Genomic DNA, 56,010 nt, shown 5'->3' with positions numbered 1-56,010 from the left:
CGACCGCGGACCGGGACAGCGAGCGCGCACGGGCCGTGGTGGCCGCGCTGGCGCTCGCCGCCTACGACCGGCGATTCGGATCCCCTCGTGTCCCATCCCGGTCTCCTCGATCCGAGATGCCGGACCGTGGAATGCGGCTCGTCGGACGGCGAGGTCCTGTTCGCGGTCATGCCGGAGGAACCGGACCACGTGACGGCGGCTTTGAAGAGTACGTGACCTGGTGGCTCATGCGGGAGCAGTGGTGTCCCTGCCGGGGCGGGCGCGTCGGTGTTCCAGCGCCCGCCTGCTGCCGGTGGGTACAGGTCACCATGCGGCTTCGCCGTGGCCGGGCTGCTGACATCCCCGTTGCGACCCTTTCGCCCATGTCCTGGCTGGAGTTGAGGACGGAGAGGGCGGTATGGACGGCGCGGACGCCGGGGATCGGGGCGCGCTCAGCCGGTTGCGCGTCGGTCGGGGCCTCCGCGCGTGCCGCCGTCGTGCAGCGGCGTCGTCGGGCGGGGAACATCGGTGGGGGAGAGGTGTCAGATTGACGTGTCCTCACGGCCAGGGCCCGCTCCAGCATTGGCCTCGCGCCCCGAAGCGCCAGGACACGCCACCCCAGCCACTCCGCAGCGTTCACCGGATAGTGAGCAACGGCGTCGCGAGCCGCGACCGGCCCCGGATGTGAAGAAGTCCCGCCCTCCGAGGTGTCGGGGGGCGGGACCGGGGGAGCGCCGGGCAGGCCTTGCACCTGCATTTCCCCGCAGGAAGCGGGGCGTCTTTCCTTGGACGACCGACGCGCAGAAGACAGCCGCCGCAGCGACCCGCTTTGCAAGATCGATTATAGGGGCCATCGCACTGCCGTGCACATCGCGTTCGCGGCCCCGTGTACGTCGGGCCTGACCAGATGTCAGGCAGCATTCGTCACGCAGATGCCCGGTCATCGGCACAGCGCCGGTGACCGCGCCCGAGATCCGACACCGCTCGAGGAACGCCCATGACTGATCTCACCACCCTCACCGAGCTGTGCACCCCGCCCGGGCAGACCCTGGGAATCGGCTGGGGCACGGTCGAAGCCGCCCTGGGCATGCCGCTGCCGCGGGACTACAAGCAGCTCGCCGACCGGTACGGGCCCGGATCCTTCAACGACTACCTCGGCATCTTCCACCCCCACGGCGTGACCGAGTACGTCAGCCTCACCGGCCCCATGCCCGGCCGGATCCGCACCCGGCTGCGCAAGGACTACGACCAGGGCACGCATCCCGTACCGCACGATCCGGACACGCTTTTCGCGTGCGGGGCCACCGACAACGGCGAGTACCTGTTCTGGATCACCGACCCCGCCACCGATCCCGACCGCTGGCGTATCGCGGTCAACGAAGCCCGCGGCCCCCGCTGGTACACCTACGACGGAACCCTCACAGCCTTCCTCACCGGTGTCCTCACCGGACAGAAGCGCGTGCCCCAGTTCCCGCCGAGCCTCCTCGACGCCCCCGCCTGCTTCACGCCCTCACGTCCCACCCTCGTCAAACCGCCACCCCCCACCGATGCCCGGCCCGTCGACACGGCAGCGATCCGCTCCTGGGCGCGCGCCCACGGCTACACCGTGCCGCCTCGAGGACGGATCCCTATCGGAGTCCGCGAAGCCTGGGAACGCGCCACTCGCCGCTGAAGACGCAGGGGGCCGGGGGATGAACGCCGCCGCCTCCGGCGTGCGGCTCACCGAGGAGGAACGGGCGGCCCGTGGCGGCTGCCCGGTGCTCCATGCCGCCATCGCGCACCCGGAAACTGCGGTTCCGCCGAACAGCGAAGCGACCCGACCGGAGAGTCGGATTGCTGGACGGTATCGAGAAGTCCCGGCCGGGCAAAGGCCCGTAGCCCGCTGAGCGGCACCTCGGGAACCGTATCCGCGGCGACGGCCCGCCGACCGACGGATTCGGCCGAGCCGCGTGAGCCGGCCAAGGGCCCGGTGCCTGAGCCGGCCGGGCGCGTGTCGGTGAGCACCTCGCGGAGCCCTGGCACGAGGTCTCGGTTCCTGAGCTGCGGTCCGGGCTCAGGCGCGCTGCGCCCAGTCCTGGTCCAGGCGGTCGGTCAGGCCCGCGGCGGCGAAGGCTGCCTCCAGCTCGTCGCGGCCCTCGGTGAAGTGGGCCCAGCTGTCGTGGTGGACCGGGACGACACGGCGGGCGTCGAGAATCCGGGTGGCCTCGGCCGCCTGGGCGCTGTCCAGGACGATCAGGTTGCCGTCGAAGAGCATGGGGAAGCGGGGGGCGCCGGCGAACAGGAGGGCGGTGTCGATCGGGGCGAAGCGGTCGGCGATCTCCCTGACCGCGTCGAGCGAGGCGTTGTCGCCGCTGACGTAGACCGTCGGCAGTCCCTCGCCCGTCAGGACGAAGCCGACGACCTGGCCGGCGAGGGGCTCGATCTCCTCACGCGCGCCGGGGCCGTGGATGGCGGGGACCCCGGTCACCGTGATGGTGCCGCCGCCCGGACGCTCCAGCTCGATCGACTCCCAGTCGGCCAGGCCCTTGGCCTTCGCCCCGAGGCGCTCGCCGCCGGCGGGGGTGGTGAGGGTGAGGGGGACGTCGGCGAGCAGGGCGCGGCCGGAGGTGTCGAGGTTGTCGGCGTGCTCGTCGTGGGAGAGCAGGACCACGTCGATGGGGCCGAGGTCGGCAGGGGTAGTGGTGGAGGGGGCGGTCTTGGTCAGGGTCGGGCCACCGGGCGAGGCGTAGTCGCCGGGGCCGTCGAAGGTGGGGTCGGTCAGGAAGCGCAGGCCGCCGTACTCGAACAGGGCGGTCGGACCGCCGAACGTGCGGACCGGGAACTGGCTGGCGTTGAGCTGGGACATCACGTCTCCGTTTCTCACGAAAAAAACCTGCGGTTAACGTGATTCCAGACTAGGCGGGCGTCACGGAAAAATGCAATCGCTACCATGAGAGGCATGGACGACACCCTGGCCGCCGACGTGACACCGACCGCTCTGCCCCCGGCACCGGGTGCCGACCGGTACCGCTCCCTGGACTTCGCCGACACCGCCGCCACCCTGCCCGCCGGCCAGAGCTACGACCTGCTCGCCGCCACGGAATCCGCCATGCGCTGGCTCGCCGCCCACGACCTGACCACTCCGGAGGTGCAGCTGTACGAGGTGTGCGCACAGCGGATGCGCACACTGCGCGCCCACATCCGCGCTCTGTTCGCCGCCCGCGTCGACACCACCACGCCGCCCGAGGAATCCCTGCGCGCGGTGAACGAGGCCCTCACGGCCGTGCCCACCGCCCCCCTCCTCGCCTGGGACGGGGCCCGGGGGCTGCGCCGCATCCAGGCGCACCCCACCGACCAGGCCGTCAACCACGCGCTGGCGACCCTCGCCGCCGACGCCGCCGACCTGCTCACCGGTCCCGACGCCGACATCCTCGCCGCCTGCGGATCAGCCCCCTGCGACCGGTTCCTCCTGCGCACCCACGGCCGGCGCCACTGGTGCTCCACACGCTGCGGCGACCGTGCCCGCGCCGCCCGCGCCTACGCCCGGCGCAGCGGCGCCTCGGACTGACGCACCACCCCCAGGGCCCTCCCGTGGACCGCCCGACGGCCACGCGAAACACCTCCAGCAGGCTGCTTCCGGTTGCCAACCGACAGCCGGGCACTCGATCACTGAAGATCACTACTTTGACTCCGCCGTCGCGCGGGCGGCGAGTCCGTCGAGCAGATCCAGCCCGGCCTGATCATCCCCACCGGCAAGCGCAAGGAACGGAACCGTCGCAATCCACACCGAACCCGGAAGGCCCTCGCCCGTTCGAGCACCGAGCACGCGTGTCGCCAACGTCCCGGGGCGGCGCGGCTAGCGTGTGGCGTAGGCGCGGACGAAGGCGTGGACTCCGTCGATCATGATCTGGCGGACCTTTTCCGGGTCGGCGGTGGCGGGGACCGGCTGGCGTTCGAAGGCCAGTAGGACGGTCAGGGCGGTGAAGTGGTCGGCGGCCAGGCGCGTGTCGTCGGTGTCCAGGAGACCGGCGTCCGCGAAGTGAGCGAGGCGGTCCGCCAGGTCCTGCGAGGCCGCGTCCGTGGCGAGGTCGTCCGTGGTCGTCGGCGTCTGCAGGCGCTGTTGGGCGACGAGGGCGAAGGCGGCGGTGTAGTCGGCGGAGCCGACGATCGACGTGCCGAGGTCGATCGCGAACGCCGTGAGCGCCTTCTCCAGTTGCGGCACGGTCGTGATCCGCGCGTCCGTGGGAAGGTGCTCGTCCAGTGCCCGGCGGCTCGTGGCCAGCATCGAGTCGGACGCCGCGGTGAGGATGGCGAGGAAGAGCCGCCGTTTGTCGCCGAAGTAGTCGTACACGGTCCGCTTCGACACCTCTGCCCGTGCCGCGACGGCGTCCATGCTGACGCGGTCCACTCCCTGCTGCGCGAACAGGTCCCGCGCGGCGGCGAGGATCGCCGTCCGCTTCTCCAGGGACCCCTCGCGTACTGGCTTCTCTCCACCGACTGTGCTCATGTCCACCTCCAGGGCCACTCTATACGGTGCAGTTTACTAACTGCACTGCACGGTGTAGTGTCCATTGCGTGATCGCGTGATCGCGGCAGCTACGACCTCACCGGCCGCACGGCCGGTGAGGTCGTACCGGGCCGACGGTGACGAGGGCCTCCCGTGCTCGTCGGCACGAGTACGAGCCGGGCACGGCGACGGACCCGGCTTCGGGCTGCTGTACGGGTCCCCGGTCCTGCGTTGAACACATCCAAGAAGACCCCACACGTTCAACATCCGGCCGCCGTATCGGCGCGGTGCGGCCAGGAAGGATTCATCATGACCGAGACCCTCCCCAAGCGCTCCGCGCTCGTCTCCGGCGCGAGCATCGCCGGCCCCGCGGTCGCCTACTGGCTGCACCGCTACGGCTTTGACGTGACCGTCGTGGAGAAGGCGGGCGCCGTGCGCGGCGGCGGTTACCCCATCGACATCCGCGGCACCGCCGTCGAGGCGGTGCGGCGCATGGGTCTCCTGCCCCGGTTGCGGAAGGCTCACGTCAACACCCACCGCATCACCTTCCTGGACGCCGACGGCGGCACCGTCGCCGCTCTGCGTCCTGAGAGCATGGCCATCGGCGCCGACGGCGACCTCGAAGTACGGCGTGGCGAACTGACGCAGATCCTTTACGACGCTGTCCGGCACTCCGTCGCGTTCGAGTTCAACGACTCCATAGCCGCCCTCGACGACCGCCCCGACGGCATCGAGGTCACCTTCCGCAGCGGCGCCCGACGCGCCTTCGACGTCGTCATCGGGGCCGACGGGCTCCACTCCCACACCCGTCGGCTGGTCCTCGGCCCCGAGGAAGGCTTCCACCACTACCTCGGAGCCTGTTTCGCCGGCTTCACCCTTCCCAACCACCTCGGCCTCACCTCCGAGGGCCTGTTGTGGAACGTCCCCGGCCGGTCCGCCGCCCTGTACGCCGTCGGCTCCGGCCAGGACGTGTTCGGGCTGCTCACCTTCAGGCGCTCCGACCCGCCTTTCGACGCCTTCCGCAACCTCGACGCGCAGCGTGAGCTGCTCGCCGCCACCTTCCCGGACGACCGCTGGGAGATCCCGCGGATCGTCGCCGAGGCGCACGCCGCGGACGACCTGTTCTTCGACGTTGTCAGCCAGATCCGGATGACGCGCTGGTCCGCGGGCCGGGTCGCGCTGGTCGGCGACGCCGCCTACGCACCGTCCTTCCTGACGGGACAGGGCACCAGCCTCGCCCTGGTAGGCGCCTACGTACTGGCCGGCGAACTGGCCGCCCGCGCCGACCACGCCGAAGCGTTCGACGCCTACGAGAGGGTGATGAGGCCGTTCGTGACCCTCAACCAGGCGCTCGCGGGCGACGGCGACACAGAGCTTTTCCCCGCCACCGAACAAGCCCTCCAACGGCGCAACGCCGCCCTGCGCACCCTCTCCGCCCTCCCCGCCGACCGGGCGCACGCCGAGTACAGCGTTCTCACGCTTCCCGACCACCACTGACCTGCGGCCCGCGCTCCATACTCGCGTTGCGGCGCCGCTCGGGCGCCGCACGAGGGGAGCGACATGGCTGAGGTGCTGGTTTTCCACCACGGGTACGGGCTGACCGTCGGCGTCCGCGAGTTCGCCGAGCGTCTGAGACGGTCCGGACACACCGTCCACGTCCCGGACCTGTATGAGGGACATGTATTCGGCAGCCTCGAGGAGGGCATGGCTTACGCCGAGAACATCGGGATCAGCACGGTCATCGCACGCGGAACCGCCGTCGCCGAGGGGCTGCCTGCAGAACTCGTCTACCTCGGGTTCTCGCTCGGCGCCCTGCCGGCGCAGAAGCTGGCCCAGACCCGCCCCCGAGCGAGGGGCGCGTTGCTGCTGGAGGCATGCGTTCCGGTCGCAGAGTTCGGCGGCGCCTGGCCTCACGACGTCCCGGTCCAGGTTCACGGCATGGACGAGGATCCGTTCTTCGCCGGGGAAGGAGACCTGGAGGCAGCCCAGGCGCTCGTCGCGGCGGCGACGGATGCCGAACTGTTCCTCTATCCCGGCGGCAGGCACCTGTTCACCGACAACAGCCTGCCGTCACACGACGAACACGGCGCAATGCAGGTCACCGATCGAGTACTGGACTTCCTCGACCGCGTCAGATAGCCCGACCGCTGGCCAGGCCATCTGTGGAGGAGCCTTCCGAACGAGGTCCTCAGGCCACGTCGGTGTCCCGTTCGATGACCTGGAGGCGGTTCTTGAGCCGGTAGCTGTTGCCGTTGATCGGGACGACTTCGCGGTGGTGCAGGAGGCGGTCGAGGATCGCGGTGGCGAGGACCTCGTCGCCGAAGACCTGGCCCCATTCGCCGAAGGTCTTGTTCGAGGTCAGGGTGATCGAGCCTTTCTCGTAGCGCTTGGAGACGACCTGGAAGACCAGGTTCGCCTCGGCCCGCTCCAGCGGCTGGTAGCCCACCTCGTCGACCACGAGGACGCTGGGGCGGAGGTAGCTGGTGAGCTTGCTGATCAGCCGGCCCTGGTCCTCGGCGGCCGTGAGGTGGCGGACCATGTCGTCGAGGCTGGTGAAGTAGATCGAACAGCCGGCTCGGCAGGCCGCGACCGCCAGCGCGACGGCGATGTGCGTCTTGCCGACCCCGGGCGGCCCCAGCAGGGCGACGTCGGCCTTGCCGTCGACGAAGGAGAGGGTGGCCAGATCCTTGACCTTGCGCGGGTCGAGGTCGGGCTGGAAGGAGAAGTCGTAGTCCTCCAACGTCTTGTGGTGCGGCAGCTTCGACAGCCGCAGGCCGTTGCGGAAGCGGCGGTCGTCGCGGACGGCGAGTTCCTCGGCCAGCACCAGGTCGAGGAAGCCGAGGTAGCCCATCTTGGCCTCGTCCGCCCGCTGGACGTACTGGTTCAGGGCCTCGGCCAGGTGCGGCAGGCCGAGCTCGGCGGCGGTGGTGCGGACTCGGGTGCTGGTCAGCTCGCTCAACGGGCTTCCTTGATCGGGGCGGGTGAGGTGAAGGGACGGGGGCCGGTCAGCTCGTCATAGACCGGCAGCGGGCGGCGGCCGACCTCGGCGTTTGCGGCGGCGGCCCGGTTCAGCAGAGCCTGCAGCGGCCCGGCCGACGGGCTGCGGCGGGCAGCAGGCAGATCGTCGCCGGTGGTTGCGAGCCTGGTGGGATCGCGTTTCGCCACTGCTCGCCCCGTTGCCGCCGGGACGGCCTCGTTGCGAGGGACCGGCTCTTTCAACTTTCCGAGGACAAAATATGGACGGCAAGAGCGAAAGTGCTTACCGTCTTGGTCGCAACCACTCCCTCATGCACAGCGCAACCCGCCACCGCTGGACCGCGGACACCGCCTTCGCCCGCCCGCCCTTCCGAGGCCGAAGGCTGTTCACCCCTGACCAGGCGTCCGCAGTCCGTACGCCCCCCGAGCGCCAGGAGGAAGAGTGAGTCAACGGTCACATCGCCGGCTTCGCAGACATGCTGCGGGGCTGGTACTTGCCGCAGTCGTCGTCGGAAGCTGGACTCCAGCCACCGCCCAGTCGGCGCCCCGGGCCGCCGCGGACCTCCCGCCGCAAGAACCCGGAGTGACGCTGCGCGTCTTCGACGTGCAGGCGCCCTTGAAGAAGATCTGCCAGTTGAAGGACGCTCAGACACCCAACATCGACAAACTGATGCCCACCGTCGACTGGACGACGGACGCGGATTTCGGCATGGCCAGCAACTTCGTCTCCCACGTCATCGCGAACCTCCAGGTCCCGCAGGACGGAACGTACGCCTTCCGTCTGATCAGCGACGACGGCTCCCGCCTGCACATCGGTGACCAGGAGGTCATCGACCACGACGGCCTGCACGGTGCCGAGCCCAAGGACGGCACCGCCTACCTGACCGCCGGTCTGCACCCGCTGCGCATCGAGCACTTCGAGGCGGGCGGCGGTCAGCAGCTCACCCTTCAATGGAAGCCGCCCGGCGCCTCGGACTTCACCCTCGTGCCCAACTCGGCGCTGAGCACCGACGCCGGAGTCGTGCGCGTCACCGCGCCCGGCCGTAAGGAGTGCGTCGGCGGCCAGGACAGTCCGGGCGACGGCCTGCCGCTGGCCGGCGTCCACCCGAACTACACCCTCACCGACCTGCGTCCAGCCGGTTTCGAACCCAAGGTCTCCGCCATGGACTGGCTGCCGGACGGCAGGCTGGCCGTGTCCACCTGGGGGGAGAGCGAGACCACCGACGGAGAGGTCTACCTCCTGGACAACGTTATCGGGGACACCGGCCCGGAGAAGGTCACGGTCAAGAAGGTCGCCTCGGGGCTCAGGGAGCCCATGGGCATCAAGTACGTCGACGGCAAGCTGTACGTCTCGGAGAAGCACCAGCTGACCGAGCTGAACGACCGCGACGGCGACGAAGTCGCCGACGAGAAGAAGAAGATCGCGTCCTGGCCCTACGGCGGCAACTTCCACGAGTTCGCCTTCGGCCTGCTCTACGACAAGGGCAGCTTCTACCTGAACCTGTCGGTCGCCATCAACTACGGCGGCGCCACGACCGACCCGCAGCCGGCCGCGGGCGGCCGCGGCACGACCATCAAGGTCGACAAGGCGACCGGCAAGGTCTCCTACGTCGCCGGAGGCCTGCGCACTCCCAACGGCATCGGCTGGGGCCCGGACAAGGGCATCTTCGTCGCCGACAACCAGGGCGGCTGGCTGCCCGCCTCCAAGCTGGTGCACATCAAGCAGGACCGCTTCTTCAACCACTACACGCGATACCGGGACGGCACGGGCGAGAACGCCTCCTTCCGGCCCGGTCCGTTCGACGACCGACCGGTGACCAAGCCGGTCCTGTGGCTGCCGCAGAACGAGATCGCCAACTCGCCCAGTACACCGCTCATGCTGAAGAAGGGGCCCTTCGCAGGGCAGATGCTCTTCGGCGACGTCACCTACGGCGGGATCCAGCGCGCGAGCCTGGAGAAGATCGACGGCGAGTACCAGGGCGCCGTCTTCCGCCACACCCAGGGCCTGGAAGCGGGCGTCAACCGCATCAGCGTCGGTCCCGACGGCGCGATCTACGCCGGCGGCCTCGGCGCCGACGGCAACTGGGGTCAAGAAGGCAAGCTCCGCTTCGGCCTGCAGAAGCTCACCCCGAACGGCACCAACGCCTTCGACATCCACTCGATGCGCGCCACGCGCAACGGCTTTGTCCTCACGTACACCCGGCCCCTCGCCCAGGAGACCGTCGACAAACTCGCCAAGAGCTACCAGGTCCGCCAGTGGCGCTACTCGCCCACGCCCGAGTACGGCGGCCCGAAGATCGACGAGGAGCCGCTGACCGTGTCCCGCGCCGTCGTCTCCGACGACCGCAAGCAGGTCCGGCTGGAAATACCCGGGCTCAAGACCGACCGCGTGGTGCACGTCCGCTCCCCGCGCCCCTTCGCCGCGGACAACGGCGAGGCCCTGTGGAGCACCGAGGCCTGGTACACCCTCAACGCGATTCCCGGCAAGGAGACGCCCGTCACCGCCTATGAGGCGGAGGAGGCCAAGCTCAGTGGCGGCGCCGGCATCAACAAGGACCACCCGGGCTACTCCGGCGGCGGTTTCGTCGACCGCTACGGCACCCCCGGCGCCACCACCGCCTTCCGCGTCGACGTCGACAAGAAGGGCACGTACGACGTGGGCCTGCGCTACGCCAACGGACCGAACCCCTTCCACGGCGACAAGAAGATCAGCCTCTACGTCAGCGGGATCAAGGTCCGCCGGACGGTGCTGCCGCCGACCGCCGACTGGGACACCTGGGCGACGCAGAGCGAGAGGCTGACGTTGCGCAAGGGCATCAACACCATCACCTACCGGTACGACGACGGCGACGACGGCCATGTCAACCTCGACATGATCCACGTCAACCGTCCCGGAGAACGCATCGAGCTGTTCGACGGCGGCAGCCTGTCGCAGTGGCAGCACACCGACGGCCGCGCGGTCGAATGGCCCCGGACCGAAGGAAGCTCCATCGAGGTCTGCTGCGGGGACATCCGAACCAAGCGGAACTTCGGCGACCACCGGCTGCACGTCGAGTTCCGGGTGCCCGAACTCCCCGACGACGTAACCGGTCAGGACCGCGGCAACAGCGGCGTCTACCTCCAGAACCGCTACGAGATCCAGATCCTCGACTCCTACGGAGTGCCCACCCTCGCCGACAACGAGGCCGGCGCCATCTATCAGCAGAAGGCGGCCGACACCAACGCGTCGTCCAAGCCCGGCACCTGGCAGTCGTACGACATCGTCTTCCGGGCCGCGCGTTACGACAGCGCCGGCACGATGACCGAGAAGGCCCGCGTCACGGTGGTGTGGAACGGCAAGAAGGTCCACGACGACGTGGCCCTCGACGGACCGACCGGTGGCGGCATCGCCGAAGGCCCGGCCACTGGACCGATCAAGCTCCAGGACCATGGCAACAAGGTCCGCTACCGCAATGTGTGGGTCGAACCACTGAGCTGACCGACCGCACGCCGCGACCCGGTCGCGCATGAGACGGCCACCTCCACCAGGCCGTCTCATGCGCGGAGTCTGCCGGGTGTCTTCCCGACCCCGTGAGGCCCTCCCGCCGGGGCCGCGTGCACGAGGCGGGGGCTGCGACCGGCTGCTTGTCACCTTGGTACACCTGCGCCACCAGTTGAGGCGGAAGAGGGCGAGCCTCGGCTCGACGGTGCCGAGCCCCAGATCAGGCGCCCACTGGCAGGCCATCTTGGGCGGCGGGCCTTCGTCTCGGGCAAGCCCGTTGGGGGAGAAGTTGCCGTGCCCGCCGACCGAGTAGCCGGCCGGCCGGATGGCGAGAGCGCTTCCGGACAGGTAGTTCGACTCGTACGGTTGGGACACGGAGTGGTCGTCGGTCCACTTCCTCGACGAATCAGGTGTCTCCCCGCTTCCTCAGATCCGCCGCACCTCCTCGCCCCGGGGGCAGACTCCGCTCCTGCGACACCGCCTGGACCGGAAGCGTGCGTCGACGGCCGGGGCCTTGGGATACCACTCCACCGACCCCGATCGCGGGGCCCGCCCGTGCTTCCCCCTCAAGCCCGGCGGCTACGACACCGCCGCACTCATCGAGGTCCTGGAGCAGATGAAGGTGTTCTACCGCGGCGAGCGAGTGGTCCTGGTCCGGGACGGCCTGTCCGCCCACTGGAGCCGGGCGATGCGGGCCCGGGCCGCCGAACAGGACCGGCTCACCTGGGAACGATCACCCGCCTACGCTCCCGAGCCGAACCCGGTGGGACTGCTGTGGTCCTCACTCAAGAAGCGTGAACTCGCCAACCTCGCCGGCGGCCACCTCGCCGATGTCGCCGACGCCACCGAGCAAGGCATCCACCGCATCAACACCAACCCCCGACTGCCATGGTCATTCCTCACCCATACCGGCCTGACCATCCACCCACCGAACGTACGAAAAGATCAGTAAAAGTGGGTAGCTCCATCGATAGCGCACGAGGTGGCGTCAGAAGAGCGGTGACGAGCGTCTGTCGAGGGCTCCACACTGCACCGGGAGGCATCTCACCGACGCGGTCCCGCCCCGGTGCTGCGCCCGGGCTGACCGCAAGCCCCGGCCACGGCTCTCGGCTCAGGCGCGTGGGCCGGCGCCGTGCAGCAGGGTGTCGATGATGCGGGCGGCGAGGGTGTCCGGGTCGGCGCCGTCCGCGTTGTCGTGCAGGGATTCCCCGATGAGCGCGTAGTAGACCCGGCGCACCCAGTCGAGGTCGGCCGCTTCGTCGATGAGTCCGTCGTCCTGGGCCCGCTTCAGCACGGTGATGCAGCGGCGGGCGATGTCCTGATGGAGGGCGACGGCCTCGCTGTCCGGGTCGGTCGACTGCTCCAGGGCGAACGTCCAGGCGCTTTTGACCTGCAGCACGTTGGCCGTGATCCGGTGCATCGCGACCAGCGGCGGCGCGGTGTCCGGCCTGCCGTCGTCCACTGCCCGGGCGAGCTGGCGGGCGGCGGATGACGCCAGCGCCTCGACCAGCGCCTGCCGGTTGGCGAACCGCCGGTGGATCGTCGTGCGGGCCACTCCCGCGGCTGCGGCGATCTGTTCCATGGAAGCGCCGGGTTCTTCGGCGAGCACCCGCTCGGCCGCTTCCAGGATCGCGCGCACGCTACGTTCCGCGTCCGCCCGCAGCGCTCGTCCCGCCGTCTCACCCATCACGCCTCCTGCTGGACCTCTTGTCTCGGAACAATATACATCTGTGACGCGGAATCGATGCTAGTTGCAACACTGCTGTTGCGGATAATCGAGTTACTGATACATACTCACCTCAGTTGCCCTCGGCTGAAGGAGAAACCCGTGCACAGCACCGCCCTCATCACCGGAGCGTCGTCCGGCCTCGGCGCGGAGTTCGCCGCGCAGCTCGCCGCCCAGGGACACGATGTGGTCCTGGTGGCCCGCTCCGCCGACCGGCTCGCCGCCCTCGCCGAGCGCCTGATCGCCGAGCACGGCGTCCGCGCGCACGTGCTGGTCCAGGACCTCGCCGAGCCGGACGCGGCACGCCGCGTCGCCGACGGGCTGGCCGCCCGCGGTCTGAGCGTCGACCTGCTCGTCAACAACGCCGGCTTCGGTACCTGCGGCCGCTTCGAGGAGATATCCGGTGCGCGCGATCACGACCAGCTGATGGTCAACGTCGTCGCGCTCGTCGACCTCACCCATGAACTGCTGCCCGGCATGCTGGAGCGCGGCCGCGGCTCGGTCGTCAACGTCGCGTCCAACGCGGCCTTCCAGCCTTCCCCGTACTTCGCCGTCTACGGTGCGGCCAAGGCGTTCGTGCTGAACTTCGGTCTCGCCCTGCGCCAGGAGTACCGCCGGCGAGGCATCCGCGTGCTCACCCTGTGCCCCGGTCCCGTCGAGACCGCCTTCTTCGATGTCATCGGCACCCGCCGGGCAGCGGTCACCGGCTCCATGACCACACCGGAGCCCGTCGTACGCGCCGCGCTGCGCGCGCTGGAGCGCGACCGCGGCTATGTCGCCCCCGGCCTCGGCAACACCCTGGGCGCACACCTGACACCCCGTCGCCCCCGGACCCTGGTCGCGGCCCTCGCCGAACGCGTCACCCGCAGGGTCCTGGCCACCTCGACGGCCACCTCGGCCGCCGCCTCCGCCGCACCGGAGCACGCCGCATGAGAGCCTCCGCCGCCCCCGTCGGCGCCGCCTCGGCGATGCTGCTCGTCGGTACCTCGACCGCGGTCTCCACCACCATCGCCGACTATCCGGTCTTCACCGGACAGGCCTTGCGCTATGCGCTCGCCGCGACGATCCTGCTGGCCGTCGTACGTCACCGGCGCCTGCCCCGTGTGCGTCTGACCGCGCGTGACGTTCTGCTGCTGATCGCGCTGGCCGCCACCGGCCTGGCGGGGTTCAACGTCTTCCTCGTCGAAGCCACCCGACACGCCGGGCCCGCCATGATCGCCGCTGTGGTCGGAGCGGTCCCTCTCGTGCTTGTCCTCGTGGGGCCATTGACAGAACGCCGGCGTCCTGCGCCCCGCACCGTCGGTGCCGCGATCGTGGTGGCACTCGGCACAGCCGTCGCCGCCGGCCTCGGCTCGGGCAGCGTGAAGGGACTCCTCCTGTCCCTCGGCGCACTCGTCGGCGAGGTGGCCTTCTCCCTGCTGGCCGTCCCGCTCCTGCCCAGACTCGGCCCGCTGAGGGTCGCCGCCTACCCCGCCGCTCTGTCCGTGCCCATGCTGCTGGCAGCGGGCCTCGCCCTGGACGGCACGGCCTCCCTGCGACTGCCCACCCCCGGCCAAGCAGCAGCCTTCGGGTATCTCGGCGCGATCGTCACCGCTGCCGCCTTCTTCCTGTGGTACGACGCACTGCGCCGCCTCGGCGCCGACCGCGCGGGCCTCTTCGCCGGCCTCGTGCCGGTGGGCGCTCTGCTCACAGCCGTGGTGCTCGGCCTCGGCGGTGCGGGCCCCGCCGACGTCACCGGTGCCCTGCTCGTCACGGCCGGCGTCGCCGTCGGCCTGCGACGGCCGAGCCCGGGACCACGCCCTCCCCGAGCGGCTGTCGACGAACTGGTGCGGGGCAGCGGCTGACGTGTGCCGACCCGTCCGAGGACCTTCGTCGCGGCCATCACCGTGTACGACGCCCTCCCGGGTACGGCCCTGGGCAGCCTGTTCCGAGCGCCGGAGCGGGATCTACTCTGGTCCCATGGAGATCGCCAAGCTTCCCGCCGAGGCGCGGGCCCGACGGAGCGCCGAGATACGGGAGTTCCTCCGTTCGCGGCGGGCTCGGATCACTCCGGCCGATGCCGGCATGGCAGTCGGTGACGTACGCGGCCGGCGCACTCCCGGACTGCGCCGCGAGGAGGTCGCGGTGCTCGCCGGGGTCGGGGTGTCCTGGTACACGTGGCTGGAGCAGGGCCGGGAGATCAACGTCTCCCCGGATGTGCTGGACGCGATCGCACGGGTGCTGCGGATGAACGGCCCCGAACGCGAACACCTCTACCTGCTGGCCGGGTTGAACCCGCCGCAGACGCCCCCGGTGTCCGGTCGGCGGGTCCCGGACGGGCTGCGTCGCGTGATCGACTCCTGGCTGCCCCGCCCGGCCTACCTGATCGACCGGCACTGGAACCTCGTGGCCGTCAACCGTGCTGCCGAGCTGGTCTTCGGCTACCACGAGCACGATCACAACTGCCTGGTCACCTTCTTCACCAGCGCCCGCTACCGGTCGTCGCTGATCCACTGGCGGGACGCCGCCGAGGTGATCGTCGGCCAGTTCCGGGCGGACGCCGCCCGCTGCCCGGACGACGCGGAGTTCGACCGGATCGTCACCGACATGTGCGCCGCCAGCCCGGAGTTCGCGGAGATCTGGGCCGAGCACGCCATCCGCGACGCCAGTTCCGGCAGCAAGGCCGTCGCCCACCCGGAAGCCGGCGAGCTCGTCTTCGACTACACCACCTTGACCATCCCCGACCTTCCGGGCCACCGCCTGATGCTGCACACCCCGACGACGGGCACGCGGACGGACGAGCGTCTGGCCTCCCTGCTGGGGGCCACGGCCGCGCCGCTCGGCTGACCGGAACGCACCGTTGTGGCGGTGTTCTGTGGAGCTGTACCCGCGAAGGTGGTGGTGGCAGACCCATGTTCGTCCCGCACTGCCGATCCTCCGCTCGGCAGCGGAGGATCAACCGCATGAAGCGATTCACCAACCACACGGTCCTGATCACCGGCGGCACCTCGGGCATGGGCCTCGCCACCGCCCGCCGCCTCCTCGACGAGGGCGCCTACGTCGTCATCACCGGACGCGACGAGGCCCGACTCGCCAAGGCCGCCGTCGAACTCGACGCGGGGGAGCGCCTGCTGACCGTCCGGGCCGACGCCGCTGACCTGGCCGCTCTGGATGTCCTGATGCGTCGCGTCGAGACCTGGCGGGGCAGCCTGGACGCCGTCTTCGCCAACGCCGGCACCGGTGTCTTCAAGCCCAGCGCCGAGATCACCGAAGCCGACTTCGACCACTCCACCGACGTCAACTTCAAGGGCGTCTTCTTCACCGTCCAAAAGGCGCTGCCACTGCTGAAGGACGGCGGCGCCATCGTCCTCAACGCCTCCTGGACCCTCTACCGCGGCCTGCCCATCGCCTCCGTCTACTCGGCGACCAAGGCCGCCGTCCACAACCTGGCCCGCACTCTCGGCGCCGACCTGGCCCCACGCGGCATCCGCGTCAACTCCGTCAGCCCCGGCTACATCGACACCGACATGTACCGCGGCGCCAACCCCGACCCCGAGGCCGACGCCCGCAACGCAGCCCAGGTACCACTCGGCGCCGTCGGCCACGCCGACCAGGTCGCCGCCGCCGTGGCCTTCCTCGCCTCCAGCGACGCCTCCTACATCACCGGCCAGGACCTGGTGATCGACGGCGGCCTGGTCGGCTCCGTACCCGACCAGTGACGCCAGCGGCCGCCGTGGGGCAGCCTGTCGGCCGCTGAGCGCTCGGTGACCGCCGCGAGGGCCCGCCGCGTGTCAGGACGGAGAGCGGGCCCCCGGCCGACGGGCGCCGGGGCGGATCACGTGGGCCACCGGGAATTCTCGAGATCCCCGACAGGGTCGAGTCAGCGGCACATCGGATGAAGGCCTGCACGGTCGTCGTCGGTGAGGGGGCGCTCGTGCCCGACCACGGAGAACCGGGGCCTCGACCCGGTTATGAAGCCAGTCGTCGATCCTCGTCTGCCGAGGAGCCCCCGACGAGTGCCGCACGACGACGCAGAACGCTCAAGGCCGTTTCGCGCACTGATCCCTTCTGCCGCTGGGGCGGCGAAACGGCGCCGGGCGAGGTCCTGACCACGGTCAGGCCGTGTCGGCGGAGTTCGCGGAGGGGCCGGTGGCCTCCCAGGCCGCCTCGATCATCTGGAAGATCTCCTCCACCGCGGCCTCCGGATCGGCCACCGTACGGGCCAGTGAACAGGCGTCGATCACGAACCTCGCGATCGCCCGGCAGGCCGTCGGGGTCCGTGACAGGTGGGGATCGGCGGCGATGGCCGTTGCCAGCGACTCCGCGTGGCGCAGTCGCATCGACTCCTCGTACTTCCGCAGGGCGGGCGATCCGTCGATCATGCGCCAGATCGGGGCGGCGCTGTCCGCCGTGCAGTGGCGCACCAGGGCGTGGACCTCGCGGCGCAGTGCGGGAATGAGCGGTTCGTGCGGTGCCCGGTCGGTGACCGCCCGCGTGAGGCGTTGCTCGAAGCCTTGGTCCTGCTCGAACACCAGGGCCTCTTTCGAGGCGAAGTGGGAGAAGAGCGTGGTGACGGCCACGTCGGCCTCGTCAGCCACGTCACGGATGCCTACCGCGTCGTACCCGCGTTCCAGGAAGAGCCGCAGGGCGGCGTCAGCGATCTTCTGGCGGGTCGCGGCCTTCTTGCGCTCACGGCGTCCGGTCGGCACGGTCATGCGCTCACACTATCAGGTGCATATCGCTAACGGATTCAAAACACTATCCGTTAGTGCTAGGTTCGCCGCATGAAGAAGGTGAGCTTCGCCGAGTTCGGCGGCCCGGACGTCTTGCAACTCACAGATGCCGAGGAGCCCCACGCGGGTCCCGGCCGGATACGCATCGCCGTGCGAGCGGCGGGCGTGAACCCCGTCGACTGGAGGATCCGCGAAGGCCAGGTCCTGGGAGCCCATCCGATCGAGTTGCCCTCCGGGGTGGGACTGGACGCTTCCGGGGTGGTGGACGAGGTCGGTGAGGGCGTCGAAGGGGTCAAGGTCGGCGACCGGGTGTTCGGCGAAGGCTCGAGCACGTATGCCGAGTTCGCCGTGCTGTCGGCCTGGGCCCGCATGCCCGAGGACCTGACGTTCGAAGAGGCGGCCGGGTATCCCTCCGTGGTGGAGACCGCGCTGCGCGTCCTCCGCGAGGTCGGTGTCCAGTCCGGGCAGACGCTGCTGGTCAGCGGTGCGTCCGGAGGAGTCGGATCGGCGGTGCTGCAGATCGCCCGTGACCGCGGTATCGGAGTGATCGGCACGGCCGGGGCCGCGAACCAGGACTACCTGCGGAGCTTGGGTGCCGTCGCCACGACGTACGACGAGGGCTGGGCCGAGCGGGTCCGGGAACTCGGCCCTGTCGACGCCGCTCTCGACCTGGCCGGCTCGGGCGTGATCCGCGAGCTCGTCGAGCTGACCGGGGATGCGCAGAAGGTGATCTCCATCGCCGATCTCGGTGCGCCGGAGTTCGGTGTCCGATTCTCCGGCGTGGCCGGGAGCGTGCCGGAAGCGCTCGCCGAGGCCGTCGACCTCATCTCGCGGGGAAAGCTCCACATCCCCGTCGAGAAGTCGTACACGCTCGCGGAGGCCGCGGTGGCGCACATCGACAGCCAGGCCGGGCACACCCGCGGGCGCCGGGTGCTGATCGTCTGAAGCCACCGTGCGCCGCGCTCGAGCAGGATGATGGAGAAGCCTCAGTGGCCTTGGGGGAGGGGGATGCAGTCAAGCGCCACTCCTCGGGGCGCGGAACGCCTGCGCGGGAGGAGCCATCGGCGACGTGCGCCGGTCACGCGATCATGCCTCGGTGCGCTGCCCCGGCCGGTCCGCGGCGAGTTCGGCGGGAACGCCGGTAGCGGCTTTGCGGTGAGGGGATGCGCGGGTACCGGCGGCAGGGGCCGCGAGGACGGCGGTGGCGACGAACGCCAGGACCACGAGCATCGCCGGACGCAGTCCGTAGTGATCGCCCAGGAACCCGAGGGTGGGCGGGCCCACCAGGAACGCGATGTAGCCGATCGTCGCCACGAGGCCGACCCGGGCGGTCTCGTCGGGCCCCGAGTCGCCCGCCGCCGACAGGGCCACCGGAAAGCCCAGGGACGCGCCCAGTCCCCAGAACAGGACGGCGGCCGCGGCCACGACGGCGTTGTCGGAGAAGATGACCAGGCACAGACCGATGGCCCCGGAGACCGCGCTGGCCCGCACGACGGTCGCCCGGCTGTAACGCCTGAGGAAGAACGCGCCGCCGAAGCGTCCCAGGGTCATGGCGGCGGCGAACCCCACGAAGACGAGCGAGCCGACGGCGGCGTCGAGGCCATGACCGTCGACCATGAGCAACGGCAGCCAGTCGTTGGCGGCGCCCTCGGCGAGCGCCATGGCCAGGACGATGGCTCCGATCATCAGGAGCCGCCGGTCCTTCCACACCTGCGCGCCCGCGGGCCGCGTGGCGTCCGAAGCGGGCGCCGCGGCACGGACCCCGGTCCCGGCGGGGACGGCACCGATGGCGTACCCGAAGATCGCGGCCGTCGCCGCGGCCACCGCCAGGAGGTGCCAGTGGGCGGGGAACGCCGCGGCGGTGGCCGCCATGCCGGCCAGGCCGCCGATGACGGTGCCCAGGCTGAAGCACCCGTGCAGCGTGGGCAGGACCGCCGTGCCGGTGATCCGCTCCACGTCGGCACCGTCCACGTTGATCGCCACCTCGCCCGACCCGACCCCCAGGCCGAACAGGCACAGCCCCGCGGTGACCACGGGCGCGGAGCCGAGGGCGCTGCCCGCGCCCACGACGACCACGCTCGCGACGACGAACAGTGTGGCCAACGCCGTCACGGGTCTGGTTCCGAACCGCGACACGAAACGGCCGGAACACAGGATGCCGGCCATCGAGCCGACGGACAGACCGAACAGCACCAGCCCCATCTGCCCCGTGGACACGCCCAGACGGTCACGGACGTCCGGTGTGCGCGTGATCCACGAGGACATGGCGAGGCCGTTGAGGAAGAAGAAGAGGTACAGCGCCCGGCGGCGTCGGCGTACAGCACGGTCTGTCAAGGAGGGGCTCCGCCGGTATTGGACACAATGAAGGACGGGCAGGCGACGATCCCGCGTCGCCCACCGAGTATGAACAAATGTACACATCGGATCGGCGACCGAGAAGACAAGGCGGACAACGGCGATGACAGGCAGCACCCGTGGCCCCAACGACCCCCGGCGCCGCGAACGCATCCTCGACGCCGCTCTCGACGTCATCGCAGAGCACGGTGCCATCAAGGTGACCTTCCGCAAGATCGCGGAGGCGGCCGGTGTGCCGCTCGGGTCACTCACCTACTACTTCGACGACATGCAGCACCTGCTGACCGACGCTTTCACCCGGCTCGCGGAGACCGTCTCCACGCGCTACGGCGCCCTCCTGGAGGCCGCGCGGACCCGCCAGGAGGCCGAGGAAGCGGTCGTCGAGATCATCTGCGGCAAGGTCTGGGGAACCGACCGCAACCTCCTGCTCAGCTACGAGCTCTACGCCTTCGCCACCCGCAATCCCGAGGTGCGCGCCGTCATGCGCTCCTGGATGCAGGCCAGCCGGAACTCCCTTGCCGGGCACTTCGACCCGCTCACCGCACGGGCCCTGGACGCGCTGGTCGAGGGGTTCTCCATCCACAACTCCGTCGACCCGCGGCCCACCGACCGCGAGGAGGTCGCCGCCGTCGTCCGCGCCGTCGTCGACAGGCACCGCTGAACAGGATCGACCGGGCTGCTGTCAGGCACCGACGGCGGACACGTGCCGGGCCGGCCCGGCGACGTCGGGATCTCCGGGGCCCTGGGCGGCGGCGCGCAGTTGTGCGGCGCGGAGGCAAGGCATGCCGACGTGGCCGCCTGGGCGCGCGATGGAGCCGTCGGGCGTGGGCCGGGACACGAGGATCCAGGGGCGATACGGGTACGGGTCCGTACCCGCATCAGGCGTGCCGAGCAGGCGGAGAAGGTCCTGGCCGCGTTGCCGGAATGGAACGGCTACGCTCGACCGCCGGCCAGGAGCAGGACCTGCACGACGAACCCGACCAGCACCTGGCCCGGGTGACCGCCCGGTGAACGACAGGCTCCTGATCACACAGGAGCCGGTCACACCTGCCTACGTCGACAGGGTCCTCAAAGCCGTCTTCGCACGTTTGAGCCCCAGGGCGTGAGGGGGCGGAGGACGAGACCGGCCGCCCGGTCGCGGCGGCCATCGTCCAACAGGCGTTCACCCAGCGCATCCCCAAGTCCGCCGGCGATGAGATGCGGTGAACCGGCGCGTCACGTCGAGGCTGTCGGCATCCCCGCCACTCAAGGTCCGCTCCCGGTGCCCACGGCATGCCGAGTACGGGGAGTCGCGGGTCTGCGCGGTCGGTTGCCCGGAGGGAGACATCCGGCGATCAAGTCCGGCGGCGCAGCGACGGGAGGGCCTTGCGGCAGGCGCGTACTCCAGACCAGACATCCTGCCGCTTCGATAGCGTCCCTGGCATGGAGCCGTTGAGTGTCCAGCAGGTCGGGATCCTGGTCGACTACTACGGGCTGTGCATCCAGGATGCCGATGACGCGTGGCTTCCTGCGATGTTCCCGGAGGGCTTCAGGGCCGGGGGCTTCGGTAGGGAACGGCCCGGGCGGATCGATCTGACGACGGCGGGGCACACGCAGCGTGTCGCGGTCACCGCGGAGGTCTGGGAGCACGAGCCGCCGCTGCTTGAGGGCCCCTGGGACGAAACGGCCGTCGCACGGATCGAGTGCCGGTCCGGCGTGCTGCGGCTGTGGTCGATGGGCGGCCCCGGCCCGGAGGACATCACACTGCCGTCCGCTCCGGCGACGTGGAACGCGCGGATCTTCTGTACGGGGCGTCAGGAAGCCGCCGTGGGGAGCATGGACGGTGTGCCCGACGGGGCGGAGCAGTACGTGATGCAGTTCTGGCCGACGGAGGGGGCGGGGTGAGCCGTCCTGGGCCGGTGGGTGTGGTCAGCCGGTGATCTGGAGGAGTTAGCCGTCGTCGGGGTACGAGGACGTCCAACTCGGCAGAGAGCGCAGACCAGGGAAGACGTGGGAGCGAGGTCGCCAAGGGACATGCCCGTAGGTGAGTTGTGCTCTGCGTGGCAGTGCCGGTTACCGAGGCGGGTCCCTTGGCAGTCGGCGCTGTGTCGTGCGTCAGCCGTTGTCGTGGTCTGCGGCCTGGATCTCCTGGCGCGGTTCCCACCAGAACGCGCAGGGCGCGGCTGTACATCCGATGCGGGTGACGTGCCCGGGATTCGCGTGCTCTTCACGCGCAGCGTCCTCGACGGGAGCCGACGACCTTCCGGCTCAGGCAGGAGAGCCGGTCAGCCTAGTGCCGCAAAGGGACAACGTTCTACGCACGTGACTTCCTTCTGGACAGGGCTCCGGAACTCCGGGCGGACTCGGCCGGGGGGCGCGAGAGCGCGGTGGGGCTGGAGATGCATCCGGACCAGGACGTCGGTCTGGGCGGGGTTGCAGAGATCGAGCGCTGCGTGGATGAGCGCGTTGCGGGCGACGTCCGCACCACGCGGGGCATCACCGCTGAGCTCGTCGAAGCAGGGGAACTCGGCGAACATCCTGCTGACCGAGGGCGCCCGGAGCATCCGCTCGGCCAGGTCCTGTCGCACGGTCTCCTCAGCATCGCCGGCAGCGCGTCGATCTCCGTACGAAGCCGTCGCTGCCGTTCGATGGAAGCGGCGAGTTCGCCGCCGAGCTTCCGCAGGGCCTCCTGGGGGTATGCGTCGGATCTCCCAGCGCCGAGACCTGCGCCAACGACAGGCCGAGCTACGCCAGACGCTTGATGCGCAGTAGCCGTACGAGATTCCGCACGCCATAGCTCTTGTAGCCGTCGGCCCGGCGTTCTGGCTCGGCGAGCAGACCGCGCTCGTGGTAGTGCCGAATCGTCCGAAAGGGGGCCGCAGGGGTGGGTGGACTCACCTGGCCAGGTGCTTGCCGAAGAACTCGGTGAGCTTGGCAACGGCGGGGGTGACGTAGGCGTCCCTGTCGTACAGGTCGATGTGGGTGGCTCCGTCGATCACGGCCAGTTCCTTGGGTTCGGCCGCCTGTTCGATCGCTTCGCGGCTGAAGTAGGCGCTCTCCGCCTCCGAGCCGGCGATCATCAGCAGGGGGCGGGGTGAGATGAGCCGGATCATCGCGTACGAGTCGTACTGGGCCAGCTGGTCGACACTGCGCAGCACCCACCCCTGAACGGCACGGGGATGATGGCCGCGCGGAGTGCGGTAGAACTCGAACGTCTCCCGGAACTGCCGGGAGGCCGTCTCCAGCAGTTCCTCGGCGTCGTCGGGAATCCAGGCCACCCGCTCGGGGGCCGCGCCGTGTGCCTCGGCGGTGCGCGCCGCCGCGGCCCGGTCGAGCAAGGCCTGGAGAACCGCCGGGTCCTGGGTGCGGCCCAGTCCCTCGCGGAACACCGACCCGAGATCCACGGCACTGACCGTGGCGACGGCCTTGATGCGGTGGTCGGTCTGCGCGGCGTACGGGACGTAGCCGCCGGACGCGCAGATCCCCACAGCGCCGATGCGGTGCGGATCGATGTCGTCACGGGTCGTCAGGCAGGTCACGGCGGACTTGATGTCCTCGGCCCGCTGGAAGGGGTTCTCCATCCCCCGCGGCTCTCCCTCGCTCTCGCCCTGGTAAGCGGCATCGAAGACGAGTACGGCGAATCCCTCCCGGGCCAGACGCGCAGCGTAGACACTCGGGCTCTGCTCCTTCACGCCCCCTCCCGGGTGGGAGATGACGACAGCCGGCAGCCGGCCTTCGGCATGAGCGTCGGGGGTGAAGAGAATCCCGGCAAGAGCGAGATTGCTGCTGGGGAAGGTGACGCTGGTCTTCACGTCGAAGTCTCCTGGTACAGAGGGATAACGGAAATCGGGCTGTGGCCGTGGACGGAACGGTCCGCCCGGCAGGGCTCTCGTTACCTCGAGCGGTCCCGTCCACGGCCACGTCGCTGAGACTTGCACGCCGTACCTGGGTGGGTAAGAGGCTTCTTCTGTCCCCGGACACCGCTGTCCTGGGACACGGCAGGCCCACTGTCGCAGGCTCGGCGGCCTGTAACACTTGGGCCCATGAGCAGCAGCGACACCCACGGCAGCGAACTGGGCGCCTTCCTCAAGGCGCGCCGCACCGAGCTGAGCCCAGCAGATGTGGGGCTGCCCGATTCGGCGGGCAGGCGCAGGGTCAAGGGCCTGCGCCGCGAGGAGGTGGCCCTGCTGGCGTCGATCAGCCCCGACTACTACACACGTCTGGAGCAGGGCCGCCGCCAAGCGTCCGAACCGGTGCTGGACACTCTCGCGCGTGTCCTGCGGCTCGACGACGGCGAGCGCGCCTACATGCTCGAACTGTCCGGTCGTGACGCCGCCCGGCCCCGTCGGCGCGCCACGCAGAAGGTCCAGCCGCAACTGCGGCGTCTGCTGGACGACCTCCCCACCACGCCGGCCGTCGTCCTGGGCCGGCGCACGGACATCCTCGCCTGGAACGCCATGGCTGCAGCTCTGTTCACCGACTTCGCGCGGATCCCCGAGAAGAAGCGCAACTTCGTACGGCTGGTCTTCCGCGAACCGGCCATCAGGGCGCTGTACCCGAACTGGGAGTGGGTGGCACAGACGACCCTGGCGCAGCTGCGGATGGAAGCCGTCCGTGATCCGAAGGACCCTCGGCTGGCCGAGCTGGTGGGGGAGCTGTCGCTCCAGGACCCCGACTTCCGGCGCTGGTGGGGTGCCCACCGCGTCGCCGTCCAGAGCTCAGGCACGAAGGTGCTGAACCATCCGGTGGCCGGCCCGCTCACCCTCGACTGGTCGTTTCTCACCTCCACCGACGACCCGGACCAGCAACTCATCACCCTGACCGCCGAGCCCGGAACGCCCAGTCACGACCGTCTGCGCATCCTCGCCTCCTGGGCCGCGCAAGCCGCCGGCCATCCTGTGGTCGACCGCTAGGCACCAGCCCGAGGAGCACGTGACCTTGCCAAGAGGCGCGCAGTCCGTCTGGTTTCGTTCCGTGTAACGAGCCGTAGGGCAACCTCGTCGCGTCGGTCACCGCCGAACGGTCGATGCGCCGGAGATACGACCCTGACCACGTTTCCTTCGGGCCCACCGGCACGTGGTGATACGGGACAGGAGGCTTCACCGCCGGCATTCTCCCTGCCCAGGCCGCGCGCCGCGCCCAAGGCCTCCAGACCCCGGGCGCGCCAGGCGCCGCCGCGCTGCTTCGGGGCCCTCGGCTCACTGCCTACTGCCGAAGGGCAGTGGGTGCAGATGCGGCCACGGCGCTCTGGTCGGCTCGGTGGGCCGCACGCGCGAGAAGGGCGATCCCGATCAGGACGGCTCCGACGACTGCCGAGAACCAGAGCATCGCTGTTGTGGCTGACATGTACTGGGTTGCGATGCCGACGCCGACCGCGGGAGCGACGAGCCCCGCGTAGGAGACAAGGAACAGGGCCGCCATCGCCTCGCCTCGCTGTTCGGGCTTCGAGACCCGCATCGCGCGGCCGATGGACGCCTTGAACAGCACTCCGGCGCCGGCCCCGAGGACGACCGCGGAGATCAGGAACAGGGCCAGGTTCTTCGTCTCCATCGCCGTCGCGAGGAAGCCCAGGCCGATCAGCTCACCCACCGTGCCGGCCATCAGCTGGCCGGACGCCGGCATCCGCGCCGACGCGATCTGCGCGAAGGGCGCCACACCGAAGATCAGGAAGGCGACCGTCCCTGCCAGCAGCCGGGACGGGTGGCCGAGCGTGCCGCCCACGAAGCCGGGAGCGAGCGAGGTGAACAGTCCGAAGACAGCGAAAGCCGCCACCGCGGAGGCTGCTTTGAGAGCCCGTCCCAGCGCTGACTCGCTCACCCGCGGACGCTGGAGCCGGTAACCGGGCCGCTCCGCGCGGGGGACCCGAACGGTCTCGGGCGCCACCGCGGCAAGCAGGAGCCCCGAGACGATCATCAGTCCGAGGAAGATCAGGTAGGGAGTCAGCAGCGGACGCGGGGCCCACTGGGCGAGGGCGCCGGCGATCAGGGCGCCTGCGCCCAGGCCGCCGAGGTTGGCGATGCCCGACACGGTGTCGAAGCGGCCGCGGCCGGCCGCCGGCCGTGCCCGGTCGTGAAGTTCGTGCAGGTAGGCCATCGACGTTGCAGTAATCGCCCCGATCCCGGCACCCGAGATCAGGCGCCCGGCGATCAGCATCGGCAGTTCGGTCGACCCGATGAAGAACAGGCCGGCGAGCACTTCGACGACGACCCCGGCCAGCAGCACCTTCTTGCGCCCTGCCCAGTCGGAGATGTGTCCGACGGTGATCAGACCGGCGATGACCCCCACCGCGTACACGGCGAAGATGTAGGTGATCGTCAGTGGTGACAGTGTGTGCTGTTCGGCGTAGAGCACGTACAGCGGGGTGGGGACCGTGGAGAAGGCCATCGTGAGGAAGAACGCGGCGGCCGCCAGCCAGAAGCCGGTCTCGTGACGGCGGTCACGTCCCGCTTTCCGGTGAAGGGGTGACCCAAGGGAAAGGCGCTCGGTGGGCCGAGCGGAGGAAGTATCGGTTGACGACATGACTTGCTCCCATCTATGTCGCCTCCACCGTCTCTTCCCTTGTGAATCATGTCTAACGATGAATTTTGATCCCAGCAATCACCTGCCAGAATGTATCGAGGTCAGACGCGTTCGGGCGTCATGTCGCCCAGTCGCGCACTCACGATGGGGAGGCCTGGAGCATGGAGTTGCGACACCTGGAGTACTTCGTCGCCGTCGTGGAGGAGAGCGGCTTCACTCGCGCCGCCGCACGGCTGCACGTGGTGCAGTCGGCCGTGTCGACCGGCATCCAGGCGCTCGAACGTGAACTGGGTGTACGCCTGTTGCACCGGACGTCGCGCGAGGTGAGGCTGACCGAGGCGGGGGAAGCGTTCCTCCCCGACGCTCGCGAGACGCTGGCCAGTGCGCAGCGTGCCCTGGACGCCGTGGACCTGACACACGGCGGAGTGCGAGGGCTGCTGCGTATCGGCACGATGACCTCGGTGGGTACCGTCGATCTGCCGAAGGTCCTGGGGCGGCTCCGGCGTGACCACCCGCGGATCGCCCTCCGGCTGAGCACGCGCCCCGGCGGCTCACGTGACCTCGCGCGCGCACTGCACCTAGGTGAACTCGACGTCGCCATCCTGTCCGTCACCGGCGTCCCACCTCGCGAACTGCTCGTCACGCGTCTGGAGAGCACGCCGATGTGCGTCCTCGTCCGCGAGGACCACGCTCTGGCGGGCCGGGACGAGGTCAGGCTGTCCGACCTGGCCGAGGAGAGCTTCGTCGACTGCCCGGTGGGCTACGGCAGCCGCACGGTGGTCGACCGCGCCTTCGAGGACATCGGCGTCACCCGGCAGGTCGCCCTGGAGGTCAGCGACGTAGCGGACGCCGCCGACTATGTGCGGGAGGGCCTGGGCATCGCCGTGGTCGCGGCCCCGCGCACGGCTGGGACGGACGGCCTCCGGAGACTGCGGATCGCGGGCGCCGATCTGCGGTGGCACGTCTGTGTCGCCCGGTCCCGGGACCGTCCCGCGAGCGCCGCCACACGGACGTTCGAGGCGATGCTGACCGAGCACGGTGCCGTGGCCGGCGGCTGACCCTTTCCGGCGGGCACCGGTTCAGCGTTGGCGGCCGGAAAGCGGCCAGGGCGCGGGAGCGCCGGGCGACGAGGTCGTCGTAGGTGCCGTCGCGCTCGGCCCTGCGGTGATGGCATCCCCCTTACCGTGCCCAGCAGTGTGGCTGGGCCATCGCACTCCGTCGCTCCTGCTCGGCTTACATTCGATCATCGTCGCGCAACTCGCCGCCCGGAGGGTACTTGAGCAGGAACCGAGCAGGAGTGCCCGATACGGGCGCCCCTTCCTCAGTTGCTCCTCACATTGCGTGCTGGCCCCGCGGGGAAGGCGTGGTCCCCCTGGTGAACCAGGTCCTTGCGGCGGCCACGCATTCCGTCCTCCTCCCGACTGGTAGCGACCGCCCGCCCGATGCCCGGCAACATGGCGGACGCGAAGGCCCGGCGGCGCGTCGGCCACCGCTTCACCCACCGCCGGCAGGGATCGCGCTCCGGCGAGGACCGCACAGGCCGTCAGCTTCCTCATCAGCCTCGCCGTGGCCACGGCCCTGGCAGTCCTCGCCCTGGCGGGGCCGCTGGGAGCCTTGCACGTCATTTCTCTCAGCCTGTACTGAAGGGTCCGGACGACGACAGCAATGGCTGGTCTGCCACCGCTGGCGACGACGCCCGCTTCGAGCCGTTGTCACGATGTACGCGACAACGGGCAGCGCTCCCTTGGCATGATGGACCGATGACCGGTCCGATAGGCCCTGTGGTGCCGCCTGGCCGTATGCAGCAGACACCGCAGCCCGACTTCGCGCTGCGTGGGAGCGTACGTCTGCGTCCCTGGCGGCAGAGTGACGCACGGATCCTGGTGCAGTCGTGCCTCGACCCGGACATCCAGCACTGGAACCGCCCAGGTCGGCTGACCACCGACACGGCCCGGGAGAAGATCGCGCGCTGGAAGCTGCGGTGGCAGAACGAGGAGGCCGCCGTCTGGGCCATCGCTCCCGTGGACGACGACGTCCCTGTCGGATTGATCGGCCTCGCCGACCTGGACCTGCGAGGCGGCAGCGGCGAGTTCGTCTACTGGCTGCTGCCTGCCGGCCGTGGGCGCGGAGTCATGGTCAACTCCACGCTTGCCGTCAGCCAATGGGCCTTCGACACTCTCGGACTGCATCGCCTGCGCATAACACATTCCGTGGCCAACACGGCCTCCTGCAGAGTTGCCGCCCAAGCCGGGTTCCCTTGGGAAGGGACGATGCGCAGCGCGCTCCTCCACGCCGACGGCTGGCACGACGAACACCTCCACGCGCGCATCCAGGGCGACACCGGACCGTCGTGAGCCAGTGGAGCTGCCCTGCTGTCTCGCAGGGTCAGTTCGACTTCTCGGAGCTCGTAACACGATCTTGTGGCCTCAGAGAGGGAGCACCGATGGTCACTTATCGGAGTCGGACCAGGTCGCCACAAGTGCTCGCCGATCTGGAAAGCGGGGACCGGAGACTGTTTCCCGGGTGGGTTCACCGTTGAGCCAGCACACTTGCTCCGGGGTGCCGTCGCCAGTGTCGAACAGGCAGCACACTCCTCCGCTGTCGGCGGTGAGGTCGGTGAACACCTTCCTGATGTTGGCCGACCGCGCAAACAAGCGGCTCATCTCCGACGTCGCCGCCCAGCACTCCACCGACGTGTAGCCAGGGTGCAGAAGGGACTCGAACCGAATCGTCGCGTATATGTACCCGATCTGGATACGCCCGTCCGCCTCGGGTTCAAGGCCGTTCGTCTGCGCGTACTCACGCAGCGCATCATCCCCATCGAACATGAGGGACATGTCGAGCTCGAGCGTACTGTTCGTCGAACAGCTGACCGGCTCGCTCTTGAAATGGGACGTGAACGGGAGGACGAGCCGGTCACCGCCGGGCAGAGTGATCTCAAGCGGCGGCACGGCCCGCGCCGGGGGCGCCAGCTCGGCCAGATTGGCCAACGCCCTGGCGGTATTCCGAGGACGCAGGTAGATGTCGTAGCCGTAGATCAGCCCCACTTTTCCCCCTGTCCTTGATCGAACCGCACTCTCTCACGCCCCGCCCCTTGGGCGCTTGTCGGTTTCAGGCCAGTGGCATGTCGTCGAGAGCCCGGACGTACGGTCCGTCCACGGAGCAGTCGTCCAGGTCCAGCAGGCCGGCGTGGTGACGCTCGGGCCCCCGGGGGTCAGCCATGACCGGGGTGGCGACGTGTCTTTTCAGCGCCGGCGCTGTCCCAGACCTTCTGTGTCCACCGGGAACCGGTGGGCAAGCGCGTCACAGTCGCCGTCGTGGACGGTCGAGGTATGCGTCAGCTGTCCCGAAGCCCGACCGCCAGCATCAATTCAAGGACCCGATGCGGCGATGCGAGATCCGGGAACAGCTCCCGCAGCTGCGCCATCCGGTACCGGACCGTCTGGGGATGGACGAACAACGCCGCCGCCACCTCGTCCCGCCTGCCCTGGTGCAGCAACCACGCCCGCAACGTCTCCTCCAGCCGGCCTGCGGTCGCGTCAGGCAAGGTCCGCAAGGGTGCGAGGGCTCGGGCACGCAGGTCTGCGTACGCGTCTGCGTCGGCGCTCAGCACCAGCTCGGGCAGATGGTCCTCGGTGTCGCGAATACCGGAGGAGAGGGAACGCGCGCGTAGCGCTCGTGCGTACGAGGCCGACGCACGAGTCCATGGCCGGGCCGGGCCGACCACGGCGGTGCGGTCGGTCAGCTGCCGCAAGAGATGCGATCGGTCGGCATCGGGGACGAGCAGCACACCGGTGGCATCCGGCAGATCGTCGAGGACGAGGGTGCTCGGGTCGAGCGCGCGGTAGGCAGGCCGAGCCTGGGCGGAGGGCAGCAGGACGGCGGTCAGTGAAACCGGTGGCTGCCACCCGGCCCGTTGAACAGAGGCCAGCAGCACGTCCCGGCTCGCGCCGGCGAGGAGGTCGCGGGCCAGGTGTTCCAGGTGGCGCTCGTAGGCCCTGCCCCGGGCGGCCAGTTCGTCGGCGTGGCCCGCGGCGCTCGCGGCGGAGAGCTCGTCGATGTAGGCGAAGGTCAGCTCGGCGAACTTGGCGAGCTCGGCGGCGGGCAGACCTGCGGATACGGCACCCGCTGCCAGGCATCGCCACGCCACGCGGGCGCCGACACGGTAGGCGCTGAGCAGGGCGTCCATCGAACGGCCGTCGCGCACCTCGCCGCGGCCCAGCTCGTAGGCCGCGTCGCCGGCGTCGCCGCCTGTGGCGTTCCCGCTCGCCAGGTTCAGGTAGTGCCCCAGGGCGGTACGGACGGCTCGGCGGATGGTGCGGCCCATGCTGCCCGAAAGGGCGTTGGCGTAGGGAGGGACCTCATCGATGATCGCCTGGACGACCTCGTCGGCGGTGGTCTTCAGCGCGGCCCGAAGTGCGGTGACCGTCGTCTCATCGAGGGCCAGTTCGCTGGCCCTCCGGAGCGAATGACTCACGTTTTTGTTCCCTGCGAACAATTCAGCCGGCCAGATTCACATCCTGCGGTCAGGACTTTACGCCTTGAGGCGCATCAAGCTGAAGTCATGACGAGTGCAGCCCTCCGCAGCAGGGCGTGGAAACTGCTGGAGATGGTCACGACGCCGCTTCTGCCATCCGACTACCTCGACCTGGTCAGCCCGCTGCGGTCGGGCGCTGACCTGCGTGGGCGCATCGAGGCCGTCCACCCCGAGACGGGTGACGCCGCGACCATCGTGATCAGACCGGGGCGGGGCTGGCGCGGCCACACAGCAGGCCAGTACGCGCGGATCGGGGTCGACGTCGACGGGGTGCGCCTGTGGCGTGCCTATTCCATCACCTCGCCGACGAACCGCCAGGACGGCCGTGTCACGATCACCGTGAAGGCGATTCCGGACGGCAAGGTCAGCAACCACCTGGTCCACAGGGCGAAGCCGGGCACGCTGATCCAGCTCGACCAGCCGACCGGCGACTTCGTGCTGCCGCAGGCCAAGCCCGCGAAGGTGCTCTACCTGACGGCCGGCAGCGGCATCACGCCCGTGATGAGCATGCTGCGCGACACCGAGTTCGACGACGTCGTCATGGTCCACTGCGCGCCGCGGCCGCAGGACGTCATCTTCCGCGACGAACTGCACGACCTGGCCGCGGACAAGAAGCTGCGGCTCACCGAGGTGCACACCGACACCGACGGCATACTCGACATCGCCCGTCTCGGCGAACTCGTCCCCGACTGGGCCGAGCGCGAGACCTGGGCCTGCGGGCCCGCGGGCCTGCTCGACGCCGTCGAGGAGCACTGGACTGAGCACGGCGTACAAGAGCGCCTGCACACCGAACGCTTCCGCCCCGGCGTCGTCGTCACCGGTGACGGCGGTGAGGTCACGTTCAGCGCCACCGGCAAGACCGTCGACGCGGACGGCGCCACGCCGTTGCTGGACGTCGGCGAGGAGGCCGGCGTGCTCATGCCCTCCGGGTGCCGCATGGGCATCTGCTTCGGCTGCGTCACCCCGCTCAAGGCGGGAGCCGTCCGCGACCTGCGCACCGGCGAGCTCACCGAGGCCGAGCCGGGCGTCCTCATCCAGACCTGCGTGTCCGCCGCGGCGGGCCCCTGCGACATCGAACGGTAGGAGCACTTTGACCGCCATCGACCCCACCGCCCACCTGACCGCGGAGCAGATCGAGGAGCTCGGCCGCGAGCTGGATGCGATCCGCGACGAGGTGATTGCCGGCCGAGGCGAGAAGGACGCCGCCTACATCCGCAGGGTGATCTCGGCGCAGCGCAAGCTCGAGCTGGTCAGCAGGGGCGTGCTGCTGTTCTCGATCTTCCCGCCCGCGTGGCTGCTCGGCACCGCCGGTCTGTCCGTGGCGAAGATCATGGACAACATGGAGATCGGCCACAACATCCTGCACGGCCAGTGGGACTGGATGCGGGATCCGAAGATCCACTCCACCACCTGGGAGTGGGACCACGTCTCGCCGGCCGACCAGTGGAAGCACTCGCACAACGAGCTGCACCACACGTACACCAACGTGATCGGCAAGGACAACGACCTCGGCTACGGCATCATGCGCGTCGACGAGGACCAGAAGTGGCACCCGTTCCACCTCGGCCAGCCGCTGTGGAACTTCGTCAACGCCTGCTTCTTCGAGTACGGCATCGCGGCGTACGACCTGGAGCTCGGGAAGAACCTGAGCAAGCGCCGCCGCAAGAACCCGGAGTTCCGCGCGCGGGCCAGGGCCGTGGGCCGCAAGATCCGCAAGCAGGTGCTCAAGGACTACGTGATCCACCCGCTGCTGTCGGGCCCGTCGTTCCTTTCCACGCTCGCCGCCACGTTCACGGCCAACCTCGTCCGCAACATCTGGTCCCACTCGGTGATCATGTGCGGTCACTTCCCCGAGGGCGTGCAGGTCTTCGAGCGCCGGTCGATCAAGGACGAGACGCGCGGCCAGTGGTACCTGCGCCAGATGATGGGCTCGGCGAACATCAGCGGCAGCAAGGCCATGCACTTCATGACCGGCAACCTGTCGCACCAGATCGAGCACCACCTGTTCCCGGACCTGCCGAGCAACCGGTACGCCGAGGTCGCGGTGAAGGTGCGCGCACTGTTCGAGAAGTACGAGCTGGAGTACGTCACCGGGCCGCTGCCCAAGCAGGTGTTCTCCGCGTGGCGCAAGGTCTTCCGGCTCTCGCTGCCGAACAAGAAGCCCGAGGTCAGGACGCCGGACCGCGAGCGGGAGCTCGTCGCGGCCTGATTCCCGGTATGGGTTGAGATCCTTCGGCCGTCCCGGCGGCACCGCCGGGTCGGTGACACCCGTTGCGCCCGGTGGGCGGCCGCGACATCAGAGCGTACGACACGGCATCCGGGCAGCCTGGTGTCCGGCTGCCGAGCGCGGTCGGCTTCCCGAGGGTGAGACTGGGGCGCCTGCTCCTGGTGTTCCTCGTAAGCACTCCGAGCCGGACCCGGCTGCCGTCCTCCAGCCGTTCCCGGGGATCCGTCTTCGACCCGCCGGGCCGCGAGGGGCGGCTTCGCGTGGAGGACCGGCAGGTCATCGCACCCTGCGCTTCCCGCTCACCGGGAAAGGGCGCTGCCGTCCGGGGGTCCGGTGCGGGCAGAGTCGGGGACGCCCCGTGCCGACGCGGCACGGGGTTCCTTCCGAGCGTCCGCAACTCAGGAGAACCGCTGATGCCCGACGATCTGACAGGAAAGGTCGCGCTCGTCACCGGCGCGGCACGGGGCATGGGCGCGGCCGAGGTCCGCCTGCTCGCCGGACTCGGCGCGAACGTCGTCCTCACCGACGTGCTGGAGGCCGAGGGCGAGGCGACGGCCGCCTCCCTCGGCCCGGCCGCCCGGTTCGTCCGACACGACGTGACCGTATGAGGTGATGCGCCGTCAGTCCCGAGGCGGGGCCATGCTGATGATCGGCAGCGTCAGCGGCACCCGCCCGTCCCCGGGGACCGCCGCCTACGGAGCCGCCAAGGCGGGCCTGGAGAACCTCGCCCGCTCCATGGCCGTCGAATGGGCGCCCCTGGTCCGGGTCAACACCCTCGTCCTCGGCATGGTCCGCACCGAACTGTCCCACCTGCACTACGGGGACGAGGACGGCATCGCCGCCGTCGGCCGCACCGTGCCGCTCGGCCGGCTCGCCGAACCCGCCGACATCGGCGACGCCTGCGTCTTCCTCGCCTCCGACCGCGCCGCCTACATCAGCGGCGCCGCCCTGCACGTCCACGGCGGCGGGGAACGCCCCGCCTTCCTCGACGCCGCCACCGTCAACTGACCCGGACGCAACTCTGAACAGCCCCCGGACGAACCCACCGTGAAAGGCAGGCCACCACCATGACCACCGGAATCTGTGCCGGGCGCGTCGCCGTCGTCACCGGAGCCGGCCGCGGACTCGGCCGCGCCCATGCCCTCGCCTTCGCCGCCGAGGGAGCGAGCGTCGTCGTCAACGACCTCGGGGTCGGCCTCGACGGCACCGGCGGCACCGCCGGCCCCGCCCAGCGGGTCGCCGACGAGATCCGCGCCCTCGGCGGCCGGGCCGTCGCCCACCACGGCGACATCACCACCACCGACGGCGCCGCCTCGCTCGTCGCCACCGCGCTGGACGCCTTCGGCCGCCTCGACACCCTCGTCAACAACGCCGGTTTCCTGCGCGACCGCATGCTCGTCAACCTGGACGCGGACGACTGGGACGCCGTCGTCCGCGTCCACCTCAAGGGACACTTCCTGCCGCTCAAGCACGCCGTCGCGCACTGGCGGGCCGAGGCGAAGGCGGGCCGCACACCGCGCGCCCGCGTCGTCAACACCGCCTCCGGAGCGGGTCTGCTGGGCAGCGTCGGCCAGGGGAACTACTCCGCGGCGAAGGCCGGCATCGTGGCGCTGACGCTCGTCGCCGCGGCGGAGGCGGGTCACTACGGAGTCCAGGTCAACGCCATCGCCCCGGTCGCCCGCACCCGGATGACCGAGACGACCTTCGCCGACACCATGGTCGCCCCCGAGAACGGCGCGTTCGACGCCATGGCCCCGGAGAACGTCTCGCCGCTCGTCGTCTGGCTGGGCTCGGACGCCTGCGACGGCGTCACCGGCCGGGTCTTCGAGGCCGAGGCCGGCCGGATCACCGTCATGGAGGGCTGGCGGCCCGGCCCCACCGCCGACAAGGGCGCCCGCTGGACCCCGGCCGAGGCGGGGGAGACCGCCCTCGCCCTGCTGTCCGAGGCCGAGCCCCCGCAGCCGGTGTACGGCGCGCGGTGACCTTGCCGGGTCTGCGACCGGTACGCGGTGTGGTGGTCTTGCCGGGTCTGCGACCGGCGCCCGCCGTGGTGCCCTCGGTGGGGCCACGGCACGGTGCCGGCCGTGGTGACCCGGCCCGGGCGGAGCGCCCGCCGGCGCCCAGGAACCGCTCCGCCCGCCCCGCCGCGCCCTTTCCCGGTCAGCGGGAACTCGCGCTCCCCGCCGCGGCAGCGCCCCGCCTAGCCTCCCCGGACAGCCCATCGCACCGCAGAGGACCCCCATGCTCACGGACCCCCTAAGGCAGCACGCGGCGCAGATCCTGCGTGACGCCGAGCGCCGCCGCACGCCGGTCGACCCGCTCACCGGGACCTTCCCGGAGATCGGTGCCGAGGACGCGTACGAGATCTAGCTCGTCAACATCCGGCACCGCCTCGCCGCCGGGGCCGAGGTCCGCGGCCACAAGGTCGGCCTCTCGTCACCCGTCATGCAGCGCATGATGGGCGTCGACGAACCCGACTACGGCCACCTGCTCGACGACATGGAACTGAGCCGGGACCGACCCGTCCCCGTCTCCCGCTACTGCGCCCCGCGCGTCGAGGTGGAGGTCGGCTTCGTCCTCGGCGCCGACCTGCCCGGCGAGGACTGCACCGTGGCGGACGTGCTCGCCGCCACCGAGTACGTCGTCCCCGCGCTGGAGCTGATCGACAGCAGGATCCGTGACTGGCGCATCTCCCTGGCCGACACCATCGCGGACAACGCCTCCTCCGCCGGATACGTCATCGGTGAGGGCCGCGCCCCGCACGAGCTGGACCTCAAGGCGATCGACGCCCGCCTCACCGCCGGCGGCGAGCTGCTGGCCGAGGGCCGCAGCGACGCCGTGCTCGGCGACCCGGCGGTCTCCGTCGCCTGGCTCGCCCGCACCGTGGCCCGCTTCGGCGTGCCCCTGCGCAAGGGGCACCTGGTGCTGCCCGGCTCGTGCACCCGCGCCGTCGACGTGACGGCCGGACAGACCTTCACCGCCGAGTTCACCGGGCTCGGCTCGGTGTCCCTCTCGTTCGACTGAGGTGATCATGACCGTCAGGACCAAGGCGAGTGCCGCGATCGTCGGATCCGGCAACATCGGCACCGACCTGCTCCACAAACTGCTCCGCTCCGAACTCGTCGAACCGCGCTGGATGATCGGCGTCGACCCCGACAGCGAGGGCCTCGCCCGCGCCCGCGCCGCCGGCCTGGAGACCACCCACGAAGGCGTCGACCGGCTGCTCGACCGCAGCGAGCTCCCCGACCTCGTCTTCGAGGCCACCTCCGCCCACGTCCACCGGACCAACGCCCCGCGCTACGCCGAACTCGGCATCAGGGCGATCGACCTGACCCCGGCCGCCGTCGGCCCCGCCGTCGTCCCGCCCGCCAACCTCCGCGAGCACCTCGACCGTCCCAACGTCAACATGATCACGTGCGGCGGGCAGGCCACCATCCCCATGGTGTACGCGGTCTCCCGCGTCGTCCCCGTGCCCTACGCCGAGATCGTCGCCTCCGTGGCCTCCGTCTCGGCCGGGCCCGGAACCCGCGCCAACATCGACGAGTTCACCCGCACCACCTCCCGCGGCATCGAGACCATCGGCGGCGCCGGACGCGGCAAGGCGATCATCATCCTCAACCCCGCCGAACCGCCCGTCATCATGCGCGACACCGTCTTCTGCGCGATCCCCGAGGACGCCGACCGGGACGCGATCACCCAGTCCGTCAAGGAGATCGCCGAACAGGTCGCCGCCTACGTGCCCGGCTACCGGCTGCGCGCCGACCCGCAGTTCGACGATCCGCGCCCCGAGAACGGCGGCATGGCGCGCGTCGCGGTCTTCCTGGAGGTCGAGGGCGCGGGCGACTACCTGCCGCCGTACGCCGGAAACCTCGACATCATGACCGCCGCCGCCACCAAGGTCGGTGAGGAGTTCGCCAAGGCGCTCCTCGCCCCGGGCGCGTAAGGAGCACCCGCATGCCCTACTCCGAAACCCTCGACATCCGCGTCACCGACTCCTCGCTGCGCGACGGCTCGCACGCCAAGCGGCACCAGTTCACGGGCGAGGACGTACGGTCCGTCGTCGCCGCCCTCGACGACGCCGGCGTCCCGGTGATCGAGGTGACCCACGGCGACGGACTCGGCGGCTCGTCCTTCACCTACGGCTTCTCCCGGACCCCCGAGCAGGAACTCATCAAGATCGCGGTGGACACCGCGCGACAGGCACGCATCGCCTTCCTGATGCTCCCCGGACTGGGAGTGAAGGACGACATCCGGGCCGCCCACGGCAACGGCGCGAGCATCTGCCGCATCGCCACCCACTGCACCGAGGCCGACATCGCGGTCCAGCACTTCGGACTCGCCCGCGAGATGGGCCTGGAGACCGTCGGCTTCCTGATGATGGCCCACTCCACCACGCCCGAGAACCTGGCGCGGCAGGGCCGCGTCATGGCCGACGCCGGCTGCCAGTGCGTGTACGTCGTCGACTCGGCCGGCGCCATGGTCATGGACGACGTCACCGAGCGCGTCGAGGCACTGGTGGCGGAACTCGGCGACGACGCCCAGGTCGGCTTCCACGGGCACGAGAACCTCGCCCTCGGCACCGGCAACTCCATCGCCGCGATCAAGGCCGGCGCCCTGCAGATCGACGGCTCCACCCGCCGCCTCGGCGCCGGCGCCGGCAACACCGCCGTCGAGGCGCTCGTCGCGGTCTGCGCCAAGATGGGCATCCGCACCGGCATCGACGTACTGAAGATCATCGACGCGGCCGAGGACGTCGTCCGCCCGGTGATGGACGAGGAGTGCCGGCTCGACCGGCTGGCCCTGCTGATGGGCCACGCCGGCGTCTACTCCAGCTTCCTCAAGCACGCCTACCGGCAGGCCGAGCGCTACGGCGTCCCGGGCGCCGAGATCCTCCTGCGCGCGGGCGAGCGACGCCTCGTCGGCGGCCAGGAGGACCAGCTCATCGACATCGCCGTGGAACTCGCCGCACAGAACTGAGGCCGCCCGCCGCAGGCGGCCGACACCGGAGGACAAGATGACTGCTCCCACCGACGAGGTCCGCGTCATCGACGCGGGCAGGCCACCCGCCCGCTTCGCCCGGGGCTGGCACTGCCTCGGGCTCGCCGACGGCTTCAAGGACGGCAAGCCGCACCAGATCGAGGCCTTCGGCACCAAACTGGTCGTCTTCCAGGGCCAGGACGACGGCGCACTGCACGTCCTGAACGCCTACTGCCCGCACATGGGCGGCAACCTCGCCCAGGGCACCGTCAAGGGCGACGCGGTGGCCTGCCCGTTCCACGACTGGCGCTGGTCCGGCGACGGCCGCTGCGCCGGCATCCCCTACGCCCGCCGGATCCCGCCGCGCGCCCGCACCCGCGCCTGGACCGTCCTGGAGCGCAACAAGCAGCTGTTCGTCTGGCACGACCCCCAGGGCGACCCCCCACCGCCCGAGGTCACCGTCCCCGAGATCGCCGGCGTCCACGGCCCGGACGCGGACCAGTGGAGCGACTGGACCTGGAAGACCCTCCGGGTCGAGGGCGCCAACTGCCGCGAGATCGTGGACAACATCGTGGACATGGCGCACTTCTACTACGTCCACTACTCCTTCCCGGAGTACTTCAAGAACGTCTTCGACGGGCACGTGGCCACCCAGTACATGGAGAGCAGCCCGCGCGGCGACATGGAGCTGGGCACGCTGAGCGCCGGCCGGCTGCGGTCCGACGCCTCGTACTACGGCCCCTCCTACATGATCGACTATCTCTACAGCGACGTCGGCGGCGGCGCCGAGATGGAGATCGTCCTGATCAACTGCCACTACCCGATCGACGCGAACAGCTTCCTCCTCCAGTACGGGGCGATCGTCAAGAGGCTCCCCGGCATGACGGACGAGCAGGCCGCCGAGGCCGCACGGCAGACCGCCAAGGGCGCGGCCGTCGGCTTCGAACAGGACGTGGAGATCTGGCGGAACAAGACCCGGATCGACAACCCGCTGCTGACCGAGGAGGACGGCCCGGTCTACCAACTGCGCCGCTGGTACGAGCAGTTCTACGTCGACATCGCCGACGTCAAGGACGAGATGGTGCGGCGGTTCGAGTTCGAGGTCGACACCGAGCGGGCCAACAAGGCGTGGCGCGCGGAGGTCGAGGAGAACATCGCCCGCCGCCGGGCACAGGAGCAGACGGGGTCCGGAGCCTGATATGCAGCCGGTGGAGTGCGTGACCTGCGGCAACCAGGTCCTGTGCGAGAAGTTCAGCGTGGCCCACACCTCCGTGCAGTGGACCGCCGACGCCGCGGTCGCCTGCGCGGAGTTCCGCGACCGGGTGGCCGCCGGCGGGAGCAGCGCCCGGATCCGGACCTGCCGGGCGCTGCGCGGCAGCATCGACCGCGCGGTCGAGGAGGGCACCCTGGAGATCGCCGATGTCTGAGCCGACGCCTGAGGCGACGCCCGGGCCGGCGAGCGGCTCGACGACCGGTCCGGCCGGCAGCCCGGCGACCGGGTCACGCACCCACCGGCTGCGCGTCGTCGAGGTGATCGCCGAGACGGCCGACGCGCACTCCCTGGTGCTCCAGGCACCGCCGGAGAGCGCGGACCGCTTCGCCTACCGTCCCGGGCAGTTCCTCACCCTGAAGCTGCCCGGGACGGACGGGAAGGCGGCCGCCCGCTGCTACTCCCTGGCCAGTTCACCGCACACCGGCGAGCCCATGAAGGTCACCGTCAAACGGGTGGCCGGCGGCCACGGCTCCAACTGGGTCTGCGACCACGTGTCGGTGGGCGACGAGCTGGAGGCGCTGCCGCCTGCCGGCGCCTTCACGCCGGACTCCCTCGACGCGGATCTGCTGCTCGTCGCCGGGGGCAGCGGCATCACCCCCGTGCTGTCGATCGCGAAGTCGGTCCTGACGAGGGGGCGGGGCCGGCTCGCGCTCCTCTACGCCAACCGCGACGAGTCCTCGGTGGTCTTCCGCGACGAACTGCGGAAACTGACCGAGGACCACCCCGGCCGGCTGCTGGTGATCCACTGGCTGGAGTCGCTCCAAGGATTCCCCGTCGCGCAACGGCTGACCGCCGCGCTCGCGCCGTACGCCGGCCGGGAGGTCTTCGTCTGTGGCCCGGAACCGATGATGGACGCCGCCGAGCAGTGCCTGCGCGCGCTCGGCGCACCCGGCGACCGGATCCACCGGGAGCGGTTCTTCTCCCTCGGCCCGGACGTCTTCGACACCCCGGCCGTCGGCGGGTCCGCGCCGGGCGAGGGCGGCAGCACGGCGGAGGTGGAGCTCGACGGAGAGACCCGCACGGTCGCCTGGCCGCCCGGGACACCGCTGCTCGACGTGCTCCTCGCCGCGGGGATGGACGCCCCGTACTCCTGCCGCGAGGGCGCCTGCAGCGCCTGCACCTGCCGGGTCGTGACCGGCGAGGTGAAGATGGTCCGCAACGACGTCCTGGACGAGCAGGACATCGCCGAGGGATACGTCCTGGCCTGCCAGGCCGTGCCCCTCACCGACCGGATCGGGATCACCTACTCCTGACACGCGAGCGGCACCGGACCCCGTACCCGGAAGGAACAGACCATGCCCCGTACGTATCTGGTCACCGGGGCGGCCTCCGGCATAGGCAGGGCCACCGCGGACCTCCTGCGCGCGCAGGGACACGCCGTCATCGGGGCCGACGTCAAGGACGGCGACATCTCCGCCGACCTGTCCACGGACGACGGCCGGACCGAACTCGTCACCCGCGCCCGCGAACTGACCGGCGGCCGCCTCGACGCCGTCGTCTCCTGCGCGGGCATCGCGCACTTCGACCCGCTCACCGTCCAGGTCAACCACTTCGGCGCCGTCTCCACCCTCGAAGGACTGCGCCCGCTGCTGGCCGCCGGCACCGACCCCCGCGCCCTGGTCGTCGGCTCGGTCGACGCCGTCCACCCGACCGACCCCGCGATCGTGGACGCCGCGCTCGCCGGCGACGAACAGGCGGCGGTGGCGGCCTCCCAGGCGGCCGTCGATCGAGGGGAAGGGCACCTCGTCTACACCTCCTCCAAGGCCGCGGTCTCCCGCTGGGTCCGTCGCGCCGCCGTCACCGCGGACTGGGCGGCAGCGGGCATCCCGCTCAACGCCGTGGCACCCGGAGTGGTCCTCACACCGATGACCCGGCCCCTGCTCGACGACCCCGCCCTGCGCGAACTCGTCGAGCGGAGCGTGCCGATGCCGCTGCACGGCCACGCCCGCCCCGAACAGATCGCCCCGCTGATCGCCTGGCTCACCTCGCCCGAGAACACCCACGTCACCGGACAGATCGTCTTCGCCGACGGCGGCGCCGACGCGGCCCTGCGCGGCGACCGCGGCTGGTGACCACGCGCCCCGAGGAGCCCTCCATGACCCTGCACAGGCTCGAACGTTCCGCCGTTCTCGGCGCCACTCCGGACCAGGTGTGGGCGGCCGTCGGCGGCTTCGACGCCCTCGCCGACTGGCACCCGCACCTGCCGCCGTCCGTCATCGAGGGCGCCGCCGACCCCGAAGTCCCGGGCGCCGTCCGGGTGTTCGCCGTCGACGGTGAGGTCGTCGCCCGCGAACGCCTGCTGGAGCGCGACACCGACACCCACCGGTACCGCTACGCCCTCCTCGACCCGGTGGTCCTGCCGGTCGGCGACTACGTGGCGACCCTCGCCGTCGACCCGCACCCCGACGGCGCCGAGATCCGCTGGTCCGCCGTGTACCGGGGCCCCGACGAGGTGGTGCCCCGGGTGGAGTCGCTCATCGGCGACCGGACCTACGCCGCAGGACTCGAAGCCCTGCGCGCCCGCTTCCCCCGAACCCGGGGCTGACCACTTCACCACGCGGTCACCACCGCACGCGGCCCCCGCACGGCGCACCGGCCCCGCGTCAGGGACGCGTCCCGGCGGCCCCGCGCCCCGGCCGCACTTCCGCACGAGCGCCCTGCCCTCCCGGTCACCGGCGCACGCCCACACCCGTAACCACCCACAACCGAGGGACGAGATGGCGAACACAGGCGACACCTGGGACCAGGAGTGCGACGTCCTCGTGGCCGGCTCCGGCGGCGGCGCGCTCACCGGCGCGTACGGCGCGGCGGCTCGCGGACTGGACACGCTGGTCATCGAGAAGACCGAGTACTTCGGCGGCACCACCGCCTACTCCGGCGCCGGCCTGTGGCTGCCGGGCAACCAGGCCCAGACCCGCGGCGGCCTGGACGACTCCGCCGACCTCGCCCGCGCCTACTTCCGCGCGGTCGTCGGCGACACCACGCCCCACGAGCTGCAGGACGCCTACCTCGACCACGCCGCCGAAACGGTCGCGTTCCTCGAGGACAACCCCCATCCCCGCTTCGAGTACCGCCCGTTCCCCGACTACTTCGCGGCACCCGGCCGCTTCGACGCGGGCCGCGCCGTCTTCCCCGTGGACCTGCCCGCCCCCGAGGAGCCCCACGCCCTCCTCGACGCCGTACGCCCCCCGGTGTGGGCGCAGCGGCTCGGCCTGCCCGTGGGCGAAGGACCGCTCACCGACGGCCGCGCCCTGATCGGCCGGCTGCTCCTCGCCCTGGAGTCCACCGGCAACGGCCGCACCCTGCTGCGCACCGAACTGCGCGGGCTGATCACCGAGAACGGCCGCGTCGTCGGCGCCGAAGCCCTGCACGACGGCCGCACCCTGCGGATCCGGGCCCGCCGCGGCGTCCTGCTCGCCGCCGGCGGCTTCGAGGGCAACGCCGCCCTGCGCCGCGACTGGCAGGGCCTGCACGGGGCGGACTGGACGATGGGCCCCCGAGGGGCCAACACCGGCCAGGCGCTGCTCGCGGCGGTCGACGCCGGAGCCGCCACCGGCCTGCTCGACGAGTCCTGGTGGTGCCCCTCGCTGCGCTTCCCCGACGGCACGGCCGCCTTCACCCTGGGCCTGCACGGCGGCATCTTCGTGGACGGCGCCGGCCGCCGCTTCGCCAACGAGTCGCTGCCGTACGACCGGATGGGCCGCCGGATGCGCGAGGCCAAGGCCGGCACCACCCCCGACAACCCCGTCTGGTGGATCTTCGACAACCGGTCCGGCGACGAGCTGCCCGGCATCACCGTCGTCCCCGCCGACCGGAAGGCCTTCACCGAGGCCGGGCTGTGGCACACCGCCGACACCCTCGACGGCCTCGCCCGCGCCATCGGTGTGGACCCGCAGGCCCTGGGCGCCACGGTGCGGACCTTCAACGGCTACGCGGCCGACGGCGTGGACACCGACTTCCACCGGGGCGAGGACCCCTACGACCGCTTCTTCGCCCGGGGCGAAGGACCCAACCCCTGCCTGGTGCCGATCGGGGAAGGACCGTTCCACGCCGTGCAGATCGTGCTCGGCGACCTCGGCACCAAAGGCGGCGTGCGCATCGACGCCCGCGCCCGGGTGCTGCGCGAGGACGCCACCCCGATCCCCGGCCTGTACGCGGCCGGCAACACCACCGCCTCGGTGGCCGGCCCCAGCTACCCCGGCCCCGGCGTCCCCATCGGCTCCGCGATGGTCTTCGGCCACATGGCCGCCGCCGACCTGGCGGCGCGGGGGACGAACGGATAACTCCCGCCGCGTGGGGGGGGGGCCCCCCCGCGCCCCCCCGGGGGGGCCGGGGGGGGCCCGGGCCCCCCCCCCGGGGGGGGGCGGGGGGGGGGGGCCCCCGGCGGGCCCCCCCCCCACGCCTCCCGCCGCCACTCCCGCACCGCTGGGGGAGTGGCGGCGCCTTGTTCACCGCCGCAGGCCCGGAGCCCCGGACACACCGGCGGACTCCCGCCCCGTTCCCGAGGTCCGGCTGTCGGTCCCCGAGGCCCGGCTGTCGGTCCTCACGAGGCCCGGTCGTCCGGCTCCGGCCCGCCGCACGGCTCCCGCCACGAGGGCGGGCGGAAACCGGACGACGGCACACCGACCTATCCGCGCAGCGCCGCCCCGCGTCCCGCCCTGCGGCCGAAGAAGCTGCCGTCACCGAGCGACGCGCCGCTCGCGTACCCCCAGGCCGCGATGCCCGCCGTGACCCGCCCCGCCGCGTACAGCCCGGGGATCGGCTCCCCGCTCACGTGCAGCACCTCCCCGTCCGGGCCGGTCGTCAGCCCGCCGAGGGCGAACCCCGAGGTCATGCCCCGCAGGTCCACGGCGCCCAGCGGCCCCCGCAACGGCCGCAGCCAGCGCGCGGCCTTGTGCAGCAGCGGGTCCCGGCCCTCCTCCGCGTGGCGGTTGTAGACGGCGAGCGTCGCCTCCAGGGCGCCGGGCGGCAGCCCCGCCTCCGCGGCCAGCTCCGTCGCCGTCTCGCACACCCAGGCCGGCCGCAGCTGGAGCATGTCCGGCGCGGCGGACACCCGGCGGGCCTCCTCGAACCCCTCCTCGTCCAGCACCAGGAACGTCTCGTTCCGCTGCTGGAAGAGGGCCGCCTGACCGATCCGTCCCGGATACGTGTCCTCGTTGATGAACCGCTGCCCCCGGCCGTTGACCACGATGCCGCGGATCAGGTACTGCGGGTCCATGTGGAGGGCGACCTCGCAGGCGTCCATGTGCGCGACCCCCGCACCCAGCGCCTGCGCCAGGCGCACGCCGACACCGTCGTGCTCCTCGACCGCCGACCCCGGACGGCCCACCAGCAGCGGGGCGTGCGCGGCCAGCATCGCCTCGTTGTAGGTGAAGGAGCCGGTGGCCAGCACGACCCCGCGCCGGGCCCGTACCGTGACCCGCTCACCGAGGCTGCGCGCGACCACACCGCACACCGTGCCGTCCGCCTCGGTCACCAGCCCGTCGAGCCGCACCCCGTAACGGGCCTTCACCCCGAGCCGCCCGGCGGTCTCCACCAGGGGTTTCATGAGCATGTAGCCACCCCCGCGCTCCCCGGTCCGCTTGTTCTCCATCCGCGGCAGATGCCCCCGCGGCGCGGGCGCGGCGATCTCGTCGAACGGATGGGCGTTCTCGCCGCCGGAGTACATCAGTCCCTCGTCGGCCGCCGGCTCCCAGGCGGGCTCGCCGTGGAAGACCGGCTTGAACGGCACCCCGCACCCGACCAGCCAGTCGAAGTGCGCGACGCTGCCCTCGCAGTAGGCGGTGATCTTCGCCGGGTCGGCCCCCGGCCCCATCGCGGCCATGAGGAACGCGGCCATCGCCTCCGGCGTGTCGTCGAATCCGCAGGCCCGCTGCAGGGCGGTGCCCCCGCCCAGGTAGACGAAGCCGCCCGCCAGCGCGGCGGCCCCGCCCCAGCCGCCGGCCCGTTCCAGGACCAGCACCTCCGCCCCGGCCCGCGCGGCCTCCACGGCGGCCGAGGCCCCGGCCACGCCGTAACCGGCGACGACGACGTCCGCGGTGAGGTCCCAGGTGCCGATGTCCGTTGCTGCGTACGGTCTCATACCGACCTTCCCTCGCCTCGTGAAAGAGGGCAGGAGCGTAGGCGCCGGCACCGCGCGGCACAGGACGAGGCTCCCGGTGACCGGGAAAACACCGTCGCCACGCCGGGTGCGGGCACCCCGCAGGCGGTGCCCGCCGCCGGAACACCGCCCGACGACCCCCTCACGCCGAGCCGGCACCGCCGCGCCTTCCCGCTCAGTGGGAGCCGCGCATGTCGCTCCCGCAGCGGCTCGGCATACGGTCCTGCCACGACCGCCACCGTGAACCGAGAGGACCCTCCATGGCCGAAGACGTGCTGGCAGCGATCCGCGCCCTGGCCCCGACGCTGCGCGAACGCGCGGCCGAGGCCGAGGAGCTGCGGCGGGTGCCCGACGACTCCGTCAAGGAACTGGAGGACACCGGCTTCTTCCAGCTCCTGCAGCCCAAGGCGTTCGGCGGCCGGGCGGCCGACCCGCTGGTCTTCTACTCGGCGGTCAAGGAGATAGCCAAGGCGTGCGGCTCCACGGGCTGGGTCGCCTCGGTGCTCGGCATCCACCCCTGGCACGTCGCCCTGTACGACCCGAGGGCCCAGCAGGAGGTGTGGGGCGAGGACCCCAAGACCCGCATCGCCTCCTCCTACGCCCCCACCGGCGAGGCCACCCCGGTCGACGGCGGCTTCCGGCTCTCCGGCCGCTGGCACTTCTCCTCCGGCTGCGACCACGCCCAGTGGGCCCTGCTCGGCTGCGTCGTCCCCGACGCCGAGGGCAACCCGGTCGACATGCGGACCTTCCTGGTCCCCCGCACCGAGTACCGCGTCGACGACGTATGGGACACCGTCGGACTGCGCGGTACCGGCAGCAACGACGTGGTGGCGGACGACGTCTTCGTCCCCGACCACCGCGCCCTGAGCTTCGGCCCGGTCACCGCCCTGAAGGTGCCCGGCCACGCGCTCAACGACGAGCCGCTGTACCGGCTGCCGTACGCCGGCGTGTTCACCACCACCATCTCCACCCCCATCGTCGGCATCGCCGAGGGCGCCTACGAGTCCTACGTGGAGACGACCAAGCGGCGGTTCCGCGTCTCCTACGGACAGAAGGTCGCCGAGGACCCCTTCGCCCAGGTGCGCATCGCCCGCGCCGCCAGCGACATCGACGCCAGCTGGCTGCAACTGACCCGCAACATCGGCGAGATGTACGCCCTCGCCCGGCGCGGCGAGGAACTCTCCACGGAACTGCGCACCCGCACCCGCCGGGACCAGGTGATCGCCACCGAACGCGCGGTCGCGGCGCTCGACCTGCTGATGGAGAACGCCGGCGGCAACGCCATGCGCACCGGCCCCAACCCCGTCCAGCGGGCCTGGCGCGACGCGCACACCGGCCGCGGACACGCCGCCAACGACCCCGAGCGCGCCCTGCTCCTCTTCGGCCAGGCGTCCCTCGGCCTGGTCGTCGAGGACACGATGTTCTGACACTCCGTCACCTTCGCCCGCCCGCACACCCCTTGCCGCACCGCTGCCGCCCCAGACCGAAAGGCCCCCTCACCATGGACATCCGCGCGCTCGGCTACCTCCGCCTGGAGACCACCAAACTGGAGGAGTGGCGCACCTACACCCTCGACATCCTCGGCATGGTGGAAGGTTCCGGCACCACCGAGGACACCCTTCACCTGCGCGTCGACGACCGCGCCTACCGCCTCGTCGTCCAGGCGGGGGAGAGCGACCGGCTGCTGGCGGCCGGCTGGGAGGTCGCGAACGCCGCCGCGCTCGCGACGGCCGCCCGGGAACTGGAAGCGGCCGGCCACGCCGTCAAGAGCGCCGACGCCGCCGAACTCGCCGAGCGCCGGGTCCAGGGCCTCGTCCACGTGACGGACCCCTGCGGCAACCCGCTGGAGATCTACTGGGGCCAGGCGCAGGACCACACCGCGCTCGGCACCCCGTACGGCAACCGCTTCGTGACCGGAGACCTGGGCCTGGGCCACGTGGTGCTGCCCGTGCCCGACATCGAGGCCGCGCTCGACTTCTACGAGAACCTGCTCGGCTTCCAGCTCCGCGACTCGATGAAGCTGCCGCCGCAGGCCGTGCCGACGGCCACCCGGGAGCGGGACTTCCACTGGATGCACTTCCTCAGTCCCAACCGGCGCCACCACAGCCTCGGCCTGTACCCCGCCCCGCTGCCGCCCGGCATCGTCCACTTCATGGTCGAGCTGGAGACCCTCGACGACGTGGGCCGGGGCCTGGACCGCATGAACGCCGCCGGCATCCCCATCGCCTCCAGCCTCGGCCGCCACACCAACGACCACATGGTCTCCTTCTACGCCCAGGCCCCCGGCGGCTTCCAGGTCGAGTACGGCTGGGACGGCCTGATCGTCGACCCCGCCACCTGGGTGGCCAAGGAGATCACCGCCGACAGCTTCTGGGGCCACCACTGGAACGGCTGACCCTCACGACCCGCCCGTGAACCGAGCACCGCCCTCACCGACCCGCGAAGAAAAACGCGACCCGCGAAGGAATCCGCCTCCCATGCCGATCGACGTCGAGAAGGTGACCTCCGCCCCGCCCGTGCGCGCCCCCGCGGTCTGGGACGACCGCGAGGTGCGGCTCTACCACCTGGCGCTGGGCGCGGGCGTCCCGGAGACCGACCCCGCCGAACTGCGCTACGTCCACGAACGGCACGAGCGGGGCCTGCAGGTGCTGCCCACCTTCGGCGTCGTGGCCGGCGGCAGCGGGGGAGTGGGCTTCCAGGTCTTCGACCTGCCCGGCGTGGACATCGACCTGGCCGCGGTGCTGCACGGCGGCCAGGAGATCACCGTGCACCGCCCGCTGCCCGCCGCGGCCCGCGGAGCAACGGTCACCCGTGTGCCGGCCGTTCACGACAAGGGCACCGCCGCCGTCACCGTCCAGGAATCCACCCTCCTCGACGAGGACGGCGAGCCACTGATCACCCAGCGCAACCACATCTTCGTCCGCGGCGAGGGCGGCTTCGGCGGCGACCGGGGCCCGTCCGGACGCCTGCCCGCGCCGGACCGGGAGCCCGATCTGACGGCCGAGATCCCGACCCTGCGTCAACAGGCCCTGCTCTACCGGCTGGCCGGGGACTGGAACCCGCTGCACGCGGATCCGCATGTCGCCCGCCGAGCCGGCTACGACCGGCCCATCCTGCACGGACTGTGCACCTTCGGCATGGCGGTCAAGACCGTGACCGACCGTCTGCTGGGCGGAGACGCCGCCCGCGTCACCGGATGCCGCACCCGTTTCTCCGGGGGTCTTCTTCCCCGGCGAGACCCTGCGGCTGCGCGTGTGGGAGACCGAGGACGGCTACCGCCTGACGGCCACCGCCGCGGAGCGCGACGACGCCCCCGTCCTCACCGACGCCCGGCTCACCGCGACACCGGAACGGACCGCGACACCGGAGGGAATCGCAGCACCGGAGAGGGCCACGGCACCGGAGAGGGCCACAGCACCAGAGAGGACCGCACCTTCGCATGAGCACTGAATGGGACCACTCCTACGACGTCGTCGTGGTCGGGTCCGGCGCCGCCGGGATGACCGCCGCCATCACCGCCCGTCTGCGCGGACTGACCGCCCTCGTGGTGGAGAAGACCGAACGGTACGGCGGCACGACGGCCCTGTCGGGCGGCGCCATCTGGGTGCCCGGCAACTTCCACCTGGACGCAGCCGGCCTCGCGGACACCCCCGAGAAGGCGCGCGCCTACCTGGACGCCACCGTCGGCGACCGGGTCCCCGCCGCCCGCAAGGACGCCTACCTCGCACACGGGCCGCGGATGGTCCGCGAGCTCCACGACCGGACGGCCGTGCGGTTCGTGTACACGCCCGGCTACCCCGACTACTTCCCCGAGGAACTCGGAGGCTTCCCGCAGGGCCGCTCCGTCGAACCGCAGGTCTTCGACCTCACCCGGCTCACCCCCGGTCAGCGCGCCACCATGCGCCGGGCCGGGCTCCCCACCTACGGACTCACCATCACCTCCAAGGACTTCCGCCACCTGAACATGGTGCGGCGCACCTGGGCCGGCAAACTGACGTCCGCGAAGGTCGGCGCCCGCGCGGTCGGCGCCCTGCTCACCGGCAGGAGACCGATAGCCCTCGGCGAGGCCCTGGTCGCCCGGATGCGGTACTCGCTGCACGCCCTCGGCGGCGACCTGTGGCTCTCCGCCCCGCTGACCTCACTGGTGGAGGAGAACGGCCGGATCACCGGCATCCGGGTCACCCTCCCCGGCTCCCGGACGGACCCGGACGGCGAATCCCCCGCGGGCCGGCAGGTCACCGTACGGGCGACGCGCGGCGTGATCCTCGCCTCCGGCGGCTTCTCGCACAACCAGACACTGCGGGAGAAGTACCTGCCGGCGCCGACCCGTTCCGAATGGAGCGCCGCCCCCGAGGGACAGACCGGCGACGGCCTGCAGGCCGGCATGGCCGTCGGCGCCGCGGTCGACCTGATGGACCGGGTCTGGGGCGCACCGTCCGTGGTGGTACCACCTGCCTCCGGCGGAGAGGAGCACGGCGGCAGGCCCTTCTTCCTCGTCGCCGAACGGGGCATCCCCGGCATGGTGATCGTCGACTCGGCGGGCGAACGCTACGCCAACGAGGCCGCTCCCTACCATCAGTTCGTCGACGCCATGTACGCGGCCGACCGGCCCGGGGCGAGCACCGTCCCCTCCTGGCTGATCCTCGACGCCACCGCCAAGTCCCGCTACCTCTTCATGGGACTGTTTCCGGGCCAGCCCTTCCCCCGGCCGTGGCTGGAGAGCGGCCTGGTCAAGAAGGCCGGGACCGTCGAGGAGCTGGCCGCCCTGATCGGCGCCGCGCCCGAGCGCCTGCGCGCCACCGTGCGGCGCTTCAACGGCTTCGCCCGCGCCGGCCGCGACGAGGACTTCCACCGCGGCGACAGCGTCTACGACCGCTACTACGGCGACCCGACCCTGCCGAACCCCAATCTGGCACCCCTGGAGAAGGGCCCGTTCTACGCCGTCCCGGTGCATCCGGGCGACATCGGCACCAAGGGCGGCCTGGTCACCGATGCCACGGCCCGGGTGCTCAGGGAGGACGGCACGGTGATCGAGGGTCTGTACGCCTCCGGCAACGTCTCGGCCGCCGTCATGGGCGCCACCTACCCGGGCCCCGGTGCCACCATCGGCCCCGCCATGACGTTCAGCTGGCTCGCGGTCGACCACATCACCCGCGCATGAGGCCGCGATGCGCAGCACACCCTCGTTGCCGGCCGAGACCGTATCGGGCCGGCCCGGGTCAGAGCCGGGCCGTCAGCAGGCGCAGGCCGCCCGTCAGTTCCCGCAGGCATCGCACCACGAGTGGGGCCGGGGAGGCCGCCTCGCCGGTGTCCGTGTCCGCCAGCGCCCAGGTCTCCAGCGCCACACGGATCGCGTCGGTGGCCGCGGCGGCGACCAGGCGCACTTCCAGCGGGTCGCAGTCCGGTCCGGCCAGACGGGTGACGATCGGCAGCAACCGCTCCTCGGACTCCTGGTTCACCCGGTACCAGACGGCTCGCAGCGCGGGATCGTGCCGGGCCGCCCGCAGCAGCCCGCGGGTCCAGCGCAGACCCTCGTCCTTTGCCGCGGGCTCAGGGGAGGACAAGGAGGCGACCGCGGCGGACTCCAGGGCCTGGGCGAGCGCCACCTGCGAACCGGACTCCGCGAGCAGCGCCCGCCAGCGGTCCCCACCGGTCGACAGAAGCGGTCCGACCGCGTCCTGCTTGCTGCGGAAATACCGGTAGAAGGTGCGCAGCGCGACACCCGCGCGGTCCGCGATCTCCTCGGCCGTCGTGCCGTCGGGCCCCTTCTCGGTGAACAGCTCGGCCGCCGCACGGGCGATGTCCAGCTGCGTCGCCGCCTTGCGGCGCTCGGTCAGCGAGGTCGGGGTCGGGGTCGAGCGGGACGGCCGGGACTGGGTCATGGGGAAAGCGTACGCGGCCGCACCCTCCACAGGCATGCCACGCCGTTGTGTCAAAACGTGCCACCAAGGCGTACTGTGGACATCGCTCGGCGACGCCGCGGCACCACGCACACCGCACATACACCGCACACGCACCAGAGGGAGAACTCCATGAACCGCTTTCAGGGACGCCGGGCGCTGATCACCGGCGGCGGCTCGGGCATCGGCCAGGCCACCGTGCTGCGCATCCTGGCCGAGGGCGGCGAGGTGGTGGCCGCGGACGTGAGCGAGGCGGGGCTGAAGGACACCTACGCCAAGGCGGGCACCGGCTCCGATCGGCTGACCACGCTGACCCTGGACATCTCCGACGAGGCCTCCGTGCGCGCGGGTGTCGCCGCCGCCCTGGCCGCCCTCGGCGGCCTCGACGTCCTGGTCAACGCGGCCGGCATCCTGCGCTCCTCGCACACCCACACCACGTCCCTCGCCGACTTCACCCGCGTCATCACGGTCAACCTGACCGGCACCTTCCTGATGATCCGCGAGGCGATCCCGGCGCTCCTGGAGGGCGACGCCCCGGCCGTCGTCAACTTCAGCTCCACCTCGGCGATGTTCGCCCACCCGTACATGGCGGCCTACGCGGCGAGCAAGGGCGGCATCCAGTCCATGACCCACGCGCTGGCCGCCGAGTACGGCAAGCAGGGCATCCGCTTCACCGCCGTGCAGCCCGGCTCCATCTCCTCCGGCATGACCGACGGCTCGGGCGAGAGCAGGCAGAGCCAGGGACCCGGCCTGCCCGAGGACACCGACTGGAGCCTGTTCGCCAAGCTGTCCCCCGCGCTCGGCGACGGTTTCGCCGGTCCCGAGTCTGTCGCCGGCGTCGTCGCCATGCTCGCCTCCGAGGACGGCGCGTTCATCACCGGCACCGAGATACGCATCGACGGAGGCACCCACTTCTGAGGGCGCTCGGACCCGGTCCTGCGCGGACCGGTCGGTCGCGGCCGGGGCGGGCTCAGGCGACGGTGACGGTGTGCCGGGTGATCCAGCCACTCGGACCGCGTCTCGCGCTGGTGCCGCGGCAGGCGACGTTCGCCCGGTGAGGAGCGGCGTCCGGTGCGTGCTCCGGGGGTCCCCCCGGCCGGAGGCTGGGGGAGTGCCGGCCGGAAGCCCTCGTACCGGACGTACGCGGGCGTTCGTCCGGTGCGGCGAGTGGGGGCACTTTCTCCGGGGGAGCGTGCCGGGCGTCGCGACGGGGCGAACGTCGCCTGTTGCGGCACCAGAGCCTGTCGGGCCTGCGCCGATGCCACCGACCGGTTGTGGATCGTGGACGGCACCCCCGTCCTGGTCCGCGACCGCACGGTCGGAGCATCCTCGCGAAACTACCGGTTCTCGGCGAACGTGCGGTCATCGTGGTGACCGCGGCCCGGTCCAGGAGGCGAGGTGGCAGGATGACGCGGTGTCCGACTCTCTCCGTGAACTGTGGCTGCGCGGCATCGCCTTCAACGCGGCGGCGCCCGCCGACGTGCTGATACGCCTCCTGGACGAAGCGGCCGGTGAGGCCGGCTTGCTGATGTGCGAGGGCCGCGACCTGCCCGACGCCGTCATCGATGCGGCCCTCCGCCACCCGGTCGAGCGGATCCGCCGCGGCCTCGCCCGCAACCTGCACGTCGACCCGGCGCGACTCGCTCCCTTGGCATCGGACCCTTCGGGACTCGTCCGTGCGCATCTCGCCCGCGGCCCCTGGCCCCAGCCCCGATGGGTCCGGCCCCTGCCGGACGACATCCTCGTCACCTTCCTGACCGCCCAGGAAGGAGGCGAGGACGGCAAGGTCACCGAAAAGGAGATCGTCGGGGAGCTCTGGTCCTCCCGGCAGGTCCCTCCGTCCTTCCCCCGGGACATGGCCGGTCACGACCACCCCGCACTCCGTCTGTACGCCGCCTTCCAGTGGCAGTCGCTCACCGCTGCGCAGCGCCGTGCCCTGCTCGACGACCCCGACCCCGCCGTACGGGAAGCAGCCAGGAGGGGCAGTCGGCAGCTGGACCCCGCGGCGGTGGAGGCCGAGCTGCCGCCCATCGGATCACGCCACGCGGTGTCCGTGCTCAGCACCTGTGCCCTGTCACCCGCGGTCGTAGAACAGTGCTTCGCGGACGACGAGGTAGACCCGCTGGCCCGGAACCGCCATACCCCGGCCGACGCCCTCGCCCGGCTCGCCCGCCACCCCGATACAGAGATCCGCAGGCTGGTCGCCACCCGCCCCGACCTGGGCCCGGAGGCGGCGGAGCTGCGTCACGATCCGGACGAGGACGTGCGGATGCGTGCCCGCCTCCAGCCCTCCATCCGTACCTGGGCCGAATTCCAGGAGGTCCAAAAAGTCGTCGGTCACGGGCCCGACTGCACCTGCCCGATCACGCAGCCGGCCACCGAGCCGTCGCCGGACTGGTACGCCACCTGCGCTGCGTCCGAGGAACCGGTGCTCCGCCGGGTTGCGGCGAGCTGGCCCGGCCTGCCCGCAGAGCTCGTCGGGACACTGGCGCTGGACGATGACGAGCAGGTACGGATCCGGCTGGCCTGCCACCACCCGCTGGCTCCGCCACACCTCCTCCTGGACGTCTTCGTGACCCGCCCGGCCCACCGTCCGCACCTGCTGACCCTGCCCGCGTTCCCCCGCACCGGCTGGACCCACCTCATCGCCCACCCGGACCCCGAGGTGCGCGCCCTGGCCGCGGCCGACCCCACCCTGCCCGAACCTCCGCTGGGAGACCCCGACGATGCAGTACGCCGGGCAGCCGCCGCCAACCCGACCCTGACACCGGAGACCCTGGAAACCCTCCTCACCGACCTCCGCACCGCAGAGGGCGCCGCGGCCAACCCGTCCCTCCCCGTCCCCCGCATGAACGCACTCCTCGACCAATGCCTGAACGGCGCCGTCACCGCGCCGACGGCGGCGAGCGGCGAGAGCCCGCCGCGGCGCTCGTAGGATGCCTGGATGTCTGAGCCGATACGGATGAGTCGCCGCGCGTGGGTTGCCGCGTGGGCGGTGCTGTGCGTGGCTGGCCTCGCCGTCATCGTCAAACTGAGCGCCTCCTCGGCACCGGACCCGCAGCCCACACCGTCGCGGGTGTACTCCTCCTGCCTGGCGGCAGACACCAAGCCGGTGTCTGCGGACGACGGCCCGTGCGACGGCCGCTGAAGAACGTCCGAGCGATCGTCCACCGCATGGCAGAGCACCCAAACCCAAGACGGCCTCTTGGCCGACGGCGCCACCACAAGAACCGTGGACATCGGGACCCACTCAGATGCGGGGGGTACAGCCGAGCGCATCTGCTCGCCGCCATGATCGGCGGATCCAACAAGGACCCACGCAACTTCTTCACCATGCACAGCTATGCCAACTCGCCAGTCATGCGAAAGATCGAAATGCATGTCCGTAACGCTGTCCGCGACGGCGAAACAATCGAGTACAGCGTCACGCCATCTACACGGACAACAATGCCAAGATCCCTCTTGGGGTGACGATAGAAGCCCACGGAGACAATGGATTCAAAATGCACCCCCGCGGAAGTAGCGGAGAAGGAACCAACATCTTCACGATCTGGAACCGTAAGGGATGACCAACGCATAGAAGGGTGACAGTCCGATGAGTCCGGAGCTAAACAGACTTACCGAGCTCCTGCCAACGCCCGCAGGGCCGCCGACCGCTCCGAACTGGAGCGCGGTCGAGAAAAATCTGCATACCACGTTGCCCGCCGACTATCAAGAACTCATCGAAGCGTACGGTGGCGGCTACGTTGACGACTATCTCCTCCTGCTGGAGCCCGGATGTCCGAACGATGTCTATGACCTGTTGAAAATCAGCGCTGAGCGCGAAGAAGCCAACGATGATCTCTGGGAATACGAAGATAAGCCGGCCGGGATGGAGCCTCAGGGGAGCCGTCTGATCTGCTGGGCAACCACAGACAACGGAGAGTACCTCTACTGGCTTGTGCGGCCGGGCGACGCACCTGCTTCCCGGCCCATTCTGATCAATAGTGAGTCCGGAGAGGAATGGGAGCGATATGGCATGACCGTAACGCGGTTTCTCGCTGCTGTACTTAGTGGTGAAATCCAGTCGGGCATCCTGTGGGACCGGTTTCCTCTCCTGTCCCATAAATTCCGTCCGGCTCGACAGATGCAACGACCTCCGATATAGCTCCAGGCGGATTCAACTGGTCGTCGCAACACCTCGTACGCATGGAGGTGTTGGATGGTGCGTCGTCAGCAGGCAGCGGACCGGGCGCTGCGTCCGAAGCTGAGGTCTCCGGGGCATCCGAAGTATCAGCGTCATGTCGAGGCGGCGTTCTGGACGGAGATCGCCAAGGGCCTTCTCGCTGAGGAGGCCGCCGCCGTCGTCGGCGTGGCGCCGACGGTCGCGACGCGCTGGTACCGCAAGTGCGGCGGCATGCGACCGTTCGATTCGAAGCCGCCCTCGGGCAGGTACCTGTCGTTTTCCGGGCGAGTCGGTCTCGCCCTCCGCCACGCAGATGTTGCGATCCTCGGTCGGCCCCGGAGGACGACCGCCAGGCTGCCTGAGCAGTGGAAACAGCGTATCGCTCACTGCGGTGTGGGCGGGCAGCGGGTGACGAAGCTGTTGGATACGGGCGTTCGGCTTCGGTGTGATCCGCGTGTCGTGTGTCCACCTGAGGTTCCGAAGCAAAGCGCTTGCGGAACGAGCCACGAAGTCTGGAGCCTACTGACGTTTTCTCAACGATGATCATTTCCAGATTCCGTTGAGGACGATGGCAGCGCGGGCGATGTCTCCGATCCGGTTGGGGCTGAGGGTGACGTG

At 70.9% G+C, this 56,010-nt stretch carries 51 protein-coding genes and 3 pseudogenes; 40 read left to right on the top strand and 14 right to left on the bottom strand.

Annotated features, from left to right (window positions below):
• The first annotated feature begins 976 nt into the window (after positions 1-976).
• Complete coding sequence (locus ACIRFH_RS10280) at positions 977-1,651, top strand: histone-like nucleoid-structuring protein Lsr2 (RefSeq protein ID WP_403518815.1); 675 nt, start codon at positions 977-979, stop codon at positions 1,649-1,651.
• Positions 1,652-2,032: 381 nt separating this feature from the next.
• Here ACIRFH_RS10280 and ACIRFH_RS10275 read toward each other — a convergent pair whose 3' ends face one another.
• Positions 2,033-2,824, bottom strand: coding sequence for an MBL fold metallo-hydrolase (locus ACIRFH_RS10275; RefSeq protein ID WP_189232825.1), 792 nt, complete (start codon positions 2,822-2,824; stop codon positions 2,033-2,035).
• A gap of 93 nt (positions 2,825-2,917) precedes the next feature.
• Here ACIRFH_RS10275 and ACIRFH_RS10270 point away from each other — a divergent pair, with 93 nt between their 5' ends.
• On the top strand, positions 2,918-3,526 hold the full coding sequence (locus ACIRFH_RS10270) for an ABATE domain-containing protein (RefSeq protein WP_403518813.1): 609 nt from the start codon (positions 2,918-2,920) through the stop codon (positions 3,524-3,526).
• 288 nt (positions 3,527-3,814) lie between these two features.
• Here ACIRFH_RS10270 and ACIRFH_RS10265 read toward each other — a convergent pair whose 3' ends face one another.
• Positions 3,815-4,465 carry a TetR/AcrR family transcriptional regulator gene (locus ACIRFH_RS10265; protein ID WP_403518811.1) on the bottom strand — a complete coding sequence of 217 codons (651 nt, stop codon included), beginning with the start codon at positions 4,463-4,465 and terminating at the stop codon, positions 3,815-3,817.
• Between the two features lie 309 nt (positions 4,466-4,774).
• On the opposite strand from ACIRFH_RS10265, the gene ACIRFH_RS10260 reads away from it, so the two are divergent.
• On the top strand, positions 4,775-5,962 hold the full coding sequence (locus ACIRFH_RS10260; protein WP_403518809.1) for an FAD-dependent monooxygenase: 1,188 nt from the start codon (positions 4,775-4,777) through the stop codon (positions 5,960-5,962).
• Positions 5,963-6,025: 63 nt separating this feature from the next.
• Positions 6,026-6,604: a dienelactone hydrolase family protein gene (locus ACIRFH_RS10255; protein WP_403518807.1), complete on the top strand. Its 579-nt coding sequence runs from the start codon at positions 6,026-6,028 to the stop codon at positions 6,602-6,604.
• A 49-nt stretch (positions 6,605-6,653) separates the two neighbouring features.
• Here ACIRFH_RS10255 and istB read toward each other — a convergent pair whose 3' ends face one another.
• Together istB and ACIRFH_RS10245 are read right to left on the bottom strand one after the other, a co-directional pair.
• Positions 6,654-7,424 carry an IS21-like element helper ATPase IstB gene (gene istB, locus ACIRFH_RS10250; protein WP_403518805.1) on the bottom strand — a complete coding sequence of 257 codons (771 nt, stop codon included), beginning with the start codon at positions 7,422-7,424 and terminating at the stop codon, positions 6,654-6,656.
• A complete protein-coding gene (locus ACIRFH_RS10245; RefSeq protein ID WP_403518803.1) occupies positions 7,421-7,630 on the bottom strand; it encodes a hypothetical protein in 210 nt (69 codons plus the stop codon). Before ACIRFH_RS10245 ends, istB begins: the two co-directional genes overlap by 4 nt.
• A gap of 253 nt (positions 7,631-7,883) precedes the next feature.
• Here ACIRFH_RS10245 and ACIRFH_RS10240 point away from each other — a divergent pair, with 253 nt between their 5' ends.
• Entirely contained in the window at positions 7,884-10,919 is a 3,036-nt protein-coding gene (locus tag ACIRFH_RS10240) for a family 16 glycoside hydrolase (protein ID WP_403518801.1), read from the top strand.
• Positions 10,920-11,352: 433 nt separating this feature from the next.
• The gene (locus ACIRFH_RS10235) at positions 11,353-11,874 is read left to right on the top strand and encodes a transposase (RefSeq protein ID WP_403519145.1); all 522 of its coding nucleotides are present in this window, start codon (positions 11,353-11,355) and stop codon (positions 11,872-11,874) included.
• Positions 11,875-12,033: 159 nt separating this feature from the next.
• Here the strand turns inward: ACIRFH_RS10235 and ACIRFH_RS10230 are convergent, their stop codons facing one another.
• Complete coding sequence (locus ACIRFH_RS10230) at positions 12,034-12,609, bottom strand: TetR/AcrR family transcriptional regulator (RefSeq protein WP_403518799.1); 576 nt, start codon at positions 12,607-12,609, stop codon at positions 12,034-12,036.
• A 141-nt stretch (positions 12,610-12,750) separates the two neighbouring features.
• Between ACIRFH_RS10230 and ACIRFH_RS10225 the strand changes: the two genes are divergently transcribed.
• The 4 genes from ACIRFH_RS10225 to ACIRFH_RS10210 all read left to right on the top strand — a co-directional run bounded on the left by ACIRFH_RS10225 (position 12,751) and on the right by ACIRFH_RS10210 (position 16,346).
• Positions 12,751-13,581 (top strand): SDR family NAD(P)-dependent oxidoreductase, encoded by an 831-nt coding sequence (locus tag ACIRFH_RS10225; RefSeq protein ID WP_403518797.1) that lies wholly within the window; start codon positions 12,751-12,753, stop codon positions 13,579-13,581.
• Positions 13,578-14,492: a DMT family transporter gene (locus tag ACIRFH_RS10220; protein WP_403518796.1), complete on the top strand. Its 915-nt coding sequence runs from the start codon at positions 13,578-13,580 to the stop codon at positions 14,490-14,492. Before ACIRFH_RS10225 ends, ACIRFH_RS10220 begins: the two co-directional genes overlap by 4 nt.
• 115 nt (positions 14,493-14,607) lie before the next feature.
• The gene (locus ACIRFH_RS10215) at positions 14,608-15,474 is read left to right on the top strand and encodes a helix-turn-helix transcriptional regulator (protein ID WP_403518793.1); all 867 of its coding nucleotides are present in this window, start codon (positions 14,608-14,610) and stop codon (positions 15,472-15,474) included.
• A 116-nt stretch (positions 15,475-15,590) separates the two neighbouring features.
• On the top strand, positions 15,591-16,346 hold the full coding sequence (locus tag ACIRFH_RS10210; RefSeq protein WP_403518791.1) for an SDR family oxidoreductase: 756 nt from the start codon (positions 15,591-15,593) through the stop codon (positions 16,344-16,346).
• A gap of 396 nt (positions 16,347-16,742) precedes the next feature.
• Here the strand turns inward: ACIRFH_RS10210 and ACIRFH_RS10205 are convergent, their stop codons facing one another.
• Complete coding sequence (locus tag ACIRFH_RS10205) at positions 16,743-17,342, bottom strand: TetR/AcrR family transcriptional regulator (protein ID WP_403518789.1); 600 nt, start codon at positions 17,340-17,342, stop codon at positions 16,743-16,745.
• A gap of 69 nt (positions 17,343-17,411) precedes the next feature.
• Here ACIRFH_RS10205 and ACIRFH_RS10200 point away from each other — a divergent pair, with 69 nt between their 5' ends.
• Positions 17,412-18,305: an NADP-dependent oxidoreductase gene (locus ACIRFH_RS10200; RefSeq protein WP_403518786.1), complete on the top strand. Its 894-nt coding sequence runs from the start codon at positions 17,412-17,414 to the stop codon at positions 18,303-18,305.
• 141 nt (positions 18,306-18,446) lie between these two features.
• On the opposite strand, the gene ACIRFH_RS10195 is transcribed toward ACIRFH_RS10200, so the two are convergent.
• Complete coding sequence (locus ACIRFH_RS10195; protein ID WP_403518784.1) at positions 18,447-19,694, bottom strand: MFS transporter; 1,248 nt, start codon at positions 19,692-19,694, stop codon at positions 18,447-18,449.
• A 124-nt stretch (positions 19,695-19,818) separates the two neighbouring features.
• On the opposite strand from ACIRFH_RS10195, the gene ACIRFH_RS10190 reads away from it, so the two are divergent.
• Positions 19,819-20,376 carry a TetR/AcrR family transcriptional regulator gene (locus ACIRFH_RS10190; protein WP_403518782.1) on the top strand — a complete coding sequence of 186 codons (558 nt, stop codon included), beginning with the start codon at positions 19,819-19,821 and terminating at the stop codon, positions 20,374-20,376.
• Positions 20,377-21,137: 761 nt separating this feature from the next.
• The gene (locus ACIRFH_RS10185) at positions 21,138-21,599 is read left to right on the top strand and encodes a hypothetical protein (protein ID WP_403518780.1); all 462 of its coding nucleotides are present in this window, start codon (positions 21,138-21,140) and stop codon (positions 21,597-21,599) included.
• A gap of 840 nt (positions 21,600-22,439) precedes the next feature.
• Here ACIRFH_RS10185 and ACIRFH_RS10180 read toward each other — a convergent pair.
• Complete coding sequence (locus ACIRFH_RS10180) at positions 22,440-22,592, bottom strand: MerR family transcriptional regulator (protein WP_403518778.1); 153 nt, start codon at positions 22,590-22,592, stop codon at positions 22,440-22,442.
• Positions 22,589-23,506 (bottom strand): alpha/beta hydrolase, encoded by a 918-nt coding sequence (locus ACIRFH_RS10175; RefSeq protein WP_403518776.1) that lies wholly within the window; start codon positions 23,504-23,506, stop codon positions 22,589-22,591. The genes ACIRFH_RS10180 and ACIRFH_RS10175 overlap by 4 nt, the downstream gene beginning before the upstream one ends.
• 231 nt (positions 23,507-23,737) lie before the next feature.
• On the opposite strand from ACIRFH_RS10175, the gene ACIRFH_RS10170 reads away from it, so the two are divergent.
• Entirely contained in the window at positions 23,738-24,607 is an 870-nt protein-coding gene (locus ACIRFH_RS10170) for a helix-turn-helix domain-containing protein (RefSeq protein WP_403518774.1), read from the top strand.
• Positions 24,608-24,899: 292 nt separating this feature from the next.
• Here the strand turns inward: ACIRFH_RS10170 and ACIRFH_RS10165 are convergent, their stop codons facing one another.
• The gene (locus ACIRFH_RS10165; protein ID WP_403518772.1) at positions 24,900-26,213 is read right to left on the bottom strand and encodes an MFS transporter; all 1,314 of its coding nucleotides are present in this window, start codon (positions 26,211-26,213) and stop codon (positions 24,900-24,902) included.
• Between the two features lie 161 nt (positions 26,214-26,374).
• Between ACIRFH_RS10165 and ACIRFH_RS10160 the strand changes: the two genes are divergently transcribed.
• Positions 26,375-27,271, top strand: coding sequence for a LysR family transcriptional regulator (locus tag ACIRFH_RS10160; RefSeq protein WP_403518770.1), 897 nt, complete (start codon positions 26,375-26,377; stop codon positions 27,269-27,271).
• A gap of 741 nt (positions 27,272-28,012) precedes the next feature.
• On the top strand, positions 28,013-28,567 hold the full coding sequence (locus tag ACIRFH_RS10155; protein WP_403518768.1) for a GNAT family N-acetyltransferase: 555 nt from the start codon (positions 28,013-28,015) through the stop codon (positions 28,565-28,567).
• A gap of 93 nt (positions 28,568-28,660) precedes the next feature.
• On the opposite strand, the gene ACIRFH_RS10150 is transcribed toward ACIRFH_RS10155, so the two are convergent.
• Positions 28,661-29,260, bottom strand: a complete 600-nt coding sequence (locus tag ACIRFH_RS10150) for a hypothetical protein (protein WP_403518766.1) — start codon at positions 29,258-29,260, stop codon at positions 28,661-28,663.
• Positions 29,261-29,550: 290 nt separating this feature from the next.
• On the bottom strand, positions 29,551-30,690 hold the full coding sequence (locus ACIRFH_RS10145) for a PucR family transcriptional regulator (protein ID WP_403518763.1): 1,140 nt from the start codon (positions 30,688-30,690) through the stop codon (positions 29,551-29,553).
• A gap of 87 nt (positions 30,691-30,777) precedes the next feature.
• Here ACIRFH_RS10145 and ACIRFH_RS10140 point away from each other — a divergent pair, with 87 nt between their 5' ends.
• From ACIRFH_RS10140 to ACIRFH_RS10075, 14 genes and pseudogenes are all read left to right on the top strand, one after another.
• Positions 30,778-31,833 carry a ferredoxin reductase gene (locus ACIRFH_RS10140; RefSeq protein ID WP_403518761.1) on the top strand — a complete coding sequence of 352 codons (1,056 nt, stop codon included), beginning with the start codon at positions 30,778-30,780 and terminating at the stop codon, positions 31,831-31,833.
• Positions 31,834-31,840: 7 nt separating this feature from the next.
• Positions 31,841-32,959: a fatty acid desaturase family protein gene (locus ACIRFH_RS10135; RefSeq protein ID WP_403518758.1), complete on the top strand. Its 1,119-nt coding sequence runs from the start codon at positions 31,841-31,843 to the stop codon at positions 32,957-32,959.
• A 431-nt stretch (positions 32,960-33,390) separates the two neighbouring features.
• A pseudogene (locus ACIRFH_RS10130) lies at positions 33,391-33,985 on the top strand (SDR family oxidoreductase).
• Positions 33,986-34,044: 59 nt separating this feature from the next.
• Complete coding sequence (locus ACIRFH_RS10125) at positions 34,045-34,959, top strand: SDR family oxidoreductase (RefSeq protein WP_403518756.1); 915 nt, start codon at positions 34,045-34,047, stop codon at positions 34,957-34,959.
• Between the two features lie 259 nt (positions 34,960-35,218).
• Positions 35,219-35,347: a hypothetical protein gene (locus ACIRFH_RS10120; RefSeq protein ID WP_403518754.1), complete on the top strand. Its 129-nt coding sequence runs from the start codon at positions 35,219-35,221 to the stop codon at positions 35,345-35,347.
• Between the two features lie 75 nt (positions 35,348-35,422).
• Positions 35,423-36,001, top strand: coding sequence for a 2-keto-4-pentenoate hydratase (locus tag ACIRFH_RS10115; protein ID WP_403518752.1), 579 nt, complete (start codon positions 35,423-35,425; stop codon positions 35,999-36,001).
• Positions 36,002-36,008: 7 nt separating this feature from the next.
• Positions 36,009-36,920 carry an acetaldehyde dehydrogenase (acetylating) gene (locus ACIRFH_RS10110; RefSeq protein WP_403518750.1) on the top strand — a complete coding sequence of 304 codons (912 nt, stop codon included), beginning with the start codon at positions 36,009-36,011 and terminating at the stop codon, positions 36,918-36,920.
• Positions 36,921-36,931: 11 nt separating this feature from the next.
• Positions 36,932-37,954 (top strand): 4-hydroxy-2-oxovalerate aldolase, encoded by a 1,023-nt coding sequence (gene dmpG / locus ACIRFH_RS10105; RefSeq protein WP_403518748.1) that lies wholly within the window; start codon positions 36,932-36,934, stop codon positions 37,952-37,954.
• Between the two features lie 37 nt (positions 37,955-37,991).
• A complete protein-coding gene (locus tag ACIRFH_RS10100; RefSeq protein WP_403518746.1) occupies positions 37,992-39,152 on the top strand; it encodes a Rieske 2Fe-2S domain-containing protein in 1,161 nt (386 codons plus the stop codon).
• A gap of 1 nt (position 39,153) precedes the next feature.
• Complete coding sequence (locus ACIRFH_RS10095) at positions 39,154-39,381, top strand: hypothetical protein (RefSeq protein ID WP_403518744.1); 228 nt, start codon at positions 39,154-39,156, stop codon at positions 39,379-39,381.
• A complete protein-coding gene (locus ACIRFH_RS10090) occupies positions 39,374-40,480 on the top strand; it encodes a 2Fe-2S iron-sulfur cluster-binding protein (protein ID WP_403518742.1) in 1,107 nt (368 codons plus the stop codon). The genes ACIRFH_RS10095 and ACIRFH_RS10090 overlap by 8 nt, the downstream gene beginning before the upstream one ends.
• Before the next feature lie 42 nt (positions 40,481-40,522).
• Positions 40,523-41,299 carry an SDR family oxidoreductase gene (locus tag ACIRFH_RS10085; RefSeq protein ID WP_403518740.1) on the top strand — a complete coding sequence of 259 codons (777 nt, stop codon included), beginning with the start codon at positions 40,523-40,525 and terminating at the stop codon, positions 41,297-41,299.
• Between the two features lie 23 nt (positions 41,300-41,322).
• Entirely contained in the window at positions 41,323-41,772 is a 450-nt protein-coding gene (locus tag ACIRFH_RS10080; protein ID WP_403518738.1) for an SRPBCC family protein, read from the top strand.
• A 172-nt stretch (positions 41,773-41,944) separates the two neighbouring features.
• A complete protein-coding gene (locus ACIRFH_RS10075) occupies positions 41,945-43,510 on the top strand; it encodes an FAD-binding protein (protein ID WP_403518736.1) in 1,566 nt (521 codons plus the stop codon).
• A 344-nt stretch (positions 43,511-43,854) separates the two neighbouring features.
• Here ACIRFH_RS10075 and ACIRFH_RS10070 read toward each other — a convergent pair whose 3' ends face one another.
• Positions 43,855-45,309 carry an FAD-dependent oxidoreductase gene (locus ACIRFH_RS10070; protein ID WP_403518734.1) on the bottom strand — a complete coding sequence of 485 codons (1,455 nt, stop codon included), beginning with the start codon at positions 45,307-45,309 and terminating at the stop codon, positions 43,855-43,857.
• 278 nt (positions 45,310-45,587) lie between these two features.
• Between ACIRFH_RS10070 and hsaA the strand changes: the two genes are divergently transcribed.
• From hsaA to ACIRFH_RS10050, 4 genes and pseudogenes are all read left to right on the top strand, one after another.
• Positions 45,588-46,754: a 3-hydroxy-9,10-secoandrosta-1,3,5(10)-triene-9,17-dione monooxygenase oxygenase subunit gene (gene hsaA, locus ACIRFH_RS10065; RefSeq protein ID WP_403518732.1), complete on the top strand. Its 1,167-nt coding sequence runs from the start codon at positions 45,588-45,590 to the stop codon at positions 46,752-46,754.
• A 74-nt stretch (positions 46,755-46,828) separates the two neighbouring features.
• Positions 46,829-47,722 (top strand): VOC family protein, encoded by an 894-nt coding sequence (locus ACIRFH_RS10060; protein WP_403518730.1) that lies wholly within the window; start codon positions 46,829-46,831, stop codon positions 47,720-47,722.
• Between the two features lie 82 nt (positions 47,723-47,804).
• Positions 47,805-48,654, top strand: a pseudogene (locus ACIRFH_RS10055) (MaoC/PaaZ C-terminal domain-containing protein); the annotation flags it as partial.
• A gap of 112 nt (positions 48,655-48,766) precedes the next feature.
• Positions 48,767-50,488: an FAD-dependent oxidoreductase gene (locus tag ACIRFH_RS10050; RefSeq protein ID WP_403518728.1), complete on the top strand. Its 1,722-nt coding sequence runs from the start codon at positions 48,767-48,769 to the stop codon at positions 50,486-50,488.
• A 58-nt stretch (positions 50,489-50,546) separates the two neighbouring features.
• Here ACIRFH_RS10050 and ACIRFH_RS10045 read toward each other — a convergent pair whose 3' ends face one another.
• Positions 50,547-51,209 (bottom strand): TetR family transcriptional regulator, encoded by a 663-nt coding sequence (locus tag ACIRFH_RS10045; RefSeq protein ID WP_403518726.1) that lies wholly within the window; start codon positions 51,207-51,209, stop codon positions 50,547-50,549.
• Between the two features lie 150 nt (positions 51,210-51,359).
• On the opposite strand from ACIRFH_RS10045, the gene ACIRFH_RS10040 reads away from it, so the two are divergent.
• From ACIRFH_RS10040 to ACIRFH_RS10015, 6 genes and pseudogenes are all read left to right on the top strand, one after another.
• The gene (locus ACIRFH_RS10040) at positions 51,360-52,145 is read left to right on the top strand and encodes an SDR family NAD(P)-dependent oxidoreductase (RefSeq protein WP_403518724.1); all 786 of its coding nucleotides are present in this window, start codon (positions 51,360-51,362) and stop codon (positions 52,143-52,145) included.
• A gap of 333 nt (positions 52,146-52,478) precedes the next feature.
• Positions 52,479-52,589 (top strand): annotated as a pseudogene (locus ACIRFH_RS10035) (IS5/IS1182 family transposase); the annotation flags it as partial.
• A 52-nt stretch (positions 52,590-52,641) separates the two neighbouring features.
• Positions 52,642-54,162, top strand: coding sequence for a hypothetical protein (locus ACIRFH_RS10030; protein WP_403518722.1), 1,521 nt, complete (start codon positions 52,642-52,644; stop codon positions 54,160-54,162).
• Positions 54,163-54,171: 9 nt separating this feature from the next.
• Positions 54,172-54,375 (top strand): hypothetical protein, encoded by a 204-nt coding sequence (locus ACIRFH_RS10025; RefSeq protein WP_403518720.1) that lies wholly within the window; start codon positions 54,172-54,174, stop codon positions 54,373-54,375.
• 26 nt (positions 54,376-54,401) lie between these two features.
• Positions 54,402-54,698: a DNA/RNA non-specific endonuclease gene (locus tag ACIRFH_RS10020; RefSeq protein ID WP_403518718.1), complete on the top strand. Its 297-nt coding sequence runs from the start codon at positions 54,402-54,404 to the stop codon at positions 54,696-54,698.
• Positions 54,699-54,822: 124 nt separating this feature from the next.
• Positions 54,823-55,374 carry an SMI1/KNR4 family protein gene (locus ACIRFH_RS10015; protein ID WP_403518717.1) on the top strand — a complete coding sequence of 184 codons (552 nt, stop codon included), beginning with the start codon at positions 54,823-54,825 and terminating at the stop codon, positions 55,372-55,374.
• The last annotated feature ends 636 nt before the right edge of the window (positions 55,375-56,010 follow it).

This window comes from Streptomyces sp. NPDC093586 (genome assembly GCF_044764905.1).
Classification (GTDB): Bacteria; Actinomycetota; Actinomycetes; order Streptomycetales; family Streptomycetaceae; genus Streptomyces.
The sequence above is the reverse complement of the archived record's forward strand: the minus strand, read 5'-3'. Positions and strand labels throughout refer to the sequence as shown.

Bases quoted from the DNA above. Each gene is read 5' to 3' on its own strand.
- ACIRFH_RS10280 (WP_403518815.1), top strand. From the start codon at position 977: ATGACTGATCTCACCACCCTCACCGAGCTGTGCACCCCGCCCGGGCAG.
- ACIRFH_RS10275 (WP_189232825.1), bottom strand. From the start codon at position 2,824: ATGTCCCAGCTCAACGCCAGCCAGTTCCCGGTCCGCACGTTCGGCGGT.
- ACIRFH_RS10270 (WP_403518813.1), top strand. From the start codon at position 2,918: ATGGACGACACCCTGGCCGCCGACGTGACACCGACCGCTCTGCCCCCG.
- ACIRFH_RS10265 (WP_403518811.1), bottom strand. From the start codon at position 4,465: ATGAGCACAGTCGGTGGAGAGAAGCCAGTACGCGAGGGGTCCCTGGAG.
- ACIRFH_RS10260 (WP_403518809.1), top strand. From the start codon at position 4,775: ATGACCGAGACCCTCCCCAAGCGCTCCGCGCTCGTCTCCGGCGCGAGC.
- ACIRFH_RS10255 (WP_403518807.1), top strand. From the start codon at position 6,026: ATGGCTGAGGTGCTGGTTTTCCACCACGGGTACGGGCTGACCGTCGGC.
- ACIRFH_RS10230 (WP_403518799.1), bottom strand. From the start codon at position 12,609: ATGGGTGAGACGGCGGGACGAGCGCTGCGGGCGGACGCGGAACGTAGC.
- ACIRFH_RS10220 (WP_403518796.1), top strand. From the start codon at position 13,578: ATGAGAGCCTCCGCCGCCCCCGTCGGCGCCGCCTCGGCGATGCTGCTC.
- ACIRFH_RS10215 (WP_403518793.1), top strand. From the start codon at position 14,608: ATGGAGATCGCCAAGCTTCCCGCCGAGGCGCGGGCCCGACGGAGCGCC.
- ACIRFH_RS10210 (WP_403518791.1), top strand. From the start codon at position 15,591: ATGAAGCGATTCACCAACCACACGGTCCTGATCACCGGCGGCACCTCG.
- ACIRFH_RS10205 (WP_403518789.1), bottom strand. From the start codon at position 17,342: ATGACCGTGCCGACCGGACGCCGTGAGCGCAAGAAGGCCGCGACCCGC.
- ACIRFH_RS10200 (WP_403518786.1), top strand. From the start codon at position 17,412: ATGAAGAAGGTGAGCTTCGCCGAGTTCGGCGGCCCGGACGTCTTGCAA.
- ACIRFH_RS10190 (WP_403518782.1), top strand. From the start codon at position 19,819: ATGACAGGCAGCACCCGTGGCCCCAACGACCCCCGGCGCCGCGAACGC.
- ACIRFH_RS10185 (WP_403518780.1), top strand. From the start codon at position 21,138: ATGGAGCCGTTGAGTGTCCAGCAGGTCGGGATCCTGGTCGACTACTAC.
- ACIRFH_RS10170 (WP_403518774.1), top strand. From the start codon at position 23,738: ATGAGCAGCAGCGACACCCACGGCAGCGAACTGGGCGCCTTCCTCAAG.
- ACIRFH_RS10165 (WP_403518772.1), bottom strand. From the start codon at position 26,213: ATGTCGTCAACCGATACTTCCTCCGCTCGGCCCACCGAGCGCCTTTCC.
- ACIRFH_RS10160 (WP_403518770.1), top strand. From the start codon at position 26,375: ATGGAGTTGCGACACCTGGAGTACTTCGTCGCCGTCGTGGAGGAGAGC.
- ACIRFH_RS10155 (WP_403518768.1), top strand. From the start codon at position 28,013: ATGCAGCAGACACCGCAGCCCGACTTCGCGCTGCGTGGGAGCGTACGT.
- ACIRFH_RS10140 (WP_403518761.1), top strand. From the start codon at position 30,778: ATGACGAGTGCAGCCCTCCGCAGCAGGGCGTGGAAACTGCTGGAGATG.
- ACIRFH_RS10125 (WP_403518756.1), top strand. From the start codon at position 34,045: ATGACCACCGGAATCTGTGCCGGGCGCGTCGCCGTCGTCACCGGAGCC.
- ACIRFH_RS10120 (WP_403518754.1), top strand. From the start codon at position 35,219: ATGCTCACGGACCCCCTAAGGCAGCACGCGGCGCAGATCCTGCGTGAC.
- ACIRFH_RS10115 (WP_403518752.1), top strand. From the start codon at position 35,423: ATGCAGCGCATGATGGGCGTCGACGAACCCGACTACGGCCACCTGCTC.
- ACIRFH_RS10110 (WP_403518750.1), top strand. From the start codon at position 36,009: ATGACCGTCAGGACCAAGGCGAGTGCCGCGATCGTCGGATCCGGCAAC.
- dmpG (WP_403518748.1), top strand. From the start codon at position 36,932: ATGCCCTACTCCGAAACCCTCGACATCCGCGTCACCGACTCCTCGCTG.
- ACIRFH_RS10100 (WP_403518746.1), top strand. From the start codon at position 37,992: ATGACTGCTCCCACCGACGAGGTCCGCGTCATCGACGCGGGCAGGCCA.
- ACIRFH_RS10095 (WP_403518744.1), top strand. From the start codon at position 39,154: ATGCAGCCGGTGGAGTGCGTGACCTGCGGCAACCAGGTCCTGTGCGAG.
- ACIRFH_RS10090 (WP_403518742.1), top strand. From the start codon at position 39,374: ATGTCTGAGCCGACGCCTGAGGCGACGCCCGGGCCGGCGAGCGGCTCG.
- ACIRFH_RS10085 (WP_403518740.1), top strand. From the start codon at position 40,523: ATGCCCCGTACGTATCTGGTCACCGGGGCGGCCTCCGGCATAGGCAGG.
- ACIRFH_RS10080 (WP_403518738.1), top strand. From the start codon at position 41,323: ATGACCCTGCACAGGCTCGAACGTTCCGCCGTTCTCGGCGCCACTCCG.
- ACIRFH_RS10075 (WP_403518736.1), top strand. From the start codon at position 41,945: ATGGCGAACACAGGCGACACCTGGGACCAGGAGTGCGACGTCCTCGTG.
- ACIRFH_RS10070 (WP_403518734.1), bottom strand. From the start codon at position 45,309: ATGAGACCGTACGCAGCAACGGACATCGGCACCTGGGACCTCACCGCG.
- hsaA (WP_403518732.1), top strand. From the start codon at position 45,588: ATGGCCGAAGACGTGCTGGCAGCGATCCGCGCCCTGGCCCCGACGCTG.
- ACIRFH_RS10060 (WP_403518730.1), top strand. From the start codon at position 46,829: ATGGACATCCGCGCGCTCGGCTACCTCCGCCTGGAGACCACCAAACTG.
- ACIRFH_RS10050 (WP_403518728.1), top strand. From the start codon at position 48,767: ATGAGCACTGAATGGGACCACTCCTACGACGTCGTCGTGGTCGGGTCC.
- ACIRFH_RS10045 (WP_403518726.1), bottom strand. From the start codon at position 51,209: ATGACCCAGTCCCGGCCGTCCCGCTCGACCCCGACCCCGACCTCGCTG.
- ACIRFH_RS10040 (WP_403518724.1), top strand. From the start codon at position 51,360: ATGAACCGCTTTCAGGGACGCCGGGCGCTGATCACCGGCGGCGGCTCG.
- ACIRFH_RS10025 (WP_403518720.1), top strand. From the start codon at position 54,172: ATGTCTGAGCCGATACGGATGAGTCGCCGCGCGTGGGTTGCCGCGTGG.
- ACIRFH_RS10020 (WP_403518718.1), top strand. From the start codon at position 54,402: ATGGCAGAGCACCCAAACCCAAGACGGCCTCTTGGCCGACGGCGCCAC.
- ACIRFH_RS10015 (WP_403518717.1), top strand. From the start codon at position 54,823: ATGAGTCCGGAGCTAAACAGACTTACCGAGCTCCTGCCAACGCCCGCA.